The organism is Flavitalea plasmicola (genome assembly GCF_030546645.1).
In the GTDB taxonomy this organism is placed as follows: Bacteria; Bacteroidota; Bacteroidia; order Chitinophagales; family Chitinophagaceae; genus Puia.
This window is the reverse complement of sequence record NZ_JAUOTO010000004.1, coordinates 346,030-403,700: the sequence shown is the minus strand read 5'-3', so window position 1 is coordinate 403,700 and position 57,671 is coordinate 346,030. Positions and strand designations below refer to the sequence as shown.

The 57,671-nt window shown below is 51.6% G+C and carries 38 protein-coding genes (2 of these 38 only partly in view); 18 read left to right on the top strand and 20 right to left on the bottom strand.

Annotated features, from left to right (window positions below):
• Positions 1 to 9: the start of a serine hydrolase domain-containing protein gene (locus tag Q4E93_RS15825; protein WP_303586790.1), read on the bottom strand. 1,566 nt of this gene lie to the left of the window's left edge; only the first 9 of its 1,575 coding nucleotides appear in the window; it begins with the start codon at positions 7 to 9; the stop codon falls past the left edge of the window.
• Positions 10 to 376: 367 nt separating this feature from the next.
• On the opposite strand from Q4E93_RS15825, the gene Q4E93_RS15820 reads away from it, so the two are divergent.
• Positions 377 to 2,833 (top strand): hybrid sensor histidine kinase/response regulator, encoded by a 2,457-nt coding sequence (locus tag Q4E93_RS15820; protein WP_303586788.1) that lies wholly within the window; start codon positions 377 to 379, stop codon positions 2,831 to 2,833.
• Between the two features lie 45 nt (positions 2,834 to 2,878).
• Here the strand turns inward: Q4E93_RS15820 and tsaA are convergent, their stop codons facing one another.
• Positions 2,879 to 3,298, bottom strand: coding sequence for a tRNA (N6-threonylcarbamoyladenosine(37)-N6)-methyltransferase TrmO (gene tsaA, locus Q4E93_RS15815; RefSeq protein WP_303586786.1), 420 nt, complete (start codon positions 3,296 to 3,298; stop codon positions 2,879 to 2,881).
• Between the two features lie 57 nt (positions 3,299 to 3,355).
• Between tsaA and solA the strand changes: the two genes are divergently transcribed.
• On the top strand, positions 3,356 to 4,507 hold the full coding sequence (gene solA, locus Q4E93_RS15810) for an N-methyl-L-tryptophan oxidase (protein WP_303586784.1): 1,152 nt from the start codon (positions 3,356 to 3,358) through the stop codon (positions 4,505 to 4,507).
• Here the strand turns inward: solA and alaS are convergent.
• Both alaS and Q4E93_RS15800 read right to left on the bottom strand, forming a co-directional pair.
• Positions 4,504 to 7,176 (bottom strand): alanine--tRNA ligase, encoded by a 2,673-nt coding sequence (gene alaS / locus Q4E93_RS15805; protein WP_303586782.1) that lies wholly within the window; start codon positions 7,174 to 7,176, stop codon positions 4,504 to 4,506. The two genes, solA and alaS, sit on opposite strands and share 4 nt — an antisense overlap.
• Positions 7,177 to 7,422: 246 nt before the next feature.
• Positions 7,423 to 9,000, bottom strand: a complete 1,578-nt coding sequence (locus Q4E93_RS15800) for a glycerol-3-phosphate dehydrogenase/oxidase (RefSeq protein ID WP_303586780.1) — start codon at positions 8,998 to 9,000, stop codon at positions 7,423 to 7,425.
• A gap of 157 nt (positions 9,001 to 9,157) precedes the next feature.
• On the opposite strand from Q4E93_RS15800, the gene Q4E93_RS15795 reads away from it, so the two are divergent.
• Together Q4E93_RS15795 and Q4E93_RS15790 are read left to right on the top strand one after the other, a co-directional pair.
• Positions 9,158 to 9,916, top strand: coding sequence for a DeoR/GlpR family DNA-binding transcription regulator (locus Q4E93_RS15795; RefSeq protein ID WP_303586778.1), 759 nt, complete (start codon positions 9,158 to 9,160; stop codon positions 9,914 to 9,916).
• Between the two features lie 10 nt (positions 9,917 to 9,926).
• The gene (locus Q4E93_RS15790; protein ID WP_303586776.1) at positions 9,927 to 11,021 is read left to right on the top strand and encodes a hypothetical protein; all 1,095 of its coding nucleotides are present in this window, start codon (positions 9,927 to 9,929) and stop codon (positions 11,019 to 11,021) included.
• Here the strand turns inward: Q4E93_RS15790 and Q4E93_RS15785 are convergent.
• Genes Q4E93_RS15785 through Q4E93_RS15765 form a run of 5 tightly spaced genes read right to left on the bottom strand, consistent with a single transcriptional unit; the run spans position 10,945 to position 16,909 of the window.
• Positions 10,945 to 13,446 (bottom strand): Hsp70 family protein, encoded by a 2,502-nt coding sequence (locus tag Q4E93_RS15785; protein ID WP_303586774.1) that lies wholly within the window; start codon positions 13,444 to 13,446, stop codon positions 10,945 to 10,947. The two genes, Q4E93_RS15790 and Q4E93_RS15785, sit on opposite strands and share 77 nt — an antisense overlap.
• A gap of 24 nt (positions 13,447 to 13,470) precedes the next feature.
• A complete protein-coding gene (locus Q4E93_RS15780) occupies positions 13,471 to 13,788 on the bottom strand; it encodes a hypothetical protein (protein ID WP_303586772.1) in 318 nt (105 codons plus the stop codon).
• Positions 13,789 to 13,834: 46 nt separating this feature from the next.
• Positions 13,835 to 14,770: an SGNH/GDSL hydrolase family protein gene (locus Q4E93_RS15775; RefSeq protein WP_303586770.1), complete on the bottom strand. Its 936-nt coding sequence runs from the start codon at positions 14,768 to 14,770 to the stop codon at positions 13,835 to 13,837.
• Positions 14,771 to 14,829: 59 nt separating this feature from the next.
• Positions 14,830 to 15,264: a hypothetical protein gene (locus Q4E93_RS15770; RefSeq protein WP_303586768.1), complete on the bottom strand. Its 435-nt coding sequence runs from the start codon at positions 15,262 to 15,264 to the stop codon at positions 14,830 to 14,832.
• A gap of 10 nt (positions 15,265 to 15,274) precedes the next feature.
• Positions 15,275 to 16,909 (bottom strand): chloride channel protein, encoded by a 1,635-nt coding sequence (locus Q4E93_RS15765; protein WP_303586766.1) that lies wholly within the window; start codon positions 16,907 to 16,909, stop codon positions 15,275 to 15,277.
• Positions 16,910 to 17,025: 116 nt separating this feature from the next.
• Between Q4E93_RS15765 and Q4E93_RS15760 the strand changes: the two genes are divergently transcribed.
• Complete coding sequence (locus tag Q4E93_RS15760; protein ID WP_303586764.1) at positions 17,026 to 17,679, top strand: Crp/Fnr family transcriptional regulator; 654 nt, start codon at positions 17,026 to 17,028, stop codon at positions 17,677 to 17,679.
• An 8-nt stretch (positions 17,680 to 17,687) separates the two neighbouring features.
• Here the strand turns inward: Q4E93_RS15760 and Q4E93_RS15755 are convergent, their stop codons facing one another.
• Positions 17,688 to 20,132: a DUF8696 domain-containing protein gene (locus Q4E93_RS15755; RefSeq protein WP_303586762.1), complete on the bottom strand. Its 2,445-nt coding sequence runs from the start codon at positions 20,130 to 20,132 to the stop codon at positions 17,688 to 17,690.
• 320 nt (positions 20,133 to 20,452) lie between these two features.
• Between Q4E93_RS15755 and Q4E93_RS15750 the strand changes: the two genes are divergently transcribed.
• On the top strand, positions 20,453 to 20,929 hold the full coding sequence (locus Q4E93_RS15750; protein ID WP_303586760.1) for an acyl-CoA thioesterase: 477 nt from the start codon (positions 20,453 to 20,455) through the stop codon (positions 20,927 to 20,929).
• A 2-nt stretch (positions 20,930 to 20,931) separates the two neighbouring features.
• On the opposite strand, the gene Q4E93_RS15745 is transcribed toward Q4E93_RS15750, so the two are convergent.
• Positions 20,932 to 21,603: an HD domain-containing protein gene (locus Q4E93_RS15745; RefSeq protein ID WP_303586758.1), complete on the bottom strand. Its 672-nt coding sequence runs from the start codon at positions 21,601 to 21,603 to the stop codon at positions 20,932 to 20,934.
• A gap of 490 nt (positions 21,604 to 22,093) precedes the next feature.
• Positions 22,094 to 22,681 (bottom strand): RNA polymerase sigma-70 factor, encoded by a 588-nt coding sequence (locus Q4E93_RS15740; RefSeq protein WP_303586757.1) that lies wholly within the window; start codon positions 22,679 to 22,681, stop codon positions 22,094 to 22,096.
• Positions 22,682 to 22,926: 245 nt separating this feature from the next.
• On the opposite strand from Q4E93_RS15740, the gene Q4E93_RS15735 reads away from it, so the two are divergent.
• The 5 genes from Q4E93_RS15735 to Q4E93_RS15715 all read left to right on the top strand — a co-directional run bounded on the left by Q4E93_RS15735 (position 22,927) and on the right by Q4E93_RS15715 (position 35,173).
• Complete coding sequence (locus tag Q4E93_RS15735) at positions 22,927 to 23,628, top strand: ComF family protein (protein ID WP_303586756.1); 702 nt, start codon at positions 22,927 to 22,929, stop codon at positions 23,626 to 23,628.
• Between the two features lie 140 nt (positions 23,629 to 23,768).
• Positions 23,769 to 26,798, top strand: a complete 3,030-nt coding sequence (locus Q4E93_RS15730; RefSeq protein ID WP_303586755.1) for a SusC/RagA family TonB-linked outer membrane protein — start codon at positions 23,769 to 23,771, stop codon at positions 26,796 to 26,798.
• A 22-nt stretch (positions 26,799 to 26,820) separates the two neighbouring features.
• Complete coding sequence (locus Q4E93_RS15725) at positions 26,821 to 28,377, top strand: RagB/SusD family nutrient uptake outer membrane protein (RefSeq protein ID WP_303586754.1); 1,557 nt, start codon at positions 26,821 to 26,823, stop codon at positions 28,375 to 28,377.
• Positions 28,378 to 28,471: 94 nt separating this feature from the next.
• Entirely contained in the window at positions 28,472 to 31,783 is a 3,312-nt protein-coding gene (locus Q4E93_RS15720) for a VCBS repeat-containing protein (protein WP_303586753.1), read from the top strand.
• 42 nt (positions 31,784 to 31,825) lie between these two features.
• Entirely contained in the window at positions 31,826 to 35,173 is a 3,348-nt protein-coding gene (locus Q4E93_RS15715; RefSeq protein WP_303586751.1) for a VCBS repeat-containing protein, read from the top strand.
• A gap of 16 nt (positions 35,174 to 35,189) precedes the next feature.
• Here the strand turns inward: Q4E93_RS15715 and Q4E93_RS15710 are convergent, their stop codons facing one another.
• The gene (locus Q4E93_RS15710) at positions 35,190 to 36,101 is read right to left on the bottom strand and encodes a hypothetical protein (protein WP_303586750.1); all 912 of its coding nucleotides are present in this window, start codon (positions 36,099 to 36,101) and stop codon (positions 35,190 to 35,192) included.
• A gap of 82 nt (positions 36,102 to 36,183) precedes the next feature.
• On the opposite strand from Q4E93_RS15710, the gene Q4E93_RS15705 reads away from it, so the two are divergent.
• The 7 genes from Q4E93_RS15705 (at position 36,184) to Q4E93_RS15675 (ending at position 47,071) form a co-directional block, all read left to right on the top strand.
• A complete protein-coding gene (locus Q4E93_RS15705) occupies positions 36,184 to 38,232 on the top strand; it encodes a kojibiose hydrolase (RefSeq protein WP_303586748.1) in 2,049 nt (682 codons plus the stop codon).
• A 182-nt stretch (positions 38,233 to 38,414) separates the two neighbouring features.
• Positions 38,415 to 39,314 carry a transglutaminase-like domain-containing protein gene (locus tag Q4E93_RS15700; protein ID WP_303586747.1) on the top strand — a complete coding sequence of 300 codons (900 nt, stop codon included), beginning with the start codon at positions 38,415 to 38,417 and terminating at the stop codon, positions 39,312 to 39,314.
• A gap of 41 nt (positions 39,315 to 39,355) precedes the next feature.
• Positions 39,356 to 40,333, top strand: coding sequence for a Gfo/Idh/MocA family protein (locus tag Q4E93_RS15695; RefSeq protein WP_303586745.1), 978 nt, complete (start codon positions 39,356 to 39,358; stop codon positions 40,331 to 40,333).
• Positions 40,334 to 40,340: 7 nt separating this feature from the next.
• Entirely contained in the window at positions 40,341 to 41,765 is a 1,425-nt protein-coding gene (locus Q4E93_RS15690) for a sugar transferase (protein WP_303586743.1), read from the top strand.
• Positions 41,766 to 41,770: 5 nt separating this feature from the next.
• The gene (locus tag Q4E93_RS15685) at positions 41,771 to 43,393 is read left to right on the top strand and encodes a M1 family metallopeptidase (protein ID WP_303586741.1); all 1,623 of its coding nucleotides are present in this window, start codon (positions 41,771 to 41,773) and stop codon (positions 43,391 to 43,393) included.
• A gap of 2 nt (positions 43,394 to 43,395) precedes the next feature.
• Positions 43,396 to 46,152, top strand: coding sequence for a M1 family metallopeptidase (locus Q4E93_RS15680; protein ID WP_303586739.1), 2,757 nt, complete (start codon positions 43,396 to 43,398; stop codon positions 46,150 to 46,152).
• 1 nt (position 46,153) lies between these two features.
• Complete coding sequence (locus Q4E93_RS15675; protein ID WP_303586737.1) at positions 46,154 to 47,071, top strand: GNAT family N-acetyltransferase; 918 nt, start codon at positions 46,154 to 46,156, stop codon at positions 47,069 to 47,071.
• Here the strand turns inward: Q4E93_RS15675 and Q4E93_RS15670 are convergent.
• From Q4E93_RS15670 to Q4E93_RS15640, 7 genes are all read right to left on the bottom strand, one after another.
• Complete coding sequence (locus Q4E93_RS15670; RefSeq protein WP_303586735.1) at positions 47,064 to 47,726, bottom strand: 2-C-methyl-D-erythritol 4-phosphate cytidylyltransferase; 663 nt, start codon at positions 47,724 to 47,726, stop codon at positions 47,064 to 47,066. The two genes, Q4E93_RS15675 and Q4E93_RS15670, sit on opposite strands and share 8 nt — an antisense overlap.
• Positions 47,723 to 48,730: a bifunctional heptose 7-phosphate kinase/heptose 1-phosphate adenyltransferase gene (locus Q4E93_RS15665; RefSeq protein WP_303586733.1), complete on the bottom strand. Its 1,008-nt coding sequence runs from the start codon at positions 48,728 to 48,730 to the stop codon at positions 47,723 to 47,725. The genes Q4E93_RS15670 and Q4E93_RS15665 overlap by 4 nt, the downstream gene beginning before the upstream one ends.
• 264 nt (positions 48,731 to 48,994) lie before the next feature.
• Positions 48,995 to 50,416 (bottom strand): APC family permease, encoded by a 1,422-nt coding sequence (locus Q4E93_RS15660; RefSeq protein WP_303586731.1) that lies wholly within the window; start codon positions 50,414 to 50,416, stop codon positions 48,995 to 48,997.
• Between the two features lie 25 nt (positions 50,417 to 50,441).
• Positions 50,442 to 51,035: an OmpH/Skp family outer membrane protein gene (locus Q4E93_RS15655; protein WP_303586729.1), complete on the bottom strand. Its 594-nt coding sequence runs from the start codon at positions 51,033 to 51,035 to the stop codon at positions 50,442 to 50,444.
• Positions 51,036 to 51,126: 91 nt separating this feature from the next.
• A complete protein-coding gene (rpoC, locus tag Q4E93_RS15650) occupies positions 51,127 to 55,422 on the bottom strand; it encodes a DNA-directed RNA polymerase subunit beta' (RefSeq protein WP_303586727.1) in 4,296 nt (1,431 codons plus the stop codon).
• Positions 55,423 to 55,715: 293 nt separating this feature from the next.
• Positions 55,716 to 56,978 carry a WD40/YVTN/BNR-like repeat-containing protein gene (locus Q4E93_RS15645; RefSeq protein WP_303586725.1) on the bottom strand — a complete coding sequence of 421 codons (1,263 nt, stop codon included), beginning with the start codon at positions 56,976 to 56,978 and terminating at the stop codon, positions 55,716 to 55,718.
• Between the two features lie 81 nt (positions 56,979 to 57,059).
• Positions 57,060 to 57,671 carry the 3' portion of a hypothetical protein gene (locus Q4E93_RS15640; RefSeq protein ID WP_303586723.1) on the bottom strand. 939 nt of this gene lie beyond the right edge of the window, so the window shows 612 of its 1,551 coding nt (coding positions 940-1,551); its start codon lies beyond the right edge, outside the window — the gene reads right to left on this strand; it ends in the stop codon at positions 57,060 to 57,062.

The window sequence follows — 57,671 nt, the reverse complement described above, 5'->3', positions numbered from 1 at the left end:
CGTATGCATATGGCTTGCTATTACATTTATTGATTAGCTCAATTTAGTCCTTTAAAGCTAATTATTTCTCCCACTTGTCACAACACCGGTAGTGCCCTCGCCACCTTAAAAAAAAGGAGCTACTTGAAAGGAACTCCGGACTTGCTTTTATGCATTCAAAAACCCCTGTCCGGTAAGTACATACACCTAAAAAAACGCATTTCCTCACATCAACGCAAATGTTAATATAATATGCACGTTTACAAGGATCACGCACCTCAGAAACTGCATGGCGACCGGTATGCTTTTTAAACTAATTCAAAACCTCAAAAAACAGCCAGGCCTTACCTGGCTTTCAGCAGTTTGCCTCTTCATAATGCTCTGTGTAGCAGGCATAATGGTCCGGAATAAGCAGGACATAGATGCAGCCGGACTCTTCCTTTATGGCTGCCTGGCCACGGCTTTCCTCGTCATGCTGCTGATACTGCACAGGATGAAGAGAGAGAATGATCTGCGCAGGATCACGGAACGTCAACTACGCTCCAGCGAATCCAAATACCGGGATCTCATCGATAATGTCAGCATCGTCATCTATTCCACCAACGTCGAAGGATACATCGAGTACGCCAGCGCCGGGGCCCTTGCCCTGACAGGATATTCCCCGGAAGACCTCATAGGTAAAAGATACACCTTCCTGGTAAGCCCCGGATTTCTTCAAAAAGTAAAAGAACATTACGAAAAGCAATTCCGAAAAAACATACAGGAGACGACGCTGGAATTCTGTACCACCACCGCTTCGGGGGAAACAAAATGGGTGGAGCAAATTGCGCTTTTATTAATAAAAGATGGCCGGCCCATCGGCTTTCAGTGTTTCGTCCGGGACATTACGGACAAAAAGAGGATGCAGCAGGAACTGGAAGCCTATGAGTTCAAATTAAAGGAAAATCAGCTGCTCCTGCAGTCCATCCTGGATAACACCACTTCCATCATCTTCGTAAAAGGCCTTGATGGCAAATATATCATCGCCAACCGCCGCTTTATGGAGATCTTACAGGTAGATGAAAAACAGCTGATCAATCACACCGATTACGATTTCTGCGACGCTGAGCAGGCGGACCACTACAGGGCCATGGATGAGAAAGTATTGCAGACAGGACGTTCGGTCGAGCTCGAGGAAAAAATGTCCACAGCCAACGGCCATATCCATCTTTTACTGGTCAAGTTCCCCTTGCGTGACAACGACAATAATATCCTGGGCATCGGCGGTATTGCTACGGATATAACGGAGCGGGTGCACCACCAGCACCAGTTGATTGCAGCCAAGACGGACGCGGAAGATGCCCGCAAAATGCAGGAACAGTTCCTTGCTAACATGAGCCATGAGATCAGAACGCCTATGAATGGCATCCAGGGTATGACGAACCTTCTATTGGAAACAAACCTGTCCCCGCAGCAGAACGAATTTGTAGCCATCATCGGCAGGTCCGTCGAAAATCTCATCGTCATCATCAACGATATCCTGGACATTTCCAGGATCAAGGCAGGCAAGCTGCCCATTGAAAAGATAGATTTCCGTCTGCAGGACGTCCTGGACAATGTCCGTTCCCTGTTTGAGCACCGCATCATCAAAAAAGAGCTCTCCTTTCACATGGACATCGACCCGATGATCCCCGGACGCATCCAGGGCGACCCGCACCGCCTGAACCAGGTACTGATCAACCTCGTAGGCAACGCCGTCAAATTCACTGAAAAAGGCGGCATAGGTCTGAAAGTGACAATACAGCAGCGAAAAGGAAAAGAGATCACCTTAATATTCGATGTGACGGACACTGGCGTAGGTATTCCGGAAGATAGCCTGCCCTATATCTTTGAAAGCTTCTCCCAGGCTGCCATGGATATCTCCCGGCGATATGGCGGGACAGGCCTGGGATTGGCTATCTGCCACCGGTTGCTGGAGCTGCAGGGCGGAGCCATCTCCGTCGCCAGTACGGTAGGCCAGGGATCCACCTTCACCTTCCATCTGACCTTCGGATGCGAAGAGGTGGTGAATACCTCCGGGCAAACACCTCATTTGCTCCAGGATGTCGCGGGTCTGCTGGCGGGCCGGCAGTTCCTCGTGGTCGAGGACAACCCCATCAATCAGAAACTGATGGGCTTTGTCCTGCAAAAAGCGGGTGCCGCTGTGACAATGGCCGACAATGGCGAAGAAGCCATTGAAAAGTTGAAGGTCCATACTTATGACCTCATCATCATGGACCTGCAGATGCCCGGAATGGATGGGTACGAAACGACGAGACAGCTGAGGGGGCATCTCCATATCCGTACCCCCGTGATGGCGATGACGGCAAATGCCCTGAATGGCGAACAGCTAAGGTGTCTGGAAGCCGGCATGAATGATTACATGTCCAAACCTTTTGAGTTCAAAGAGTTCTATGCACGCGTAACCGCGCTCCTCCGGAACTCCGGCACCACCTCGGCACAAGACATTCCCATCGGGGACATTCCAGACTTTTACAGTTTATCCCTGTTGGAAGAAGTGGGCGATGAAGGATACCTGCTGGATATTCTAAACACTTTTCTCACCAATCTGCCCGAACAGCTGGCCGAATTGCAGGATGCCGGCAAAGCAAAGGATCACGACAGGCTATTCTTTATTTCACACAAGCTGAAAGGCAGCTGCGGCATGCTGCAGGCTGCGACCCTCATCGAAAAGCTGGCCATCATACAGCAATTAGCCAAGGAAAGATCCGACGCTTCAAAAGTAGTGGACGAGGCTGCCGCCCTCTTCCATCGGCTACTACATCAGCTGGAGAGCGAAAGACACAAGCTCTCGGACATTCAGCTAAACTCCTGAACAATGGCCGGAAGCCATCCCTTGTGATCTTATAACGTATAGGCCTCATCCATCTTCCGACCTGTCCAGCACCGGCTTGATATCCACCACCGGCGTCCCGTCAATGGCCTCCAACGGTCCCACCTTTAATGATGTACCTTTCATCTCTAGCACTTTCACCCGGTGAAGCCCCAATGGATTGGGCCTGTCAGGGCTGCGCGTGGCAAATACGCCCGTGACCGGATTGTTACTATCACCCCTGGGATGCACGGCAAGAACATCCCGCCGCGACATATGAAACCAGGTGATCAGGATAATTTCATCCCCCGGGAATATGCCTTCCAGTCCCGCCGCCGCCTGCCCATTTACATGAAGCCAGACATCCGGCGCCCCCTCATATCCCTGCTTGGCCGCATCCTCTCTTTTTTTGACAGACGACTGGATAAACCCGATCGGCGCTAATTGATAATTACCGGCTGTTGTCATATACTTTTTTGCTTCCCATAAAGATAAAAACTATCTTGTTAAGACAATCTGCAAACAGTGACCCGCACTTTCGATATCATCGTCCTCGGTCTGGGCGCCAACGGCAGCTCCACACTGTACCATCTCGCCCGCACAGGTAAAAAGGTCCTCGGCATCGATCGCTTCCAGCCACCGCATACACACGGCTCCTCACACGGCGAAAGCCGCATCATCCGCCAGGCTTACTACGAAGACCCGATCTATGTCCCGTTATTGAAAGCTGCCTACCCCCTATGGGCGGACATTGAAAAAGCCAGTGGTAAAAAGCTTTTTCAAAAGACAGGCGGCCTCATGCTGGGCATCGAAGATACAGCCGTCATCAAAGGCTCCCGGCTAAGCGCCGAAACACATCATATCCCGTACGAATATCTCTCCTCGTCCGACTTGCAAAAAAGGTTCCCCGCCTTCCTGCCCCAGCCGGATACCGTTGGCCTGCTGGAAAATGAAGCGGGCATCCTCTTCCCGGAAGCATGTATCACCGCCTTCCTTACACAGGCAGTCCACAACGGTGCACATATGATCTGTAATGAATCGGTGCTGCATATCACACCAGGCAATGACAACGTGGAGCTGACAACCTCCACGGGAAAATATACAGCAGGACAGCTCATCCTCTCCGCAGGCGCCTGGACAGGACAGCTACTGCCGGAATTACAGCTGCCCCTCTCCGTCAAAAGACAGCCGCTGTATTGGTTCAAAGAAGGCGACCCATCCCGGGCAACACGCTACCTTCCCGCCAACATGCCCGTTTATATCTGGGAATATCTTCCGGGCCGCATGTTCTATGGCTTTCCCGACCTGGGTAATGGTATAAAGATAGCCTGGCACCACCGCGGTGAAACCATCCAGCCGGATGAGCTCAAACAATTCACCAGCTCCGAAGAAATAAGGGAAATGCAGCAGATCGCAGAAAAGTACCTGGGCATGGCGCCCATCTACAACACCTCCTTGGTATGTATGTATACCAATACGCCCGACGAGCATTTTATCATCGATCGCCACCCGGTGTTCAAAAATATTATTATCGCCAGCCCCTGCTCCGGTCACGGCTTCAAGTTCAGCAGCCTGACAGGAAAAATATTGAGTGATATGGCGACAGATAAGAAGATACCATTCGACCTGTCCCCGTTTTCAATCACAAGACCCGCGATATACCAACCCATAACCTAACCAGCCACCTTCGCCTCGATAAAATTCCTGGCGCTCTCCACGGCAGCCTTTAAGCCCTCAGGTCGCGTCCCCCCACCCATCGCATACGATGGCTGGCCACCTCCCGTTCCCCCGATCTCCTTGGCAGCTTCCTTGACTACATCGCCAGCCTTGAGTCCATGCGACTTGATGACCCCGTCACTCACCGCAACAGCGATCATCGGCTTATTGTCAATGACTGCACCCAACACCACATAATCGCTTTCCTTCCTCAGCTCCATCGTCAACTGCTTCAGCGCATTGGACGACGGCACCGTAACAACCTCAGCCAGGGAACTAAGCCCATCCTCCCTGCTCACCTTCTTCAGCAACGCATTTCTCAGCTCCATCACCTGGTGATGCTCCATCGTCTCCACCTTCTTCAGCAGCTCAGCCTTCTCCGACAACAATACTTCCACGGACTTGACCAGATCCTGCCCCTTTACCAGCTCCTTCACCCGCTTAACCAAACCGATCTGATCATCCACATACGCCAGCGCCTGCTTAGCCGTGACTGCCTCTATTCGACGTACCCCGGCCGACACCGACCCTTCTGACAATATTTTGAATAATCCTATTTTGCCCGTAGCAGAAACATGTGTCCCTCCGCACAGCTCTATGGAAAAAGCAGGGTCGAACACGATCACCCGTACAAACTCCCCATACTTCTCCCCGAATGTTGCCGTAGCGCCCAGCTCCAAAGCATCCTTATAAGGCATGTTCTGATACGCCACCAGCGCAATATTTTGCCTGATCTTCTCATTCACGATATCTTCGATCCGTGCGATCTCTTCATCCGTCACCTTGGCAAAATGCGAAAAGTCGAACCGCAAGAGCTCGTCATTCAAATAAGAACCCCGCTGTACCACGTGATTACCCAGCACAGTCCGCAAAGCACCCAGCATCAGGTGCGTAGCGGTATGATTGTTCTCGATAGCAGCCCGCCGCACATGGTCGATGGTCGCGACAACGGACACCGGCTCCGTCAGACCAACCAACACCTGTTCCAGCTTGTTATCGTTGGAAATATGGATCACCAGGCCCGCTTCCTTACGGGTATCATTAATCCTTACAACATCTCCGCCAAAAGATATCTCACCGCTATCACCCGCCTGTCCGCCCATCTCAGCATAAAAAGGCGTCCTGTCCAGCACCAGCTGATATTCCTTTCCCTTCTTTGTATTGACAATACGATACTTCACCAGCTGTGCCGGCGCCTCGGTATGATCATATCCTAAAAACTCAACGCCGTCGACTGGACCCAATTCCACCCAGTCGGAAGATTCCTTGACGGCATCCTTCCGGCTCCGCTCCTTCTGCAAGGCCAGCTCCTGTTCGAACCCTTTCTCATCCACGCTGAACTTATTCTCCTTCGCGATCAAGGCCGTCAGGTCCAAAGGAAACCCATAAGTGTCCGACAGCTCAAAAGCTTGCTTGCCGGATATGACTGCAGCCGTCCCGGATTCAGAAAAGATCTTTTCCAGCCTGCTCAATCCACCCGTCAACGTATTCAGGAACGACTTCTCCTCCTCTTCGACGACCCTTCCCACAAAATCGGCCTGCGCCTTCAGTTCCGGGAAGACATGCTCAAACTGCAGGGCAAGCAGGGGCACCAGCTTGTACATGAATGGCTGGCGAAAATCGAGGTATGAATAACCATATCGTATCGCACGTCTCAATATCCGCCGGATCACATACCCTGCTTTCGCATTCGAAGGCAGCTGACCATCCGCAATGGCGAATGACACCGCCCTGATATGATCGGCTATCACCCGCATGGCGACATCCGTATAGTTCTGCGCCGTCGTCGAAGGATCGGTCGTCTTCGTATATTTCTTGCCGGACATTTCTTCCAGCTTCCCAATGGTCCCCTGGAATACGTCGGTGTCATAGCTGGATTTCTTCCCCTGCAGCACCATACACAGCCGTTCGAAACCCATCCCCGTATCCACATGCTTTTCAGGCAGGTTCACCAGCGAACCATCCGCCTTCCGCTCGAATTGCATGAACACGATATTCCATACCTCCACCACCTGCGGATGATCCCGGTTCACCAGGTCCTTACCCGGTACCTTTTTTATATCCGCCTCGTCCCGCACATCCACATGGATCTCGGAACAAGGTCCGCAGGGTCCTACATCCCCCATCTCCCAGAAATTATCCTTCTTGGAGCCCATGATGATGCGCTCATCACTACCCAATATTTTCTTCCAGATGTCGAACGCCTCCTGATCTACAGTCATCTTCTCCTTATCGTCCCCGCCAAATACAGAGACATAGATCCTGTCCTTCGGGATCTTATATACCTCTGTCAATAATTCCCAGCCCCAGCTCAACGCCTCCTGCTTGAAATAATCCCCGAACGACCAGTTGCCCAGCATCTCGAACATGGTATTGTGATAGGTGTCAAATCCCACATCCTCCAGGTCATTGTGCTTACCGCTCACGCGAAGACACCGTTGCGTATCCGCAATACGCTTCGAAGGCGGCTTCGCATTTCCCAGAAAATAATCCTTGAACTGAGCCATCCCCGAATTATTGAACATCAGGGTAGGATCGTTCTTGGCGATCAGGGGTGCGGAAGGCACGATCAAATGTCCTTTTGATTGGAAAAAATTAAGATAAGTAGCACGTATTTCGCTTGAAGTCATTATTTAACGAATTATTTATATATTTAATAAAACCCAATCCTGCCGGGCGGCTCCAAAATTAATCCTTTTTAACGCAAAACGGGCCATACGGCCCATTTGCAATATCATTACCCGCCGGTTTTAATAAAAAAACATTACTCTTCAATTCCTATTCAAACTTTCTTGCAGCTTGCAGCTTGAGGCTTGCAGCTGACAGCTGACAGCTCACAGCTCACCGCTCTCCCCTCACAGCTCACAGCTCTCCGCTCACAGCCGGCCCGGAAGGTATCCGTTCGCCAGCTTATTAAATGCTATCAGTTGATTTCTTTTCCAATCCTCTCCATAACCCAGCTCCTCCGCTATAAGCGCCGCAACCCTGGGCGCCGCAGCAAGAGCAGCCTGCGCATCCAGGAATAATACCCTCAATCTCCGCGCAAGCACATCTTCGATCGTCCTGGCCATCTCATAACGCACCGCCCAGACAGCTTCCGCCTCCGTATAAGGCAGCCACTCCACCAGGCGACGCACTAACAGAGGTTCCTCCTCCATAAGCTCCCTGATCTTCCCCCCATCCGTTCCATAGACAGCCAGATGCTCTTCCATCGGGTGATCGCAGCAGCCATGTATCCTCAGCTCCTTCGTCCTGCAGCTCGCCGGCTCCAATACCCCCGCTTCGATCACCGTATCCAGGGTCTCCTCCGCCATCTTCCGGTAAGTGGTCCACTTGCCTCCCGTGATCGTAACCAGGCCAGACGGGCTCACCAACAACTTATGATCCCGTGAAATTTCCTTCGTCGCATGTCCATCTTCTTTAGGTGCAGCCAATGGTCGCAAGCCGGCAAAAACACTCAATACGTCTCCCCGCTCCGGAGGCACCGAAAGATATTCCTTCATCGTACCGAGAATAAACCCGATCTCAGCCTCCAACGCCCGGGGCTCCAGCAAATGCTTCTCCATCAGCGTATCCGTAGTGCCCACCAGCACATGCCCATGCCAGGGTACGGCAAACAAAACACGACCGTCCGAAGTTTTCGGGATCATCAATGCACTGCCGCCATCCAGGAATGATCTCTTCAACATCAGATGTACACCCTGGCTCGGCCTTACCATCGGCCGCGCATGCTCGTCCTCCATTTTTAAAATATCATCCACAAATACGCCTGTCGCATTGACGACCACCCTGGACCGCAACGTATATTCCTTTCCGCTCTCCATGTCTTTAGCCACTACCCCCTTCACCCGCTCCTTCCCAATCAGCCTGACTACCTTGAAATAATTCAGCAACGTCCCCCCCTCCTCTGCAGCTGTCATCGCCAGGTTGATCGCCAGCCGCGCATCGTCAAACTGGCCATCATAATACCGCACCCCTCCCCTCAGCCGCTGGGCATTCAATCCTGGCAGAAGATTTATCATCTCCTTCCGTTTGACATAGGCCGCCTTACCAAAACTGAAACGACCCGAAAGAATATCGTACAATGTAAGACCGGTTAAATACTTCAGCTGCTCCCACCAACTGTAACAAGGAATAATAAATGCCTGTTTCTTAACAAGATGAGCGGCGTTCCGCAACAGGATCCCCCGCTCATGCAATGCCCCGTACACCAGCTTGATCTGCCCCTGCGCCAGGTACCGCACCCCTCCATGCACCAGCTTCGTGCTCCTGCTGGATGTGCCTTTGGCAAAGTCCGACTGTTCCAGCAACAATACCTTATATCCCCTGCTGGCCGCATCTACAGCGATCCCCAGCCCGGTAGCGCCCCCTCCGATCACGATCATATCCCACTCCGGCGTCCGGATAAGCCGGTCCAGCTGGCTGGCCCGGTTAAAACAATTTTGTTGCTCCATCTATTTCGAAATGTTTCCTTTCATTATTAAAACAAAACTAAACAAACCAATTTGAAATTAAAAAATATTAATTCGAAACAACTCGAAATTTCATCCGGCCAATCGGCCGGCTGAAGAAATACCACTGTTTTACTATCTTTAGCGCAAGAACAGACTTATGGTAACAGACAGGCACCAGTTTATCATGCATCAGCTGCAGAGGGAAGGTAGGGTCAATGTATTGCAGCTATGTAAAGAATTGAAAGTATCCTCCGTCACTATCCGGAAAGACCTGAAACTACTTGAAAAAAAGAACCTCCTCTTCCGCACACACGGAGGAGCCAACGCCACCAACCCTTATACGGTCGACAGACCTGTCAATGAAAAAGAAAAGCTGCAATCCTCGGAAAAGGCCGACATCGCCGCCGCGGCCGCTCAGCTCATCGCTCCCAATGATTCCATCATCATCGCCTCCGGCACCACTGTGCTCGCCCTGGCAAAAAAGATACAGATCAGGGAAAGCCTGACCGTCGTCACTTCCGCATTGAATGTAGCCCTGGAGCTGATCAAACATCCCAATATCGAGGTCATTCAGCTCGGCGGCCTGCTGCGCAAAAGCTCATCCTCCGTCACAGGCCCCTACGCACAGAATATCCTCAATGATTTCTTCTGCACCAAGCTTTTCCTCGGCGTTGATGGCATCGACATCGAGCTAGGCCTCACCACCACCAACTCCATGGAAGCGCAGCTTAACAGGCAAATGATCGCACAATCACAAAAGATCATCGTACTATCGGACTCCACCAAATTCGGCAAAAGAGGCTTCGGCCGCATTTGCGGCCTGGAAGAAATAGACCAGGTCATCACTGACAATGGCATACCGGAACATTATAAAAAAACATTGGAAAGCCTCGGCATCGAAGTGACCATCATATAATCCAACCCTGATGCAATACCTGTCCCCCTCCACTATATTAGGTGAGTCCATCACTACCCCCATCGATAAAAAAGCCATCCAGCTGGGCAGAAAAAAACTTCTCGCCGAACTGGAGCTGTCGGAACAGGACAGCCTGGAAGTCCATGGCATCCACCTTACCAAGGGCAATATCATAGATTACTTCGAAGCCCTGCAGCAGGACAATGTCATTGATTACCACAACGCAATCGAAGAAGACAACGTACTGAAAATTTTCCTGGAAGACCATTCCATCGCAGACGACACGAAATTCAGGAACAATCCTCTGTACAGCGACGGCCGCTTCATCCAATGGATAAGCCCCTACTTCCTCACCGCCTTCACCACCGCAACGGACCGATGCTTCAGGTACAAGGAAAAGGACGAACTCATCACCATTCTGGAGAATCAATACCTCATGACAGATTATGACCTTGAACAGGCATGGTCGTCCCTCATAAAGATCCTTACCAACAACATAGCCCTGCTGGAATATTATACGAAAAAAGGCGAGCAGGGCAAAGGCGACAAACAGACATTCGACGCAGCCTCCCCCCTGATGGGCTACCAATATATCAGCCTCATCGTACTGCTGCCGGAACATCGCTTCGGTGAAATAAGGAATAGATATGCCTTCGTTATAGAGTTGGCAGCCATCTATACTTTCAATAAAAAAACGGCCCATAGACTGGCCGCCGAGACCTGGGTGGAAAATGCTTTGCTGTTGGCGGTAGCCCCCGAGCTGCAAACGGAGCTCACGGAGAAGCTGAAAGAAATGAGAAGGATCTCCAAGCCCACCAAAGATCGCAGCCCTTTCTGGAACATCGCCCGTTTTGCATGGCTGCTCATCTTCATCGCCGCCAAGGCGTTCACCTGCAACACCTCTGATCCAAGCTATACCCCTAAATATGAGATGCCCAATAACCCCTGGATGCACGATAGTGTCGAGGGCCAGAAAGACAACACCCTTCAATTGACCGACAGTACCAGGAAACTACTGCTGGACAGCTTCAACCGCGTAAACCAGTCCCCTTTATCACCTCATCGTCATCCTTATCGATCAACAGATCATACATCCGGTAAATGACGCTGGCGATTTCATCCGGGTTTTTCCGCTCCAGCGCCTCATCGCCCCTCGCCTTCAAAGCCTTTATCTGCTTCACATCACTATAGGCATTGTCAGGCTTCATCGCATAATGCAGGTAAAGACTGGTGAGATACCCTACGTCCTTTCGCTTCACATTCCAGATCAGGCGGTCCATCTCGTGGATCTTCATACGCAGGAACTGCGTGCTGCACTGGTTGATCCATTCATTCTCCTCCTTGCTGATGGCTTCAAATCGATGCTTAAGCGCTATATCGTTCGACTGCTGCAGCATATATTGGTAGCTTTCCTTTTTCTCGAAATACTCCTCCTTCAACTCCAGCATCCTGTCCCCCCGCTCCGCCTCGGCCACCACCTGCGCCAGCTTCCTCTTCTGGTCATCCAGCTGGTACTTTACATCCGTCACGTCGTCCGCGCTCAGACCCCGGATCTTACGCTGTAAGCCCGACAGCTCATCCATCGCCTGCTGGAGCACTGCGCTCTCCTCGTATTTTTCCTTTGCCAGCAAACCATCCAGCTGACGCTTGCCGACCCGGTATAAGTAATCCGCCTCCTCTTGCATACGCGCCATATTAATGCTGCGCACCGAAGGATTGAACACCTGGCCGAATTCCGCGTCGATCATGCTGATATAAGCTTTTACAGTGATATCCCTGCTTTCGCTGATCTCGAAAGAAAGGTCTACATCACATCCCTTTATCAGGTCGGCGGAAAGGTCCTTACCCGCAATGCTAACTACCCCAATGGAAAGGTTCGACTGCGGCGAAGAATACCTGCTGCCCTCCAGCACATTTATCAACAGCTGATCATCACTGCCTTTCGCAATGGTCCTGCTAAGCGTCTTTGTTATGGATCGCTTAAGCGGTAAGATCGCATTTCGCTCGAAGATCACCTCCAGGTGCGTCATATTATTCTCGACATCATCCACCTCCAGGCAAATATCATTGGGTAAAGGCTGGCCATAGATGGTGAATTTGCCCTGGACAATGGCAATATCCGGGACAGCAATGTCAATAGCCCGCCCCTTTTCATCATAGATCTTTAATTGAAAGACATTCTGCGTATTGGGCAGCAACAGCAGCATCTCGCTTATTCTCTCCGTCGCCTTCTTTAAACCACTGTCAAACCCTCCATCCGTTCGGACGATGCGGTAATGGCTTCCCACAGGCGCATTTTTTATGGACGCCGCAAAATATTCTTCCTGCTCCCGGCTATGATGCTGGTAGGCAGTCTTGACTTCTATCAGCGGCGCGTCTGAACTATTATTGCTTTTTACAACGTTGGCTGCCGGCGCCTGTTCCAGTCTGCTTATCCTGCTGCCTGCATAATAAGCCGCCCCCTCCACCACGGCCGTAGTAGGATCGATAGAGGTATTGACGGCGATCTGCAGCTCCTCGTTCAACATCGTTCGCACCAATGGAATATAGGTGCTCCCGCCCACCAGCACTATTTCAGTGATATCCGCCGGGCGGAGGTTATTCCTTTCAAGCAGATTACGGATGAAATTGACAGACGCCTGTATCTTCTCCCGGATGATCGAATTAAACTGTCCCTTGTCAATGGTAAAATAGACTTCATGCGACTGCCCCGATTCATCCTCCATATCGAATTCCACCTCGGCGGTGGAATGATTGCTTAAGCTGATCTTCGCCTCCTCCGCCTTGTACAGCAGCTGGTAATAAAGCTTATTGTATTTCCCGTTGGCGCTGAGCATCTTCCTGGAGAGATCGGTAATACCATATTTATCTTCCAGGTAAGGCACGAACAGCTGAGTAATGATCAGGTTATCGAAATCCACTCCCCCAAAGAAATTATCTCCCTCATGATCCACCACTTTCATCTCATCTTCGTCGATCTTCACAAGCGCCACGTCGAAGGTCCCGCCCCCCAGGTCATACACCAGCCATTGCCCCTTCATCCCTTCGCAGCCTTCCTTATTGGCAAATGCCAGGCTCGCCGCAATAGGCTCCTGCAGCAACAGCACTTCCTTGAACCCGGCAGCATACCCCGCCTCTTTGGTCGCATTGCTTTGTATGGTATCAAAGCTCGCCGGTATGGTGATAATGACGCTTTCAGGCGACTCACCCGTGAATATAAAATTCCGCAGCTCCTGTAAGATCATCGCGCTTAGCTCGACAGGCGTTTTAAAGCTCCCGTTATTGGCGACAAAAAAACTCTCGCTGGTGCCCATTTTTCTTTTGAAAGTGCCAAATACGTTCGCAGGGTCCTTTTCTATATACTCTTTCGCCTTATCGCCTATCAGCATCCTGTCCTTCCTGAATGCCACCACACTGGGTAAGGTCACCTTCATTCCCGACGGGTTCTTAAAGATCTCTACATTTCCGTTCCTGGCCCTGGCTATAAGAGAATTCGTCGTGCCAAGGTCAATAGCAAAATTGATGGTCATCGATATCTGTTAAAATTTCTTTTATTATTTGTGTCCGGCTATCACCACACCCTTCTGAAGCAGGGATTGCAGCCCGTCCTTATTCGTGTAGATCACAGGCTTGATAACATCCAGCACCTGGAGCGTGCCCTTGCCTGCACCCGTTATATTGGCTTCAAGATCAGTCCTGGTCTCGGTATACGGCTCACCCATCGGGTTGAGTATCAGCAAACCCGCCTCCTCCAGCACCGTCTTCATCCGGTCTATATTCCGCTGAACGCCCGTAGAGCCTCCCTGGGCCGGCAGCCGCTTTTCCAGCTCAAAAACCAGATTGGCCATTTTTATCCATAATTGCTGGGACATCGTAAGGTATTTTAAGGTGCAAAATACCCCTAAATTGACAAATTAGCTATCTGTGGAGTTGTCTGATTCTTTTGTCGATCGCCGCCGCTTTCATCTTCGCCTCCGGCAGCGGCAGCCCCTTCTTCATACCCGGCCGCTGATGCCCCGCGGCCGTCAGCCACGCGTCCTTCATCATCTCCTGTCTCTCATGCACAAGTCCATAAACTTTACCTCCCTCATCACCCATCACCCTCATTAGCCCACCGGTTTCCCCCACCGGCTCTCCCAGGTATCTTAAAACTTCTCCCGCCATGATCACATGCCCCGTGAGATCCGGATGGACCCCATCCTGCGAAAAAGCATAGGTAGAATCCAGGCTCCGCCGGTGATCCAGGTACTTTTTCATGGGGGCATGAATATCCGCGACCCTCCATCCCAATGAATCCTTTTGCTGCAGCAACCACTCGGAATATTTTTCCAGCACCCCATCGTATCCTTTGCTTTTTCCGATCTTCTCATCATACACCGGAGGGGTCAAATGAATGATCATGGCCCCCGTCTTCACCAGCTCCCCATGCAGCCATAGCATCCCCGACCGGAATGCATCGAACCTTCCCGCATCAAAGGGCATATAAATACCGTCATTCATCCCATAATCCACGAACACCAGGTCCGGCTTCGTCAACGCCAATACCCGCGCCAGCCGCTCATGCAGATCAGGGCGGGGGAACTTCCCCCCCGCATGCCCCGGCTCCGATAAGCCCGAGACCGTTTCGCTGGGCAAGCCCATATTGATGAACTCAAATCGCCGCCTGGGATAATGTATAATAAAATATGTCTCGATTAATTCAACATAATCTGCCGCATACGTGATGCTGTTCCCGAGAAATACGATGCGGTGCACCTTCCCGGGGAATGGCCCCGCACCCCGCTCCTGGGCCCGGCCATCCGGCATGGTCAGCAGGCACACCAGCAGCAAAGCAGCGCTTCTTGATTTTTTCATGCCCTGAATGTACAAAAAGGATAATTACCCGCCGCCGCTTCATTCGCTGTTCTCAGGCCCTATATCACGTGCTCCCTGAAACGCTTATTGCGAAACATCACGGGCATCGCCGCACAACAGATACCAAGGATAATGATCACCCCCATCAGGAGCCCCTTGAACTGGTGGTTCACCACCGCATCATCCGAACGGTGGACGCCGGATGTTCCCAACAGGCAGACCAGCGTCAGCAACAAAAAGATCACCTCAAAAGCGATATCCCCCTTTGGCAAATACCGGACACATAAAAAATAAGCCAGCCCTATAAAGACAAACAGGATGTTGACCGCAAATATCAACGACGAAACATTGATGATCGCGGAAGGAAGAAAGCCTGTATCGTCCCGGTAAATAATATTGAAGACAAGGCAAATGATCGTACCGGCAAAACCCGCAAAAACGCCTGTCAGTAATGCCCCGCTAAAATCGCCCCCCATTGATTGTTCCTGTGACATAAAGATTGTTTTATCTGTTAAAAAATAAGAATTTCCTCCCCTGCGCCATGATCCTTCTCGTCCTTCCGGGCGAATGATAGGTATGCTCCTTCCGCTTTTGCGCACTGTAATAGCGCAGGATGGATGCCGCCGTAATGACGCCCGCGACCTTGCCCGGATCCCCCTCCTCCCGGACCAGCAATCGTTCCGTATGATACTTCCCCATCATTTCCGCAGCCAGGCCCACATCATCGTTCGCATATACATAAGGTTTACCGGTCACAATCTCCTCTTCCCCGGCCTCCGAAAGCAATGTCTTTACCCGGATGCCTTGCAGCACATCCGGCTCATAGGCATCCGGTGCGCTCACTCCCCTTCGCTTGATCTTCTCCGTCATGATGCTTCCCCGCATCAGGAAGAACGAAAGGAAATAAGCGGCCACCGAAGCTCCCAGCACGGGCAGCACGCCATGGGCCTTTCCCGTGGTTTCCAAGGCAAATACCACGGAAGTCAGCAATGCCCTGGAAGCCCCCGCAAACATGGCCGCCATGCCCGCCAGTGCGGCAGTCGCGGGGTCGATCCCCAGGGAAGGGAAAAGATACATCGCACCCAGGCCCAGCATCGCACCCAGGCCACCGCCCATGGTGAACAATGGCGCCAGCGTCCCTCCTGAAGTGCCGCTGCCCAAAGACACCGCCCAGGAGATATACTTCAGCACACAAAGAGAAAATAAGATCCGCCAGGACCAGGTCCCTCCCAACAAATACGTGATGTTGTCATACCCCACCCCCATGGTATGAGGAGCGAAATAACCAGTCACGCCAATGGCTATCGCCCCTATCGCAGGCCACCACATCCAGTGTACCGGCAGCTTCTCGAAAAGGTCTTCGATAAGATAAATAGACCGCGACACCCCCGCCGCAACCACACCTACGATGAGCCCAAGCACCACATAAGCCGCCAGCGCACTATCCGAAGGCGCCGGGATCTCCGGCATACTGAATACAGGAGACGAACCGAACAATAAGATATGCATCCCCGCGCCGGTGACACATCCTATAACCACAGGAATAATGCTCCGGGGCGAAAATTCAAATAACAGTAACTCTATCGCCAGCAGGACCGCCGCCAATGGACTGCCGAATATAGCAGACATACCTGCGCATGCCCCTGCCGCCAATACGATCTTCCGCTCCGCAGAAGAAATATGCATCCATTGCCCGGTCAGCGATCCAAAAGCGCCCCCCGTGGCTATGATCGGCCCCTCGGCGCCAAAAGGCCCGCCCGTCCCAATGGATATCGCCGCCGATAAAGGTTTCAAAAAAGTCAACGCAGGCGGAATGCGGCTGTCCTCCAGGATGATCTTTTCCATTGCCTCGGGAATGCCATGCCCCCCGATGGCTTTCGATCCGAACCTTGCCATCAATCCCACCAGGACAGCTCCTATAACAGGCACTGCCAGCACCAACAGACCAAGATGATTACCCGCAGGCGAAGCCGGTTCAAAAGACAATCGCCCATAAAAGGACAGATTGGTAATAAAGTCGATAAGGCCCACCAGCACCTTGGCTACTACGCCGATCAATACCGCATTGATCGCCACCTGGATACAGAGATAAAATACGCGTTTGTTCACCGGGGTCTTCCTGACAATCCTTTCTTTCATACCGCAAATATATTGCATAAACAACATTAAATAAGCATATTGTAGACACGAAACGCATTAAAATATTGCATAAACAATATAGCAAACAAACCCGGCAGATTGCCTATCATTGCATTATGCAAGAATTATCCTGCAATCTGAACGATTGCTTTTTATGCCGGCATTGCATGCCCGAATGGAGGGAGGTCATAGCGCTGAAGAAAACGACCTTGCCCATAAAAAAAGGGAAACCCGTATTCCGTGAAGGAGAAAAGGTCGCCGGGATCTTTTTTCTCTATTCCGGTTATGTTAAAGTGCATAAAGAATGGATAGGCCAGAAGGATCTTATCCTCCGCTTTGCCGCGCCGGGCGACATCCTCGGACACCGCGGCCTGGGAGGCATCGATCATTACCCCGTTACTGCCACCGCACTGGAGGATTGCCAGGTATGTCATATCTCAAACGATTTTCTGGAAAGCAGCCTGAAAGCTAACCCAAACCTTACTTACAGACTCATGTATTTCTATGCGGCCGAGCTGCAAAGGACCGAACAAAGGATGCGGGATATGGTCCACATGGAAGTAAAAGGAAGGATCGCGGGCGCGCTCCTGGAAATAACCAAACTATCCCTCACCGTCACCCGCCAGGATATTGCATCCTACGCAGGCACCACCTACGAGACGGTATTCAAATTCTTGACGGAGCTCACTAAAGGTAAGGTCATCTCCGCTTCCGGTAAGAACATACGGATCATCGACCCTGCCCGGTTGAAAAAATATATTATGAAATGAAATAAAGTTCATCGCACCATCACCATCGTGCCTTTGTGGTATACGGTCTTGCCCGTATACGATATGCCCTGCACCATCCATACATAGGTACCCGGTTCCTGCAGCTTCCCCCCTATCCGCCCGTCCCAGCCATTGCCTGCCACCGTGGTAGCGTATACCAGCTGGCCATATCGGTTGTATACCCTGAAAAACTGGAAGTTCGCGATCCCCACCGGCACAGGACGGAAGATACCATTGGCGACGCTTCCCGGCGTAAAAGCGCTCGGCACAAAAATATCAGGCAATGTCTTGAACACTTTCACCAATATGCTTGCTGACCCCGAACATCCTATTTCCGTAGACGCCGTCACTGTGTAACGGACTGAGTCGATAGTGGCCCCCAGCGTAGCGACAGGATCTGAGATAAAAGGATTATCCAGTCCCAGCGGGGGCTCCCACTTCCACAAACCTGCAGCCGAATCGTTGTTGCTGGCATGCAGCTGCAGCGGCTGATTGAAGACCACGGCCGTATCATGCCCCGCATCCACGACGATCTTCTGATGTACATTGATATGGAATGTGTCCTTCAGAGCATTGGGACAGCCGGCATTGAGAATATTCAGCACATATTCGGTGGTGGCCAAAGGACTGGCCTGTGCATGAATGTCATAGGGGAGAACATCTATATTTCCATTCCCCTGACCGCTAAGTTGAGCAGTATTGGTCCAGCTATAGCTCGTCCCCAGCATAATATGCGCATTCAACGGTGCGACCTTTCCATAGCAGATAAGCGTATCCGCAGGCGCTGCCTGTGCCTCCGGAAAACGCGCAGTCAGCAGGTTGATAAAAGAGGGCGTGCTGATGTCCAGGGGGCAAACACCGCTTTTTACAATGGTGCGGAACCGCGTGGATGACGTAATACCTACTACATTATAGGTGGGATCGTTATTAACAGGGTTGAAATCCGTCCAGTTGACGCCATCCGCGGAAGATTGCCAGTTCTGCACGCTGCCGGTATAGCCCTTTAGTGTCAGCAGTGCATCCTTATTCTGCCCGAGACAAAACGCCATATTCGCCGGGTCCAGGGTTCCACCCACGCTTTGGGGGTCTACGATGACTTTGGCAGCCGCGCTGGTATCGATATTGCAGCTCTCGCCATTCTGCACAATAGCCCTGTAGTTGGCGGTCTTTTGCAGATTCTGCGCAGTATAAGAAGGCGCCGTTACGGACAAGGAACTCCAGGTCACACCGTCCCCGGAAGTCTGCCAGCCCAGCACCTTGCCTAAATATCCGTTCAGGACCAGGGGGCTGTTATTCGCACCGGCACAAACCTCGTTATTACCCGACACAAAGCCGGGAATGGTCGGGGGCGTGGTCACCACATCGATGGTATCTTTCAATGTAGCGCAGCTATTGCTTTCCGACGCTGTGATCTTGCCGGGATTGGTGCCCACATGCACTTTGAGGATATTGCTGTCCGCCCCCGATATGATAGACCAGTCGGATGGCACCGTCCACTGATAATTAGCGCCCGTAAGACCAGGTATGGAATAGGTGAGGTCACTGTTGATGCACGCTTCGATAGGACCGCTGATGGCTAGACCGTCACAATCACTGCGAAGCGCCACATAAGCATAAGCGAAATGTCCGCCCGGCACACAATTGTCCGCCTCGAAGGTCAGCGTCACCTTCTGGCCCCTGTAAGGCGAAAGGTCAAAAGTCACTTCCGTCCACCCCTTTGCCCAAACATCCATCAGGTGCTCCGCATTGGGATTATTGGAGTTGGGATTGGAATTAGGCGAAGGATGAGCACTGAGATAAATTCCCTGAGCCTCGGCCAGCGCCGTATCCAGGGTGGCGCCGGTGCCCCTCGGGTCCGCATTGTCTTTGGTGGGAAGGAAATATTTTGGAGAGGCGCAGCTGATGATCGTATTATTTACAGACAACGTCGCGGAGAACAATGGCTGCTGATTGGAGTTATGGGTACCATTCTCCAGGACCATCGCATACGCGTAGGTCATGGTATAAGGCTGAACGACGGCGCTGGTAGGCACGGCGATCGTATAACTGATCCCCCGCACATAGCCCCCCTGCACTCCATTCGAATTACTACGGCTGATAGTCGTGGAGCCCAGCAGCACCGAGCTGCCATATTTATAGCCATTGATGGTGGGTATGGTAGCAAACCCTCCTAAATAATCCGTGCTGTTGCTGGTAATCACCCGGATACCCGGGACGCCCGACAGGTTATATTCGGGAATAGTACTGACCCCCTGCGTGCCCCCCGGTGCCCCCTGGGCGGTGTCATAGCCCTTGATGGTGTTCGCCGGATTGCCCCCCGCATTATTTCCCGTATAAGCATACCAATGCGTGAGGCTTCCAACCGAAAAATTACTATTCAAAGGGCAAGCCTGCGTCTGAGCCAGCGAATCATAAGCCACCAGTAAACATATAATGGGTAACAATAATTTCATCAGCCTGTCAATAAAGGTAAAAGAATAAATGCCGGCCTTTCTGGATATGAAACTTATATATACGAATACGAGATAATTCACAAGAGAGTTGACTGGAAGGCCTATTAATTTTTCGGACCAGGACAGCCAACCCTAATTAATTGTCTAACAACTCATTGAGTACAGCACCTTTCTCCTTCGTTTTGCGGATAGCCACCAGCCGCTTCAGCGCTCGCCGATCTTCATAAAAAATTATTTTGGGAGAATCGATAGGATGGACTATACTCCAGGGGTTAATATTGCGAGGCATATAAACGCACGCACGCTAAAAATACAATTTTATGGTTACAAAACCCAGCACATTCTACACCATCCGCTTCAACGACTGTGACCCCCTTGGTCACCTGAATAATAGTAAATACCTGGATTATTTTATCAACGCCCGGGAAGACCACCTGAAGGAAAATTATGGCATAGACTTGAAAGACTGGGCGTTAAGAGGACTGGGATTCGTCGTCAGCCGCCACGAGATCCAGTATGTACGGGCCGTCACCTATAACGAGGTTGTCTGCAAAGAGACTGCACTCATCGGCTGTGGCGACAACTACCTGGATGTGGAAATGCTGATGTTCGACAAAGACCGGCTCGGACTAAAAGCCATTCTCTGGTCCAGATTTACCCATATCAATAGCCGCACAGGAAAAAAAGAGGGCCTTAAAGAAGAGATCCTGGAATTTAGCCGCCAGGTCCTGGTCCCCGGTGTCGATATCGCCAAAGGAATGAATGCCCGGATCGCCACCCTGCTGAATAAGAGCTGACCCTATCCGCCATATTTCCCTTTTATCTCACCCTCTATCATCCCCAGGTACTGTCGCAGATAGGCCACTTTCTCATCCGCGAGCCGCTTACCCGTGGCAGTATTCATCAGGGCCGGCAGTTTGAACAGCTTCAGTTGAAAATGATCCAGCGAATATTGACTGTCATTCGGCTCACGCGCCAACGCCAGCGGATCTTCCGCGTCGAATAACCGCTGGCTCAGCTGACCTGCAGTATAAAACACCCGGGCAAGCCCAATAGCCCCCAATGCTTCCATCCTGTCGGCATCCTGCAGTATCTTCGCCTCGGAGGTCAATGGAGCCACCTGCGCCGAAAAACTATGCGCATGAATGGCATGTCGCACATTCTCTATCTTTTCAGGAGGAAAATCCGTAAAAACCTCCTTCAGCAGCGCCACCGTCCTCTCCGCGCTCAGACGGGAAGAAGTACTCCGCTCAGGAGAATTTTTCGGTAAAGAAACCAGGTCATGGAAATAAGCGGCTGTTAATAAGATCAACGGATCTGCAATCCCCCCCTCCTCCTGGTTGATATATTGCGCTGCTTTCCACACCCGCTGGAAATGGCCCAGGTCATGAGATCCGTCCTTCGTATGCGTGTTCTCCTTGTGGTAATTGATAAATCTTGTCTCCCATCCGGTAATAGCCTGATCTTGCATGCCCCGAAAATAATGTACTCTGCAGGCACGGGCAAAAAAAAGACGGATCACAGATCCGTCGGCGGAAAGCCCATTTTTAGATTTTTTTTGCCCGGGACTACTTTTCCCGGAAAGGCACGGGCAAAAAAAAGGGCCAGAATGGAAATTCAGCCCCGTTTTAAAATCCAATATCCTATGAAAAACCACGCTATTAACGGAGGCGCGGTTCAATTAATTGTGACATTTTTAAAATACTTTTTTTTTAAGCACTTCCCTTAGTGATCCTCGCTCCTTTTTTTTAATTGTGAAAATCATGCGCCCGCTTTCATATAAAATACCATCGTCGTGTAGTTATTTTGCTAGCCAATCCAATATCATCATGAAATACGTGCTTTTCTTCTTACTGGGAGCCCTGACCTCCGCCTTAATATTCCTTACAGACTGGTGGCTGCCGGTCCTCCCGGTCATGTGGGCCATCATCCTCTACAGGCTTTGCCTGGCAAGTAAAAGGCTATACGAAAAAATAGACCATCGCTCCCAGCACACTCATGGCAGGGCCATTTAAAAATTTGAGCCTTAGCAAGCCCAATGCCTTCACCTTATGGTTCTTCACGGTATTGACCGATATCGCAAAACGCTCCGCCACTTCGGAATTGGTCAGCCCCTCCACATAACATAATTTGAATACTTTCTTGCACTGGGAAGGCAAAGCCTCGATGGCCTCATAGATCTGCTGCAACACTTCCGCCCGGATCATCTCATTCAACGCAAACTCCTCATGGTCCACCGAAAGATAATTAGTGAGCCCGGACTTCATCACCACATCCCGCTGCAGCTTCTTTATATGATTGATACAGGCATTGCGGGTGCTGATGTAGACGAATGCCTTGATATTCTGAAGGGTCTCGAAATCCTCGTGCTTCTTCCAGAGCGTGACAAAGACCTCGGCGACAATATCTTCTGCCGCGGGTCCATCGCCCACCAGACTCATGGCGAAATTGCGGAGAGCAGGGTAATAAAGATCATGAACTGCATGTAAAGCCTTGGTACTGCCCCTTTTCAGCTCAGATACAATAACAGCAGCGTTTTGTATGTTCATAGGAGAAATTAAGGTTTACGGGAATGGTATCTTAAGTAATATTATATCTTAAATTAAATATCTGCAAAAAGCTTATGCTCTACCGATTGGATAATATCTGATCCATTTCTAAATTTCCAACCCATTTCCCCAGGGTATTTTATTTAATAAGGCTAAGCCCTTAAAATTCTTTACCTACTTAACCTTAAATATAGACAGAGTCTAAAAATCACGATGACGTACCTTTAGGTGAAGAGTACACCAAAATGGCATTACATCAAACCTGGCTATCCTATAATAATGACCGCTATCCCCATTATTACCTCTGCCACTACCTTCCCCGGTCGGCCGGAAGAGACACCCTTTCACACAGCCTCCTGAAATTCAAGCAAAGCCGGCAACCCGACCTCGAAGGATGGATCGACTGCGCACTCGAAATAGGTTCGGACATACCTTTACCTCCCGGCGCTACCCTGGTCCGCGCACTGCATCATAATGAAACAGCCATCCCGGATTCCCCCACCGCACTCGATCTCCTGGGACAAAGACTGGCGGCCCGCTGGCAATACCAATATCATCCCCGCCTCCTCCAAAAAGCAAGGACTACCCGCCCCGTCAAGTCCTTCGCCAAACCACAAAGGGAAGAAGAACTGCAAGGCATTTATTCCGTCAACCTGGCCTACGCAGCTTCCCTGCCCCAAAATCCAACCCACTGGCTGGTCATAGACGATATCCTTACCTCCGGTACCACCATCCGCGCCATCATCCAGGCCATCCGACACCCCTACCCCGATGCCCCCATCAGCGTCTTTACCCTGACCAGGGCCGATACAACCACCCCTACCCTCTCCCTTAAAGGCCAAAATTATCAATTGGAGCAGGGGCAGGACTGGGTCCTGTCAGAACCACCTCTACCTTATTATTCCCTCTCCAGGCTAAAAATCATGATCCAAACAGACACATTTTAGTTTTTCGCTATGCAGCAAAGCACTAAATATGGCTGTCTGAATAAATTAAGTGACCTGGTTTTGAAGAGTTTCAAAAAAAAATTTGTTAAGTAATATATAATTTTTCTAACTTAGGTTCTTCATAGCTAAACTTTTGCTTTATGACCATTCAACGAATGCTTGCCAAATCGGTAGGATTTGTAGTACTATGTGTACTTTTCACACTAACCGCTTTCTCTCAAACAAAAACAATCACAGGTAAGGTTTCAGACGACAAAGGCGCCCCCATTCAGGGAGCTACCGTCGCTGTAAAAGGTACCAAATCAGGCGCCTCCACAGGTCTGGATGGAACCTACCGCATCACAGTGCCCGCGGGCGCATCGACCCTGGTCATTAGCTCGGTGGGCTATAAATCCCAGGAAGTGGCCATCGGGGATCAGGCCTCCATCGACGTGGCGCTGGTATCTTCCTCGGCCTCTCTGAATGAAGTGGTGGTGGTAGGTTACGGCACCGTTCGAAAGAAAGACCTGACAGGCTCGGTGGCGTCCGTACAAGCAAAAGATTTCAACAAAGGCACTTTCACCGCCCCCGATCAGTTGATCCAGGGTAAAGTATCCGGTGTCCAGGTCATCAATAATTCCGGCGCCCCCGGTGGCGGTACCACAGTGAAAGTGCGCGGTAACTCTGCTATCACGGGTTCAGGCCAGCCGCTCTATGTACTCGACGGTATCCCCCTGGACGGCAGATCCGCCCGGGGAGGCCTTGTCACCCCTAATCTGGGTGGCGCAGGTGGAGACAAGACGAATACACCCGCCGGTAACCCCCTCAACTTTATCAATCCCAGCGACATCGCGTCGATCGACGTGTTGAAGGACGCATCCGCTACAGCCATCTATGGTTCCCGCGCTGCTTACGGCGTCGTCATTATTACCACCAGAAGGGGGGCGTCCGGACAACCTAAGCTCGATCTCTCGGCCTCCGTAGGCGCCAGCAAGATCATGAGACAGATCAAAGTGCTGAATGCCGCTCAATACGCCAAAGCAATTGACTATTATGGGGTCGCTGCTACCAACAATTATGGAAAAAGTGTCGATGCCATGGATGCAATTATGCATACAGGCATCAACCAGACTTACAATGCGGCGATCAGCGGCGGTAACGAAAATGGCAAATACCGTCTCTCGCTCGGCTACCTGGACCAGCAAGGCATCATCAGAAAGACCGATTTCAAAAAATATTCCGTTGGCTTTAACTCTAACTTCAAATTCCTGGAAAACAGGCGTCTGGGACTCGATCTGAACATCATCACCAACCAGTACGGGGAAAATATTGCTCCTATTACCAATAACGCGGGCGCCAGCGGCAGCTTGATCGGGCAGGCCCTCCAGTGGAACCCCACCCGCCCCCTGAAGATCGGCGACTCGCTCAATAACTTCGAAGGAACTATCGTCAACCCCCTTTCCATGCAGGAAGGGTACACCGACAAATCCAAGGTCACCACGGCGCTCGCCAGCATCTCGCCTTATTACAAGATCACAGACAATCTGGAGTACCGCATGCTTTTCAGCATCAACTATAGCACTGGCGACCGCAGGGCAATGTTAGCTCCTTTCCTGATCGCCCTTCCTGACATCAAGCACAAGGGCTGGGCCGGCATCGCCACATCCGAATTGGTCACGCAGCAGGTCACCCATACCATTAATTATAACAAACAGGTCACCGATAACCTTAGCGTCAATGCCGTGGTGGGATATGAATACATGAAATTCAGCAACAAAGGTACCACCATGGCCGGCTTCGGTCCCGGCGATGGCAGCGCCACCAGCGCCGGCTTCGGAAACTACGGACTCGACCTTTTCAACTATATACAATATAGTAATACGGCTAACCGTACGATCTCTTCATTCGTAGATCCAACATACGAACTGCAATCCTACTTCGCCAGGGTTGTCCTCAACTGGAAAGACCGCTATTTTCTGACAGGAACATTCAGAGCTGATGGTTCCTCCAAATTCGGTGAGAACAACAGGTACGGTTACTTCCCTTCCGTCGCCGCCGCCTGGAATGTTACCAAAGAAAGCTTCTGGAGTTCCGAGGTCATCAGCCAGTTGAAGCTGCGCGCTGGCTGGGGCAAAACGGGTAACCAGGAATTCCCACCGGGATCGGCGCGTGCCAGGTACACTTTCCGCGACAATGGCGGCCTCGGCCAGACGAACAGCCCGAACCCAAATTTAAAATGGCAGTCCGATAAACAATATAACTTCGGTCTGGACTTCGGCATACTCAATAATAGGTTCAGTGGTACTGTCGACTACTTCCATAAAGCCACCAGCGACCTCCTGTTTCCCAGTACACAGATCGATCCCGCCCCTCCCACTAACGTCATCCTATGGAAGAACCTGGCAGGCCTGGTCGTGAACAAAGGAGTAGAAGTATCCCTCACAGGCGCCATTATTCAAGGAAAAGATTTCACCTGGGATCTGTCTGTGAATGCCACTTTTATCAAGAACATGGTCAGCGGCCTGCCTGCTCCCATTCAGACCGGCGCCCTCAGCGGACAAGGTGTTTCCGGCACCCTGGTGGAGACAATACGTAATGGTTATGCCATCAACTCTTTCTGGACCAGGATCTTCGAAGGACTGGACAAGACCACTGGCCAGGCAGTATACAAGGATAATGGCAACATCTTCTACTATGCTGGTAACCCCAACCCCTCCACCCTGCTGGGCCTTAGCACTACGCTGGCCTATAAGAAGCTGTCTCTCACTGTCAACATGAATGGCGCATTGGGTCAGAAGATCTATAACAACACGCTGAACAACGTCCTGAACGTGGGTAGCATCAACGGAGGTCGCAACATCGCCCTCACGGTCTTCAATTCACCCATAAAAGAAGCCTTCTCCAACCCCGTGACCTCTTCTTCGAGATTTATAGAGAGCGGCAGCTACCTGAAAATGGCCAACTCCACGCTTTCTTACAGCATCGGAAATATCTCCAAATGGATCAAAGGGGCAAATGTTTTTGTCACCGGTCAAAACCTGTTTGTGATCACCAAGTTCAAAGGATTTGATCCGGAAGTTAATGTCGATGAAGGCGCCGGCGGTGTTAATGCTATCCCTTCGGTAGGTATAGAATACATGCCCTATCCTACAGCACGTACATTCACACTCGGCTTAAACTTTTCCCTCTAACCATTATTAATTACAGCACTATATGAAAGATATAAAAAAGATAATAGCTGCGGCAGTCCTGGTAACAGGCTCTTTTGGCTGTACAAAATTGAACGAAAAATTCCAGGGAGACCTCACTCCTGATCAGGTTGCAGGCGGATCAAATTCCGTTGCCGGACTGCTGGCCGCCACCTATGCTTCCATGCAGGTGACTTACCAGGATCAGTCCAACTGGATGGCCATGCAGGAAATGACCACAGACGAGTTGGTAGGCCCCACGCGTGGTCCGGACTGGGATGACAATGGCGTCTGGCGCGTACTCCATGCACATGCATGGGACGGAGACAACCTGCACATTCGCGAATGTTTCGATCAGCTCAGCGGCACTGTTTTCGCAGCCACCGATCTGCTGCAATACAATCCTTCCAAACAACAGGCCGCCGAAGCAAGATTCCTTCGCGCTTACTCCATGTTCAATCAACTGGATGGCTGGGACCAGGTCCCCTATCGCGATCCGGGCGAAAGTGTAGTCATTCCCTCACGCGTGAGAAAAGGAACAGAAGCCCTGACTTACATCATGGGCCAGTTGACGGATTCCGTCATCCCCAACATCGCCTCTACACCTGTGTATCAGGCCAACCTCGACGCCGCCAAGGTACTGCTGATGAAATGCTACCTCAATAAAGGTGTCATCGCTAACAGGGCCACACCTACTTTCGACAACAGTGATATGGCCAAGGTTATCAGCCTGGCGGACGAGATCATCGGCTCTAATAAGTATCCATTGGCCACCAACTACTTCGATAACTTCGCCCCTACCAATGAAACCATCGGCAAAGAGAATATCTGGACATTTCATAGGATCGCTGGCCAGAGCACCGGCGGCACTGGCAACACGATCAACTCCCGCTGGCACCTGACCATGCACTACAAACAGAATCCCAGCGGCTGGAATGGCTTCACCACCCTCTCCGATTTCTACAACAAGTTCGAAGCCACCGATACGAGAAGAGGCGTTGCCTATCCTACCTTGCCCACAGGCGCAACCAACCCCGGCAATCGTGTGAACGTCGGCTTCCTGCGAGGCCAGCAATATGACCTGAAAACCGACACCGCCCTGACAGACCGCAACGGAGCGCCTCTCGCTTTCACCGACAATGTACAGCTCATCGAAACAGGCACAAATCTGGAAGTCACCGGTATCCGTGTCGACAAATATCCCATCGATTATGCCAATGACGGGAGCGGGAACGTAGACAACGACTATGTATACTTTCGTATTTCCGACGTCATGCTGATGAAGGCCGAAGCCCTGCTGCGCAGCGGCGGCGATGCCGCCACAGCACTCGGCCTCGTCAACCAGATCCGCACGGCGCGTGGCGCCTCCCCCCTCGGCGCACTTACGCTTGACATCCTCCTGGACGAACGGGGCAGAGAGCTCTACTGGGAAGATTTCAGAAGACAGGATCTCATCCGCTTCGGCAAATTCCTGGGCGCCTGGCAGCTCAAGGGTGCCAGCGATCCGAAATACCTGCTCTTTACCATCCCCAACACCCAGTTGGCAGTAAACCCCAACCTGAAGCAAAATCCCGGTTATTAATCCACGAATAAGCTATAATATCATAATTTTAACGAGAAGGTCATATATACTGACCTTCTCGCTTTTTGGAACCATACCTATAAACAAAACCTCGATGAAATTCCTCCCGTATTTGCTGGCCATCATCCCCCTCCTGGGCGGTGCCTGCCGCCACCAAGAGGAAACAACCCTCTTTCAGCTCATGCCCGACACCGGTATCAAATTCGAAAACGATGTCACCGACGGAAAGATCGAGAATAGCTTCTACTTCCGCAACTTCTACAACGGCGGCGGCGTAGCCACGGGCGACCTCAATAACGATGGCCTGGCGGACGTTTTCCTCACCTCTAATATGGGCGACAACAAACTATTCCTGAACAAAGGAAACTTCAAATTCGAGGACATCACTTCCAAAGCAGGATTCCACCAGGACAGCATGTGGAGCACCGGCGTGGTCATGGTGGATATCAACCACGACGGCTGGCTGGACATCTACGTGTGCAATTCCGGGCACATGTCCGATGGCCACAGAAAAAATAAGCTCTATATCAATAACCACAACCTCACCTTCACTGACTCCGCAGCTCAATACGGACTGGATATCTCGGCCTATACCACCCAGGTCTCCTTCTTCGACTATGACCTGGATGGCGACCTGGACTGCTTCGTCATCAACAATAGTCCCGTTCCCGTCAATACCCTTAACAATGCTAACAAACGTGACCTCCCTGACGCCGAATGGCCCGTGGCAAGCTTCCTCAAAGGCGGCGGCGACCACCTCTATCGCAATGACAATGGACACTTCAGCGAAGTCTCCCGGCAAGCAGGCATCCACGGCACCCTCATCAGCTTTGGCCTGGGCGTGTCCGTAGGTGACATCAACGGCGACGGCTATCCCGATGTCTATGTATCCAATGACTCTTACGAACGGGATTACCTCTATATCAATCAGCGCAACGGTACCTTTAAGGATGAATTCGAAGAAAGGATCCCTCACACCAGCTACTCTTCGATGGGTACCGACATCGCCGATATAAATAATGACGGATACCCGGACCTCTTCACCACCGACATGCTGCCGGAAGACGACTACAGGCTGAAGACCATGGGTTCCTTTGACAACATCGACCTGTATAAAGGAAAGGAAGACGCCGGCTTCTATCACCAGTTTATGAAGAACTGCCTCCAGCTCAACGCCAAAAATGGCAGGTTCTCCGAGATCGCCAACTACAGCGGCGTCTCCGCCTCCGACTGGTCCTGGGGCGCCCTGATGTTCGATGCCGATAATGACGGCTTCAACGATATCTATGTATGCAACGGCGTGAATCGCGACGTCACTAACCTGGACTTCATGGACTTCTTCGCCAATGACGTCATCCAGAGGATGGTCCAGACTGGCAATAAAGAGAACGTGGATGAGGTCCTTAAATCCATCCCCCGCACGCCGCTTGCCAATAAAGCATTCCGCAACCTGGGTAACCTGAAATTCGCAGACGCCGGCATCTCCTGGGGCTTCTCACAGCCCAGCTTTTCCAACGGAGCGGCATACGCAGACCTGGACAACGACGGCGACCTGGACCTGGTGGTCAATAATGAGAACGAGCCCGCCTTCGTCTATCGCAACAACGCCCGGCAATTGAATAAGAATCACTACATAAGCCTGCTCCTCCGGGGCACAGGCGCCAATACCTTTGCCATCGGCAGCCAGATTAAGCTGTTCAGGAATAAAGAGATCATCAGCCGTGAACTGGTCCCCAGCCGGGGTTTTCAGTCCTCCGTCGATTACAGGATCACCATCGGGCTGGGCCAGTCCCCCGACATTGACTCCCTGATCATCACCTGGCCTGACCTGAGCACTACCCGTATCGCGCATCCCGCTGTGGATACCCTCCACACCATTCAACAATCAACAGCACGCATTAACCCTCCCGCCCAAAACCATGCTCCCGCACCCGCCCTCCTCCAGCAACTACCGGCTCCCTTCGACAAACACCAGGAAAATGAATACACGGATTTCCACGGTGAACGCAACCTCCCCAAGCTCCTCTCCCGGGAAGGACCCCGCGCAACAACAGGTGACGTCAATGGGGACGGGTTGGAGGATGTATATATCGGCGGCACCCCCGGCCACCCCGGCCAGCTCTATTTGCAGACCGCCGGCAACGGCTTTGTAAAAAGCCCCCAAAAAAACTTTGATCAATTCGCCGATTTCGAGGACGGAGCCGTACTCCTCTTCGACTGTGATCGCGACGGCGACCTGGACCTGCTCGTATGCCCGGCCGGTAACGCCAACCTTAATTACAGCAGGCAAATGCAGCTCCGCCTTTACAGGAATGACGGAAAAGGCAATTTCGAATTCGACGTCTCCTGCTTCCCCAACACGGGGATGAATGTCTCCGTGGCCGTCGCAGAAGATTTCAATGGAGATGGTTCGATCGACCTGTTCATCGGTGGCAGAAGCTTCCCCATGAATTATGGCCTGGCGCCCAACAGCTATCTTTTCGTCAATGACGGCAAGGGACATTTCAAAGATATGGCCGCAGCTAAAAACCCCGACATAGCCCACATCGGCATGGTCACAGGCGCCGCCTGGACCGATATGGACGGAGACGGGAAAAAAGACCTCGTCATTGCCGGAGAATGGATGAGCCCACATATCTATTCCTACGTAGGTGACCACTTCAGAGAGCTCAAAACCAACCTCGCCCACCTGCTGGGATGGTGGCAGACGCTTCGCACCGCCGACCTCAACGGCGACGGACGCCCCGATCTCGTCCTGGGTAATATCGGAGAGAACTTCTACCTGCACCCCGATTCCGCACACCCCGTAAAGATCTGGATCAATGACTTCGACCAGAATGGCATCATCGATAAAGTAATGACCTACACCGTCGACGGAAAAGACAAGCCCGTATTCCTGAAACACGACCTGGAATTCCAGATCCCCTCCCTGAAAAAAGCGAATCTCAAGCACGGCGATTTCGCAAAAAAAACCATCGGACAGCTCTTTCCCAAAGTATCCCTGGACAGCGCCCTGGTCCGCTCATTCAATTATACGTCCTCGATCGTTGCCTTCAATCTGGGCAATGGACAATTCAGTATACAAAGATTGCCCGTAAAAGTCCAGCTTTCCTCCGTCAACGCTATATTGTGTAAAGACATCAATGGAGATGGGATCACAGACCTTGTAATAGGGGGCAATGAGTTCGGCTTCCTGCCCCAGTTCGGAAGATTGGACGGCAGCTTCGGCGATCTGCTGCTCAACGATGGCAAAGGCCAGTTCAACGAGCTCGATCCCGACAGGTCCGGCCTGGATCTCACCGGCCAGGTGCGCGATATCCAGGCCATCCGGGGAAAAGAGGATAGCTACCTGCTGTTCCTCCGGAACGATGAATGGCCGCTGCTCTACAAGAGCCGCCGGCAATAAACCAATTTTAGTTAATTTAGCCGATTCAATCGTCGACACTTCATGACTCAAATCGCCCGGAATACTGTAAGCCTGATCTGCCTGACGTTCTTTACTTTACTACAAGGTTGCAGGAATGGCGAAAAAAAGCCGGTCAAAGACCCGCTTTTCACCGTCATGGACAAGGCTTCCACCGGCCTTGACTTCAGCAATACCCTCCGTCCGACGAAGGAGTTCAACGTCTTCGATTATATGTATTTCTATAATGGAGGGGGCATCGGCGCGGCAGACCTCAACAACGACGGCATGACAGATCTGTTCTTCGCCGCCAACCAGGGCAATAACAGGCTCTACCTTAACCAGGGCAACATGCACTTCAGAGATATAACAGCTGCGGCAGGCATTCCCCAGGACAAAGGCTGGTCCACTGGCGTATCTGTCGTGGATATCAATAATGATGGGCTGGAAGACATCTACGTCTGTAGAGTGGGGCAGCTCGAAGGTCTTCCTTCCACCCACAATCAGCTGCTCATCTGTACCCGCATCGATAGCAGCGGTATACCCCACTACGAAGACAGATCGAAACAATATGGCCTCGACTTCTCCGGCTTCAGCACCCAGGCAGCCTTCTTCGATTATGACGGCGATGGCGATCTGGATATGTACCTGCTCAACCATTCCATTCATCAGAATGGCACATTTGGCTACCGCCAGCAAAAATTGGCTACCACCAGCGCCGTCTCGGGCGATCGCATGTATCGCAATGATGGCAATGGCCACTTCTCGGACGTCACCAGCCTGTGCGGTATCAATAGCTCCATCATCGGCTATGGCCTGGGCCTCACCGTTTCAGACATCGACCTGGACGGCTATCCCGATATCTACGTAAGCAACGATTTCCACGAGAACGACTATCTGTATATCAACCAGCACAATGGGAAATTCCGGGAGGAGCTGAACGATCACCTCATGCATACCAGCCAATACTCCATGGGCGTGGATGTGGCCGATGTTAACAACGACGCCTACCCGGAGATCATCAGTATGGACATGCTGCCCTATGATCCCTATATCCTGAAAAGATCCGAAGGGGAAGATACCTGGGACACCTACAACCTGAAGCTCCGGTATGGATACAATCACCAGTACACACGTAATAACCTGCAGCTCAACCGGCGCAATGGACAGTTCAGCGAGATCGGCCTGTATGCTGGCGTTGCCGCCACCGACTGGTCCTGGTCCGCGCTCTGGGTCGACTTCGACAACGATGGATGGAAAGACCTCTTCATCTCAAATGGCATCCCCAAAAGATTGAATGACATCGACTATATCAATTTCGTCTCCAACCAGGAGCTCCATGAAAGGATTCAACAGGGCAACCTGGACAACAAAGACATGGAGATGATCGACAAATTTCCCCAGATCCGCCTCCCCAGCAAGTTTTACAGGAACCAGGGAGCCATGCAATTCGCCGACATGGCCGACAGGATACAGGGCGCGCTTCCCTCCTTTTCAAATGGCGCCGTATATGCAGACCTGGACAACGATGGCGACCTGGACCTGGTCGTCAATACCATCGATGCGCCCGTCATCCTTTACAGGAACATGAGCAACGAAAAGAAAAAAGTGGCTTCCGTCGACATCCGTTTACAGGGGCCGGCCACCAATGTCCGTGCCCTGGGCGCAAAAGTGCTGCTTTTTGCCAACAATGGTATTCGCTCTTATGAGAAATACCCGGTACGTGGCTTCATGTCCAGCATGGACATACCCCTGCACATAGGCCTCGGTGAAACAAAAGTAGACTCCGCCTTCCTCATATGGCCCGATCATTCCTTTCAACGCATCAGCTGGCAGCAAACGGACAGTGTAATATCCTTGTCCTATCATACGGGCCTTCCTTTATTCGACTATACCATCCTGTCCAGCTACTGGAAGAACCCAACCCGCCCCGTCCGCGATATAACGGCCTCCACAGGCCTCGCATGGAAACATAAAGAGAACGATTTCCATGAGTTCGACCGCGAACCGCTCATTCCTCATATGTTGTCGACCGAAGGCCCCGCACTTGCCGTGGGCGATATGAATGCGGACGGCTTGCAGGACCTCTTCTTCGGCTCCTCGAAATGGGAAAAAAGCATCGTGCTCCTCCAGGACAGGTCAGGCAAATTCCTCCGGATGCCTCAGCCCGATCTGGAAAAGGATAGTACATTCGAAGACGTGGACGCCTGCTGGATAGACGTTGACAAAGATGGACATAATGACCTCGTTGTAGCCAGCGGCGGCAACGAATTCTATGGCCAGGACAGCATGTTATCCCCTCGCGTCTACCGCGGAGACGGCCATGGCCATCTGCAAAGACTGCCCGGCGCCTTCGACAACCTGTATATCAATGCCTCCTGCATCACTCCTTTTGACTTTAATGGCGACGGATATCCGGACCTCTTCATCGGGGGTCGTTCCATACCCTTCCAATACGGCAGTACCCCCGCTTCCTGCCTCCTGCTCAACGACGGAAAAGGACATTTCAATGACGTAACGGATAAATATGCTCCAGGTCTGCGGCAGATCGGCTTTGTAACAAATGCCGTATGGACAGATCTGGACAAGGATGGACAAAAGGACCTGGTGCTCTCCCTCGAATGGGGCGGTATCGTCTCCTTTATGAATAAGAACGGCGCCTTCACAAAACGACAGCTGACAGATAAGACAGGATGGTGGAACTTCGTCCTGCCGGTAGATATCGACAACGACGGCGATATAGATATTGTGGCAGGCAATCTCGGGTTGAACAGCCGCCTGCATGCCTCGGAGAAAGAGCCCGTACGCCTGTACTATTACGACTTTGACGGGAACAATAAAAAAGAACAGATCCTCACCTATTATCTGGACGGACGCGAATTACCTTTCGCCAATAAAGATGAGCTGCAGAAACAACTTCCGACCTTGAAAAAGGATTTTCTCTATGCGGAAGACTTCGCTAAAGCCGGGCTCCCGGATCTTTTTTCTCAGGATAAACTGCGTAAAGCAGATACCCTCAATGCCAATTACTTCAGCAATGCCATCCTGATCAACGACGGACACCTCAATTTTACAGTGAAAGCATTACCCTGGGAAGCGCAGCTGTCCCCCTATAGAGATGCAGTCGTCGTGGACGCCAATGGAGATGATCTCCCGGACATTCTGATGGTAGGTAACTTTTATGACAATAATATTCAAATGGGACGCTATGACGCGGATTTTGGGACCATCCTGCTCAACCGCGGAAATGATTCACTGGCTCCCTTTCCCTTGAATGGCGTCAGCATCAGAGGTCAGTCCCGGCATATCAGAAGCCTGGACATCGCCGGAAAACCCGCATTCGTGATAGCCCGGAATGATGACAGCGCCCGGATCATCCGCTTCCAGCCCTGATCAGCCGGCTACTCCGTCAATTCACAGGCAAACATACACGTGTCAGCCATTTCAAGGTATCCGGCTCCCTGTTCCGCTCGGTAACGAGGAACTGAAAAGGAATAGCCATCGCCGTATGCTGACGATCCGTTGCATACTTACTTAACCCTGCTATAGCTTTCTCCACAATTGTCTCCCCTCCCCTGACTTCCCCCGTTAGGATCTTCCAGGATATAAACCTGCTGGGAAAGATCATACCCCGGCCCTTTAACAATCTGTCCGTCGGTACAGCCGCCATGTTCCTAAAACGACCGTTTTTCCCTCTGACAACATTCAGCATGGGGTAATTCGTAATTTGCGCACCCTCCTCTTTTATATACTTCCGCATCATGTCAACGCGGGCATAGATGCTGTCTGGCGAAGGGTATTGATCGCTTTCCCACCGTATCGTGACCATCGCCGTATCCTGTAACATTGAGTCCTTTACAGGCGTATCGTAAACATTTTCATTTTTCTCAAGATAGGCGTGCAGAAAGTTCAATACAACACGAACCTCATTTTTGTCCTCTCCGATCTGCCGGTACTGGTTGATCCTTTTGAATGGATTGGCGCCGGCCTTCCGGACAAAGCTCCATCGCAATATGGCGGAATCAACACTAGGTACAGGCAAGATCGTCAGCGCATCCGCCTTCGAGCTATCTCCCCCGCCTGTAAGAGCCACTTGCCGGAAAAAAATATTACGGAGACGGTAAGAAGACCTCCCCTGGCTTTCCGCTGCCAGCCGCTCCCATACATCCTTCTGGCTGACGACCCTAAAAGCCGCATCGACAGGACATTTCACCGGCATATAAACGGAAGATGCAATAGTACTGGGAATGAAAATATACACCGAGCAGATCGCTAACAGCAGGATGATGAGGACACCCCCCGCCAACCATTTCTTATTCACTTGAGTTCGTTTACTTTACCGGCCGAAAATAAACAATAATGTGTAAATTAGCCCCAAACGATTGCAAATTCATACCACACCCATGCGAATCACCCACCTCCTCATCATATTCATTTGCGCTTTCCTCACCCTCACCGCACCTGCCCAAACCCAGACACCCCACACGGACACCTGGACCATCCGCGCAGACACCATCGACCCGCCACACTATGCCGGCGTCACAGTGGCCAATGGCATGATCGGCCTCGTCTCCTCCGCCGAACCCTTCAAAGCAAAAGACGTAGTCCTCAATGGCGCCTTCGACCTCTATGGCCGCGGCAGGGTCAGCAATATCCTGAAAACCTTCAATTTTGTCAACCTGTATCTGGACATAGACGGACAACGCATCGACCACATCAGCCAGCTGACGCACGTGCAACAAACCCTCGACATGCGTCACGCTGCCCTCACCACCCATTTTGACTACGGTGACAAGGCTACCATCAGCTATACCTGGTATTCCCTCCGCCATTTGCCCTATACGGCCCTGGTAGACGTGACCATCACTGCAAAAAAGGATATGGAGATCACACCCGCCAGCGTTATGGAAGCCCCCGACATGCTGAAGGACGTAGAGAACTATTACAATGAGATCGACAGACCCCATGTCCGCATCTCCCTGCTGACCTCCACCGCCAAAAGCCCCACCGGCCGCCTGCTGATGGCCGCGTCCAACAGCTTCCTCTTCGACGAACCCCATGGCCAGGAACCTTCCGTCATTCATGAAATGTGGGACAACAGCATGCACCTGGAAAAATTTAAAAAACAATTGAAGGCCGGCGCCACCTACCATTTCTCTGTCGTCGGCTCCGCCATCACCTCGGCGCACAGCGACGATCCCCTGAACGAAGCAGAACGCCTCACTATCTTTGCGGCGCTCCAGGGCAGCCGCCGCCTGATAGCATTTCACCAAAGAGCCTGGGACGAATTGTGGAAGAGCGACATCCTCATTGACGGGGACGACACCACCCAGCGCGATATCCATCTTATGCTGTATCACCTGTATTCCTTCGCCCGGGAAGGTACCTCCTATAGCCTGTCTCCCATGGGCCTCAGCGGTCTGGGTTACAATGGCCATACCTTCTGGGATACAGAGCTCTGGATGTTCCCCGCCCTGCTGCTGCTCCAGCCCAGGATCGCCGCCTCCCTGGTGGAATATCGCTACCAGCGCCTGGAAACAGCCCGGCACAATGCCGCCTCCCATGGCTATAAAGGCGCCATGTTCCCATGGGAAAGCGCCGCCAGCGGCAATGAAGAGACCCCCGTCTGGGCCCTCAGCGGCCCCTTCGAACATCATATCACCGCCGATGTCGCCATCGCAGCCTGGAACTATTACTGCGTAACCCAGGATAAAACCTGGCTCCGTGAAAAAGGATACCCCATCCTGAAAGAGACAGCCGATTTCTGGGCGAGCCGCGTGGAACGCAATGGGCCCGGACATTACGATATCCTCAATGTCGTGGCAGCCGACGAATGGGCCGAGAACGTGGATAACAACGCCTTTACCAACGCCGCCGCACGGGCAAACCTCCAATATGCCACCGACGCGGCAAAGCTTCTGGACATCACGCCCAACCCCGATTGGATGACAGTACGCAATAACATCCCCATCCTCCGGTTCGAAGACGGCACCACAAAGGAACATGCCTCCTACAACGGAGAGAAGATCAAACAGGCAGACGTCAACCTCCTGGCCTACCCGCTGAAAGAAGTGACAACCCCCTCCGCCATCCGCAAAGACCTGGAATATTACCTTCCCCGCGTAGGAGAAGGCCCCGCCATGACCCACGCGATTTTCTCCATCCTTTACAGCCGCCTGGGATCTCCCGAAAAAGCCTATAAAACATTGAAGGAAGGCTATACATCCAACCTGCGCCCCCCCTTTGGCGTCATGGCGGAAACAGCCACCGGCAATAACCCCTACTTTGCCACCGGAGCCGGCGGCATCCTGCAAGCCCTGCTCAATGGTTTCGGTGGACTGGAGATCACCCCCGCGGGTATAACGCAGTTAAAGACCGGTCTGCCCGCCCGCTGGCATTCCTTAAGGCTCACTGGCATCGGCCCTGGTAAGAAAGATTATATGATAAAATAACCTCATTAATAATGAGTTATAAAATGAAAAGGGAATTAAAATTTCCTCATTTCATTAAACCATCTAAAATAATCCTCTTCTTATAGTCGTTATACGAATCCTTTTGGGCAGTTTTTCGATAATTGATCGTATTTTTATGAGACCAAACCACTCATGGAGATCTTTCAAAATTCAAAGGAAATATGATCTCTAAAATTTCGTTACAACCCTTAAAAAATCTCTTCAGGAACCTGTATTTTCTTATGTTTCTGAACGGTTTTCTTATTGCTTCCATGTTTTATTTCAGGATGGAATCCACCTACGAGGAAGGACTTTTTGCATCTATCAAAGGAAACATCGACAGCAGGCTGGACGCAAATGATACCCAGGATTCCATCGTAGTGAAAGCCATGGCCACCTGTCATGAGCTGATGATCAACAGGGCCCCCATATTCGGTGGCTCCAGGCTGCTCGGACCGAGCGCCGATTTTTTTCACGGTACTTCCGTCGACCTGATGACTACCCAGGGTGCCTGCGGTAGCTACTCCCAGGTAATGGCAATGATCCTTAAAACGTATGATTATCCCGTCCGCATTGCGCAAATGAAAGCAAACGGCACCTGGGCCGCACATAACATCGTCGAAGTTAAGACAGACCATGGCTGGGTCGTCCTCGACCCTACCTTCAATGCATATTGGGTAACACCAGCCGGCCGCCTCGCCAGTTTCGCGGACGTGCGTAAGGATTGGAACTATTACTCCCGCCAGGTACCTGCCAACTATGACATGCAATATCGCTTCGAAGACGTTCGCTACGCTAATTGGACAAAGATCCCCGTGCTCATGCCGGCCGCTAAAGGAATACTGAATTGGGTCCTCGGCAAAGAAAAGGCTGACACCATTTCCGTCCGTACATGGTTCCTGAAAATATATTCCATCTATTTCTTTGTCACCTTTTTCCTGTATATCCCCGTATTCCTGTACACCTTCAGGAGACTCATACAAACCAAGGTCTTCCCCAACCCCGATATTCCAATCACCTTCGGAAATCTCATCAAGTATATGAGACCCTTTACACGCCAAAGGACAGAATTCACCCGGTAGTTGGCAAATACCTATCTTTGAGCACCCAAAAAAAATAATAAATGCTTAAAGTAGGTGTTTTCGGAGTGGGCCATCTGGGGAAATTTCATCTTAATAACTGGAAAGAAATAAAATCCGCCGAATTGGTGGGATTCTATGATCCCAATGATGACATCGCCCGGGAAGTCGCCGAAAAATACCAATTGCCCCGTTTCCTGGATGCCGAGCGGCTGATGGAAGCCTGCGACCTCGTAGACATCATCGCTCCCACCCCCTTTCATTTCTCCTTATGCGAAAAAGCCATCCGTAAAGGACGACATGTATTCGTGGAAAAGCCGCTCGCCAATACGATGGAAGAAGCCCGCGAGCTGGTCCAACTGGTAAAAGAGTCGAATGTCAAATTACAGGTAGGCCACGTCGAACGCTTCAATCCGGCATATCTCGCCCTACAATCCATGCAGCTGAGCCCCATGTTCATTGAAGTCCATCGCCTGGCCCAGTTCAATCCACGCGGTACCGAGGTCAGCGTGATCCTGGACCTGATGATCCATGACATCGACATCATCCTCAGTCTTGTCAGGAGCGAAGTGAAAAATATCTCCGCCAGCGGAGTGGCCGTCATGACGGAAACACCGGACATCGCCAGCGTCCGCATTGAATTCAACAACGGCTGCGTTGCCAACCTCACGTCCAGCCGGATCTCCATGAAAAAAATGAGGAAGATGCGCCTCTTCCAGAAAGACGCTTACATCGGCATCGACTTCCTGAATAAAAAAACTGAGATCATTAAATTGAAGACCCCACAGGACGTGGATGTATTCTCATTCGATATAGAAACGCCAGGCGGGGGAAAAAAGACCATCGCACTCTCCAATCCTCCCGTACCTGAAGTCAACGCCATCCGTATGGAGCTGGAAAAATTCTGCGAGGCCATCCTCCAGAATACCCCTACCCGTGTCTCCGAAGTGGACGGATTCCGGGCCATGGACATCGCCCACCAGATCCTGCGTAAGATAAAACACAACACCATCAATACCTGATCCCGGCATGCCGGCTCACAAAAAACCACATACGATCCCTATCCTCTGGTATATCCTGAGCGACTACGTTGCCGCCCTGTTCGCTTCTATCCTGTTTCATTTCAGCCGGCGCATCTTCCTGTCCGAACCCATATACCTCAACGGTAAATTACTGCTGACAAACAGGTTTTGGCTGGGCACTATCACCATCCCCCTGGGTTGGATCCTGCTCTACGCCCTGGTAGGCTCCTACGCTTCTCTTTATAAAAAATCCAGGCTGACAGAGCTCACCTATACGTTCACCTATAGTATCATCGGCTGCACGGTCGTCTTCTTTTCCATCGTCATCAACGACCCGGAAAAAGACTATCACTACTTCTATAAAACTTATTTTATCTTCCTGCTGGCCCACTTCCTGCTGACATTCGCAGGCAGGTTCATTATCCTGAGCCAGGTTCGCAAACAGATACGCAATGGACAGGTGATCTTCAATACCCTCCTCGTGGGCAGCAATGCCGTAGCCACCCGCATTTATAAGGACTCGTTCGAAGGCCTTCAATCCTCCGGCTATCGTTACGCCGGCTATGTCACTAATGACCAGAACAACAATGGCATTGCAAAATACCTTCCCCAACTGGGAGGTTCCGCCGACATCGAGGCCACCATCGATCAGCACCAGATAGACCTGGTAGTAGTGGCGCTGGAACGATCCGAAAAGGCAGAAGTGGAAAAGATCATCGAACGACTCAGCGATAAAGACGTTGAGATCAAGATCATCCCCAGCACCCTCGACATCCTTTCCGGCTCCGTACGCACCAGCAATGTACTGGGCGCCGTCCTCTCCGACATCCACACAGGCCTCATACCTGAATGGCAGCAAAATATAAAGAGAGGCATCGACATGCTGACATCTGTCCTGGGCCTGCTCTTTTTTTCACCATTGATCCTGTACACGATCATCCGGGTCAAGCTATCTTCCCCTGGCCCCATATTCTATCTGCAGGAAAGAATAGGCTATAAAGGCAAAAAATTCATGATCTACAAATTCCGCTCCATGTACATCGACGCGGAAAAAGATGGCCCCGCCCTGTCCTCCCACAACGACCCCCGCATCACTAACTGGGGTAAGACCATGCGCAAATGGAGGATCGATGAGTTGCCCCAGCTCTGGAATGTCCTGAAAGGCGAAATGAGCCTGGTAGGCCCCCGCCCTGAAAGACAATATTACATTGACCAATTGTACCACCACACCCCTTATTTCCGTTATCTCCTGAAAGTCAAGCCCGGGATCACTTCCTGGGGCATGATCCAGTTCGGCTACGCCGAGAACGTCGACGAAATGATCATACGCATGAAATACGACCTGATGTATATTGAAAATATTTCCCTGGCCCTGGACCTGAAGATCATGCTCTATACATTGCACATCATCTTCAAGGGAAAAGGCAAATGACAAAAATGAAAAAAAATCTACTCATCCTCACCTTCTCCATCCTGCTTGCAGCTTGTAGCTTGCAGCTTGCAGCTCACAAATCTCCGCTTATAGCTCGCAGCTCACAGCTCGCAGCTGAGAAATACTGGCAACAGGAAGTCCACTACGACATAAAAGTTACGCTCGACGACGCCGCCCATTCCCTCAAAGGGTTCGAGACCATGGTATATAGCAACCATTCCCCCGATACCCTCCGCTTTATTTACGTTCACTGTTGGCCAAATGCCTATAAGGATAATACGACAGCCCTCTACAGACAGCTGTCCCAGATCGAGGAACGAAAGACTAAGCTGAAAAAGATCAGAGACAATGGTTACATCGATCAGCTGGCATTCACCGTCGACGGAAAAAATGCACCCGCCGAAGCAGACGTGCAAAACGCCGATATCCTGAAGCTCACCCTGCCCGCAGCCCTCGCCCCGGGTAAAGAGATCACCATCGCCACCCCCTTCTTCGTAAAGATCCCCTCCTATTTCTCCCGGCTGGGACATGACGGCAAAAGCTATATGATCACCCAATGGTTCCCCAAGCCGGCCGTATACGACAACAAAGGCTGGCATGCCATGCCTTACCTCGACCAGGGCGAATTCTACAGCGAATTCGGCAGCTTCGACGTCCACATCACCCTGCCCTCTTCCTATGTCGTCGGCGCCACAGGCCAGCTGCTCACACTAGCCGAATCGAAAGCCTACAAACAAACAGGCTCGGCCAATCACAACAACCCCTTCGCCCCCATCCGCTACTCCCCGCCCGCCACTATCTCGAAAACACTGGACTACCACGCAGACAACGTACACGATTTCGCCTGGTTCGCCGATCAGAACTTCATCATACAATACGATACCCTGCAGCTTGCATCCGGTAAGATCATTGACGTATTCTCCTGGTACCGTCCGGGCGGCAACAAACAATGGATGAATAGCATTTCCTTTATCAAGGACGCTGTCCTGCATTATTCAAAATGGATCGGAGAATACGCCTATCCAATGGTCAGTGCGGTGGAAGGCCCCGGTAACACCTCCTCCGGAGGAATGGAATACCCGATGATCACGCTCATCACAAGCCCCAAAGCCGGAAAAGAAGAGCTGGACGGCGTCATTGCCCATGAAGTGGGGCACAACTGGTTCTATGGCATGCTGGGCAGCAACGAACGGGAACACCCCTGGATGGACGAAGGCATCAATACTTATTATGAGTTCCTTTATGAGGCGGAAAAATACAAGTACAATGGCATACTCGGTAACATCATACCCGACAGGATCAAAAAATTGCCGACCGACGACTTCCTGTCGGCAGTCTATAATGTCATCAATCAGCTGAAGACCACCGAACCCGTCGAAACCCCGGCGGCAGCCTTCCCTTCCGAATTCGAATACGGCCTGGTTGTATATGCAAAAACAGCCGTCTGGATGCACCTGTTAGAGACGGACATCGGGAAAGCAAAGCTGGAAAAAGGCATGCAGGCTTATTTCTCCGCCTGGAAATTCAGGCACCCTTACCCCGAAGACCTGCAGGCCAGCCTGGAACAATCCACCGGCAGCAACCTGGACCACGCATTCAACATGCTGCATAACACCGGCTCATTTTAACAATGAAAGCACCAAAACTTAAAAATATCTTATCACTCCTGCTTGCGGCTTGTAGCTTGCAGCTTGCAGCTCAAGAGTGGCAGCAGCAGGTCAATTATACCATCGACGTCAGCCTCAATGACGTGGAACATACCCTTGACGGATTTGTCAAAATACAATACACCAACCACTCCCCTGATACCCTGGCCTGGATCTGGGTCCATTGCTGGGCCAATGCCTATAAGAACGACAGAACGGCGTTCAGCGAACAGCTGCTCGCCAATGGCCGTACAGACTTCTACTTTTCCGATAAAGACAAAAAAGGATACATCAACAGGCTGGATTTCCGCGTGGATGGCGAAGCGGCCCGCATGGAAGACCACCCGCAGTATATCGATGTCATAAAGGTCATCCTCCCTCACCCTCTCCCGCCCGGCCAAACGGCCTTGATCACTACCCCCTTCCATGAACAGCTCCCTTTCAACTTTTCCAGGGGCGGACACGTGGGCAACACCTACCAGGTAACCCAATGGTATCCCAAACCTTCCGTATATGACTGCAAAGGCTGGCATCCCATGCCCTACCTCGATCAGGGGGAATTCTACAGCGAATTCGGAGATTATGACGTACGGATCACCGTGCCGAAAAGCTACGTCGTCGCCGCTACAGGGGATTTACAACGCATTGACACGGCCTCCCCGAATAAAACCCTTCGCTACCTTCAAAAGGATATTCACGACTTCGCCTGGTTCGCCGACAAAAAATACAAAGTAGATCATGATACATTGGCGCTCCCCTCGGGGCGTACGATAGATGTCTACGCCTATTACAAACCCGCGGCAAAGTCCTTTTGGCCCAACGCAACGAAATATATAAAAGACGCCATCCGATTCCGTTCCGCCGCCATCGGTGAATATCCCTACAACACGGTCAGCGTGGCCCAGATAAGATCGCCGGCCTCTCCGGGAGGAATGGAATATCCCGCCATCACCAGCATCACCGATCAACCCTCAACCCTGGAGCTGGATCTGATGATCGAACACGAAATAGGCCATAACTGGTTCTACGGCGCGCTCGGCACCAATGAAAGACGCTATCCCTGGATGGATGAAGGCATCAATACTTATTACGACAATCGGTATGCGGCGATAAAATATCCCTATTGGCATCCCGGTACCCCGGCCCCGCGGAAACGCGGAAAGGCCAACAATGACTGGCTGCTCAAAAAAATGCCGGAGGACCAGGACAAGCTCATCCTCAATACCCTGGCCGGAGAAAAAAAAGATCAGCCCATTTCCACCACGGCTGAAGATTTTACCGTAGCCAACTATCAGCTGGTAGCCTATTCCAAAGCTGCCGCCTGGATGCAGCTGCTGGAAGATAGCCTGGGTCGCTCCCTTATGGACAGCTGCATGCGCATGTATTATCATCAATGGCAGTTTAAACACCCTTATCCGGAAGACTTTCACAAAATTGTCACCCTCGCCAGCAAAAAAGACCTCACCACCCTCTTCGACCTCCTGGACACGAAAGGCCCCCTGCAACCTATGCCACAGCACCGGCAGATCCGGCCCGCCTTTCTCTTCAATTACCGCAACACCGATAAGATCGACTATATCAACCTGGTCCCGGCCGTCGCCATTAATAAATATGATGGGCTCATGGCCGGAATAGTGGTCCATAATTACAACCTCCCCTTCGATCGCTTTCAGTTCCTGGCAGCCCCCCTCTACGCCACGCACAGCCGGCAGATGACGGGCATCGCAGGCATCAGCTATTCCTGGTACCCTGGCCAGACATTTAAAAAGCTTACGCTCGCCCTGTGGGGAGAACGTTTCTCTTCCCTGTCCGCCGTCGACAGCAATGGACATAAGCTCTTCGGAGGCTATTATAAGCTAACACCTTCCATCCGCATCAATCTTGGCAGCGAAGATCTCCGCAGCACCCAAAAACGTTACATCGAATGGAAGACTTTCCTCATCGGGGAAAGAGGCCCCGACCGCTATGTCGTCAAAAGCACGGACTCTCTCGCCTATGCAGACCGCATTGGGAAATATGATTTTCGCTACCTCGACCAGCTGAGCTTCCACGCAGAAGATCAGCGCGTATTATATCCCTGGCAGGCTCACCTGCAATTGCAGCAGGGCGCCCGGTTCTACAGGATCAATTTCACAGGTAAATACTTCTTCAACTATGCCGCAGGAGGCGGCATGGACCTGCGCCTGTTTGCCGCTAAATTCGGCTACCTCGGCGGCAGGGACAATAGCTCCGGCGTCACACTCTATCAACCGAAGCTGACAGCCGTGGGCGGCAACGAGGACTACACCTATAGCAACTATTTCTTGGGTCGCAACGAATACACCGGCTTCGCCAGTCAGCAGATCATGCAACGGGATGGCAACCTGAAAATACGCGTCCCCAGCTTTCCCTGGCTGGAAGGCCGGTCAGACAACTGGGTGAGCTCCCTCAACCTTACCACCACCCTGCCCGCTGGCATTGTTCCAAAATGGCTGCCCTTAAAGCTCTTCTTCGATGTGGGCACTTATTCCGAAGCCTGGAAGCCTAACGCGCTAACGAGCCGTTTCCTCTACGCAGGCGGCTTACAGCTCTCTCTCTTCCACAATGTCGTCAACTTCTTCGCACCCGTTTTCTACAGCAGCGACTTCCGCGATCAGCTCCGGACCCTTCCCGATCAGAATACTTTCTTTAAAAGATTATCTTTCAGCATCGACCTCCAAAACATTGATCCCCGGAAAATAGTACATAATCTACCCCTCTGATATGCCTCCTCTTTATCATATCGATTACTGCTCCCGGCAACAGTTATCTGCAGATAAATGGGATGCCTGTATCGAACGCTCTCCCATGGGGCTTATCTATGGCAGGTCCTGGTACCTGGACCATATGGCGGACGGACAATGGGACGCCCTGGTGATCGGTGACTATGAAGCCGTCATGCCCCTGCCGTGGAGAAAGAAATGGGGCATCCGCTATCTCTACCAACCCGCCTTTACCCAGCAGTTAGGTATCTTTTCGCCAAACCCCGTCTCACCCGCCCTTATCGACGCTTTCCTGGACGCAATGCACCAGCGCTTCCGCTTTGCCGAGATCTTCCTCAACTACAGGAACGTACACCCCAACCTGCCCCCCTTTACCAACTTCGTCCTTGACCTCGGCGCTTCCTATGAAAAGCTCGCCGCCAACTACAGGACTGACCTGGTGAACAACTTGAAAAAAGCGCGCCGCCACTCCTTTCAATACAACAAAGATCTCCACCTCGTCGACACCCTATCCCTTTTCAAACAACAGTACAGCCTTCGCCTCCCGCACATAAAGGAAGCGACTTACACGCAATTTCAATACTTATGTCAGCACCTACAGGAAAAAGGGCAGCTCCTGATGAGAGGCATAATGAATGCACAAAGGCAGCTGCTGGCAACGGCGCTTTTACCCCGGGATAAAAATAGATTATACCTCCTCCAATCAACCACCTTGCCCGGCGGGCGCCAGGAAGGAGCCAATCATTTCCTGCTGGACAGGCTCATCCATGAATTTGCAGGACAGGATCTAACGCTGGACTTCGAAGGTTCCGAAATTCCCGGCATCGCCCATTTTTATGAGAATTTTGGAAGTCATAACCAGCCCTATTACTTCCATCGGTACAATATGCTGAGCTGGCCTTTGAGAATGATTAAATAAGGAGCTTTTCTGCGATCACCAGGTCAATGGGAGTAGTGATCTTGATATTATTTGTTTCCCCTGCTACCAGGTGTACCTTGCCCCCGGATGCCTCTACGACAGAGGCCTCGTCGGTAAAGCTTTCCCTGTATTCCTGCGCATAGGCAGGCAGAAGGATACGGCTGAGAAAGGTCTGTGGCGTCTGCACCAGCTTCACACGGCTGCGGTCGATGGCCGCACTGTCCGCTCCCGTCACCACCCGCACGCTGTCTTTGGAATCCACGACAGGAATGGCAGAGCCCAATCGCACCGCCTGTTCATAACAGCTATGCACCAGTTCCGTCGACAACAGGCAGCGCACCCCATCATGTACGAAAATAACGGCTTCCTCACAGATGGGCTGCAGTCCATTTCTGACGGATTGAAAACGGGTTGCTCCCCCCTCTACGATCCTCACCCGCTCAGGAGCCATGGTAGCATAGACCACGGTTCGAGCCGTCTCCATATGCTCCTCAGGCGCCACCAGGATAATATCCAGGTCCTCATAAGCCCGGAGAAAGACTTCTAATGTATACCACAACACCGGCTTACCATGCAGCAAAAGAAATTGCTTGGGCACTTGCGTCCCCATACGATGTCCCGATCCACCCGCCACTATAACTGCATATTTTTTCATTGCTGCACGCTTTTCTCCCCCAGCAGCAGATCACACTCTTCCAGCAGCCTGTCTTTATTGATGGCCGCCGTTCCCACCTCCTCGCAGACCAGGCCGCCGGCGATATTGGCGACCTCCGCCATCAGTCTGACGTCCTTCGTTACGGCATATACCAGCGAGGCAACGGCGATCACCGTGTCCCCCGCGCCGCTGACATCGGCAATATTACGCACATGAGAGGATACGATGTCCGAACGCTGGCCGCCGCTGTAGAACACCCCCTTTTCCGACAATGTGATAAAGGAAATATGATGGTGTAATTGCTTCGCCAGCTGCTCGTGGATGTTTTGCAATACAGGCAGCCGCACTTCATCCAAAAGGAGGTTCAGGCCCTCCTTCACTTCTTTAAGATTTGGCTTAAAGATCGTTACACCCCGGTAAGAAAAGAAATTCTTGCGTTTAGGGTCGACGGCCGTGACGATCCCCTCTTTCTCACAAAGGGCGATTGCCTCGCGGATCACACGGGAGGTCAGCACCCCCTTGTTATAGTCCTCGAAGATCATCACCTGCGGCTTTTCGACCCTGAGATACTTCTCTATCATCGACAACAGCTTGTCCTCCTCCTCCGGCGAAAGATCCTGCGTAGTCTCCGAGTCCAGCCGCAGCATTTGCTGGTTTCGGCCCATGATCCGCGCCTTATTCGTCGTGATCCGGTTATCGCTCTTCAGTAAATATTTCGTATCGATGGTCGCTTCCTCTAACAATCTCTCCAGCAACCTGCCCTCCTCCTCCGTCCCGATGACGGAAAAGGTCGCGACATGCGCCCCCAAAGAAGCCAGGTTCAGGGCCACATTGCCCGCTCCGCCGATACGGTATTCCTTCCTGTCCAGCGTTACCACCGGTACAGGCGCCTCGGGAGAGATACGCTCCACATGCCCCCACCAATAAGTATCCAGCATGACATCCCCAATGACGCCCGCCTTTATATTCGCAAAATCTTTGAATAATTTACTGAATTCACTCATAATTTTTTCCTTGCACAATTTTTAATCTCCTACCCGCAATTTATTGGCCAATCTTCCGCCAGCCGTCACGCGACTGTAGGCGGCTATATGCCTGGAGTCCGCCTTACATTGGGCTGGAAGATTCAGCTGCAACCGCTCAATAGTTCGATCTGCCGAATAACGAACCGCTGTCCAGTGGTAGCCAATGTACAGCGGCGGAAGGTCATATAGCCGCCGGAACAAGATAAAGCGAAACCCAAGGGACACTTAACCAAACCCCAATATCTATTTCTTATTCGACACCGCCACATAATACAACGGTATCCCCGCTAGCACGATCCCCAGGCCCCATCCCGCATAGGTGGGCTTCTGAATGATCAGCGCAATGCAAAATATCACAGCCAGGAGGATATAAATAGCCGGCAGGACAGGATAGCCAAAAGCCTTGTACGGCCTGTCCATACCCGGCGCCCTTTTCCGTAGCAAAAATATACCAAGAACCGTCAACGCATAAAAAGCCACCGCCACGAAAGAGATCATATCCAGCAGGTCGCCATACTTACCGCTGATGCAAAGCAGGGCGGCAACAACACATTGCGCCCATAAAGCCCATCCCGGAACAGCATTCCTGTTCAGGTTCCCCGCTTTCTTAAAGAACAGCCCGTCCTGCGCCATCGTATAATATACACGGGCCCCTGCCAGGATCAGGCCATTGTTGCATCCGAAAGTGGACACCATGATCATCGCCGCCACCACATACGTTCCCATATGTCCGAAGATCACTTTGGCCGCAGCCACCGCCACCCGGTCCTGTGGCGCCGTCGCTATCTGGTCCATCGGCAGCACACTGAGATACATCAGATTCGCCGACACATAGATCACCGTAATGATCAGCGTCCCCAGGAAAAGACTGAGACCGATGTTACGCTTGGGGTTCTTCATCTCCCCCGCAATGAAGGTAACATTGTTCCAGGCATCGCTGGAGAAGATAGAGCCTGTCATGGCCGCCGCAACCGCGCCCACCGCCGCCAGGCCAACGATAGGATTGCTCAGCAGCCCGTCCGCCGAAGGCGTCAGCGAATGCATATGCCAGGCATCCGTCCAGTTAGCCTTCCACACTGCTCCATTGGCGCCCAGGAAAAGCCCGAACACGATCAATCCAAAAAGAGACACCAGCTTAGTGACAGTGAAGATCGTTTGTATCCATTTTCCTCCTTCGATCCCCCTGGTATTGATATAGGTTAGTAGAATGATCAGCAGGATAGACACCAGCTGGGCATAATATACCTTGAACCCGCCGCTCTGATAAAGTATATTGTCAGGCGTCAGCTCAAGCTCATGAATAAAATAACCCGAAAATTTGGAAAATGCCACCGCCACGGCAGCGATCGTTCCCGTCTGGATAACGGCAAAAAAACTCCAGCCATACAGAAAGCCGGTCAGCGGATTATAAGCCTCCCGGAGATAGACATATTGCCCCCCCGCTTTGGGATACATGGCGCTCAGCTCCCCGTAGCTCATGGCAGCCGATAAGGTCATAAACCCGGTGATCAGCCATACAAAGATCAGCCAGCCGGCGCTGCCCACATTCCTGGTGATGTCCGCACTGACAATAAAAATACCGGACCCAATCATGGAGCCGGCTACGATCATAGTGCCATCCAATAATCCCAGGGACGGTTTGAAAGTCTTGGTTGTCTCTGCCATAGAAGAAATTAGAGCCTCAATATACTCATTTTTTCTTCTTATAAGCCGCATTCAAGCCATCCACCAGATCCGGGGTGATGTTATAAACTGAATCTTTATAATATATAAAGCTACCTGGGTCGTATTCCACTATGAAAGAGAAATTACGATCCTTGTTATACCCTTTCAGATATTGCTCCACGTCTTTGCGTATACCATTCTTCAGATCCTCGGTGATCTTGTAATATTCCTGCTCGAGGGCCTGCTTACGGCTGGCGTAATCCTGCTGGTCCTTGGCATACTCCTGCTGCGCCTGCTCAGCTTCCGCCTGCGTCATGGCGTTGCCCTTCTGACGCCAGGCATCCACCTTCTTCTGATAGTTTTTGCTCAGACTGGAAAGCTCCAGGTTCATGGCATTTTCCTTTGCCTTCAGCTGGACCTGCGCATCCTTAAACCCATCATAATGTGTTTGCAGGGTATCCATATCGAAGTAAGCGATTCTGAAGTTATTAGGTGTTGCCTTCTTTTGCTCGATGTCCGAGATTGTCTTCAGCTGCTCGGTATGGTGCGCAAACAGGTAAAACAACACCCCCACCAGTGCCAGGGCGGTCACACTCAAAATGGTAGATAGATACTTCATAAACGCGAATATAGCATGGATTGCCTCCAAATAAAAAAGTAGAAGGCTTTTTTACCTTCTACTTTAGTTTTTTTTAACATATTGAGTGGAACTATTCTTCCTCGTCGAACTGCATAGCCTCACGGGTAGTTTGCAGAAGCTCATACTCTTCCTTGCTGCCCACGATCATGTTCTCGAAGTCACGCAGCCCTGTACCTGCAGGGATCGGGTGACCCGTGATCACATTCTCCTTCAGCCCCAGCATGTCATCACTCTTGCCCTGGATAGCCGCAGAGGACAGTACTTTCGTGGTCTCCTGGAACGATGCAGCTGATATCCAGCTCTGTGTACCCAGTGAAGCCTTGGTGATACCCAGCAGCAAGGGTGCCGAAGTAGCAGCCCTGGCATCCCGGAATTCAGCCAGCTTCTTGTCATTCCGGCGCAGGATGGAATTCTCTTCCCTCACTTCCCGGAGACTGACTATCTGACCAGCTTTCAGCTTCGTGGACTCACCCGGATCACTGATGACCTTCTTATCGAAGATCCAATCGTTCTCTTCCAGGAACTCAAACTTATCCACTGTATCTTCTTCCAGGAACCTCGTATCACCCGGGTCGACGATGGTCAGCTTGCGCATCATCTGACGTACAATGACCTCGATATGCTTATCGTTGATCTTCACACCCTGGAGACGATATACTTCCTGGATCTCATTCACCACATATTCCTGTACGGCAAACGGTCCTTTGATGGAGAGGATGTCCGCAGGCGCCACCTGTCCGTCGGACAGCTGTGCACCGGCCTTGATGAAGTCACCATCCTGCGCCAGGATCTGCCTGGTCAGCGGAACGAGATATTTCTTCACCACGCCATCCTTGGCTTCCACGATGATCTCGCGGTTACCACGTTTGATATTCCCGAAGGCTACTACACCGTCGATCTCGCTGACGATAGCAGGGTTGCCCGGGTTACGCGCTTCGAACAGCTCCGTTACACGAGGCAGACCACCGGTGATATCCCGCAGTTTACCCAGTACGCGGGGGATCTTCACGATCACCTGTCCAGCCCTCACCTCATCGCCGCCTTCGACAACGATATGCGAACCCACAGGTAAGTTGTAGGCCTTTATTTCCTTGGCTCCTTCAATGTTGATGGAAGGTATCTTGGTCTTATCCTTCGTCTCGATAACCACCTTCTCACGGTGACCCGTCTGCTCATCCGCCTCTTCCCGGTAGGTGATACCCTCGAGGACAGCGTCGAACTTGACAGTACCCGCGATCTCGGAGATCACGACGTTGTTGAAGGGATCCCATGTGCAGATGATGTCGCCCTTGCTCACTTTCTGGCCATCCTTCACATTCAGGGTAGCGCCGTAAGGCACGTTGTTGGTGATCAGGAGACGGTCGTTCTTCACGTCCATGATACGCACCTCACCGGTACGACCAATGACTATCTGCACCTTGTTGCCTTCATTATTTTCAGTAACGACGGTTCTGAGTCCGTCGAATTGGATCGTTCCCTCAAACTTAGCCAGCATGGTAGATTCTACGGACGCACTGCCGGCCACACCACCTACGTGGAATGTACGGAGGGTCAGCTGTGTACCAGGCTCACCGATGGACTGGGCGGCGATAATACCCACCGCATCTCCCTTCTGTGTCGTATAGCCCGTAGCCAGGTTCTTACCATAGCACTTCACACAGACGCCACGCTTGCTTTCGCAGGTCAGTACGCTACGGATCTCCACTATTTCAATACCGGCATCCTCGATGGCCTTGCCGATCTCTTCGGTGATCTGCTCACCTGCAGTAACGATCAGCTTATCTGAAGCCGGGTCATATACATCATGAAGAGATGTACGGCCCAGTATCCTGTCATATAATGGCTCTACCACATCCTCATTGTCCTTCAGGGCAGAAGTAGCGATGCCACGCAGCGTACCGCAATCCTCTTCAGTGATCACCACGTCCTGCGCAACGTCCACCAGACGACGGGTCAGGTAACCGGCATCCGCCGTTTTCAAAGCCGTATCCGCAAGACCCTTACGGGCGCCGTGCGTAGAGATAAAGTAATCCAATACGTTCAATCCGCCTTTGAAGTTGGAAAGAATGGGATTCTCGATGATCTCGGAGCCCGTGCTGCCGGACTTTCTCGGCTTGGCCATCAGACCCCTGATACCCGCCAGCTGCTTGATCTGCTGCTTGCTGCCACGGGCGCCGGAGTCCAGCATCATGTACACAGAGTTGAATCCCTGCTTGTCATTGGCCAGCTCCACGATCAGCGATTCCGTGATACGCGTATCCACACGGCTCCAGATATCCACGATCTGGTTATAACGTTCGTTATTGGTGATCAATCCCATATTGTAGTTGTCCCATACCTCGTCTACTTCACCCTTCGCATTTTCCAGCTGCTGCTCCTTGGTATCGGGAATGATCAGGTCATTGATGTTGAAGGACAATCCACCCCGGAATGCCATGCGGAATCCCAGCTGCTTGATATCATCCAGGAATTTCACCGTCTTGGGAATGTTCGTCCACTTGATGATGTTCCCGATGATCTCACGAAGCGATTTCTTCGTCAGCAGGGCATTCACAAAGCCGACTTCCACTGGTACGAACTGGTTGAACAGCACCCTTCCGACCGTAGTCTCCAGCAGCTTGGTCTCCAGTGTATCCTGGGGCGTCCTCACCGTGGTCTTCACCTTGATATAAGCATGCAGGTCCACCCTGTTCTCATTATAGGCGATGATCACCTCTTCGGCGCTGTAGAAGGCCTTGTTCTCACCTTTCACCTTTTCAGTGGGGGTAGACTTCTTGCCTTTGGTTATATAATAGAGACCCAACACCATGTCCTGTGAAGGCAGGGTGATAGGCGTTCCGTTCTGCGGGTTCAGGATGTTGTGCGAAGACAGCATCAGCAGCTGGGCTTCCAGTACGGCAGCACTGCTCAAAGGCACGTGCACAGCCATCTGGTCACCGTCAAAGTCGGCGTTGAAAGCCGTACACACCAACGGGTGCAGCTGGATAGCCTTACCTTCGATCAGCTTCGGCTGGAAGGCCTGGATTGACAGTCTGTGCAGCGTCGGAGCACGGTTCAGCATCACAGGATGCCCTTTCAGTATATTTTCGAGGATATCCCAGACAATAGCTTCCTTCTTGTCCACCAGCTTACGGGCACTCTTCACCGTCTTCACGATACCCCGCTCGATCAGCTTGCGGATGATAAATGGTTTGAACAGCTCGGCAGCCATGTCCTTCGGCAGACCACACTCATGCAGCTTCAGCTCAGGACCCACCACGATAACACTACGACCGGAATAGTCCACACGTTTACCAAGGAGGTTCTGACGGAACCGGCCTTGCTTGCCCTTCAGCACATCGCTGAGGGACTTCAGGGCACGGCCGCCTTCCGCCTTCACGGCATTGGACTTACGGCTGTTGTCGAACAGGGAATCGATGGCTTCCTGCAACATACGTTTTTCATTACGCAGGATCACCTCAGGCGCCTTGATCTCCAGCAACCGCTTCAGACGGTTGTTGCGGATGATCACCCGGCGATAAAGATCGTTCAGGTCGGAAGACGCAAACCTTCCGCCATCCAGCGGCACCAGTGGACGCAGCTCCGGAGGTATCACCGGGATATACTGCATCACCATCCACTCGGGACGGTTGGTGATCCGGGAATTCGCATCACGGAAAGCTTCCACAACGCTCAGACGCTTCAACGCATCCGCCTTACGCTGTTGCGAAGTCTCGTTGGCAGCCGCATTGCGCAAGTCAAAGGACAGCTGATCCAGCTCGATCCTCTCCAGGAGGTCATGCACAGCCTCAGCTCCCATCTTGGCAATGAATTTGGAGGGATCCTCGTCAGGCAGGTACTGGTTGTCCTTGGGCAGGGTGTCCAGTATCTCCAGGTATTCCTCTTCCGTCAGCAGGTCGCCGTAATTCTGCCCCTTATCCGTACGGATACCAGGCTGGATCACGACATATCTTTCATAATAAACAATACTCTCCAATTTCTTCGAGCTCATGCCCAATAAATAACCGATCTTGTTAGGCAGGGACTTGAAGTACCAGATATGAACCACAGGCACCACCAGCTTGATGTGCCCCATACGCTCCCGGCGAACTTTCTTCTCCGTCACCTCCACACCACAACGGTCACAGACGATCCCCTTGTATCGGATCCTCTTATACTTGCCGCAGGCGCACTCGTAATCCTTTACAGGACCGAATATACGCTCGCAGAACAACCCATCCCTCTCAGGCTTGTACGTGCGGTAGTTGATGGTCTCCGGCTTCAGGACCTCTCCATAGGATCTTTCGAGGATACTGTCAGGAGAAGCAAGTCCGATGGTGATTTTTGAAAAAGTGGCTCTGGGACGATTTTCTTTTTTAATAGCCATATTGCAATATGCGGTTTTTTTATTCCTCGATTACCCTTCTGAAAATCAATAACTTAGGTGACAGGCAAATAGCCAAGAAAGACAATAAACCTAAATTAAGGAGGGCAAAGGTACGAATTTAATTAGAAATAACACTCAGGCAAAATCTTAATAATGACAAATGCTTATTTCTTCAATAAGCACTTATCCTGGCTTTCGCATGATAAAATCCAGCAATGTATGGGAAATTGACTCAGCTATTCTTTAACATTTTTTAACCTTCATTGGTTCAAATCTTTTCACTTTTCCCCCTCTTATTCCCGGGGTATTATTTTGAGGACGGAATTCTGGCTGCCGCAATAGATAACATTCCCCGTCGTTGCCACCGAAGTTACATTCTTTCCAAGCCCGATCTCCCCTGAATAGGTCGTAAAGGATTGCCCGCCATCGGTGGTAATGTCCAGTTTCCCTGTGGCGACACTGATGGTATTGCCATTCACTGCCACCTGGCCGGCCCAGGGCACTCCGTTCGGCTGGTGATTCGAAAAGGTTTGGCCGCCGTCTTTGGATATGGCCACCCCCTGTATCGTCGCCAGGTACAGCACTCCATCCTGAACGTATATGCCGTTGACACGGATCCGGAGCCCGGACGGGTCCTTTAGATTGTCATTGTATGTAAAGGAACGTCCACCATCATGAGAGATAAACAAACCGTTCTGCCCCCCTGCATAAACGGTACTGCCACTCGCATAGACACACCACATCGACTGAGTAGTATTTCCAGGCGTAATGAGCCCATTGGTGGTCGTATCAAAACTAGCCCCCCCATCCCGTGAGATCAGCATACCATTTCCCGAGGCACAATAAACAGTGTCCCCCTGGACAGCAATCCCGGTTACCCCGAAGCCATACCCGCTTGCAGATTTATATACACGCGTCGTGAAGGTTTTCCCGCCGTCCGAAGACATGGCCAGCCCATCGTTAATGCCGGCATAAATAGTTTTTCCCCGGGCATAAACGCAGTTTACTTCCGGGCCGGGGCCGGTAACTCCTCCTAATAGAAAATAGTCCGCAAAACCGTCATACTGGGACATCAGCAGTCCCTTCGTCGTCGCTACATACATTGTTTCCCCGTCGAAGAAGATGCTATTTGTATAAGCATCACGCACCACTTCGGGAAAACCGATGAACTTTGTTTCATATTTGAACGCTATCGCATACTGTTTAGTGGTGCCATTGGCCCAGGTAACGGTCAGTATATGCATCGGGCTGGGAGTCAGATCGACAGTATCCGCCCATAAATTGCCAACCTGATCCTGCGAGAAAACATTCATCCCCTGTTTTTTGCCTGAATTGACTACAGCCCCCGCCGGCAGATGATAAACCAGGGGCACGGCTGCGACCATTTGGGGATTCACTAAACTGACAAAGAATGTATCGCCCTGGCCTCTAGAGGTCAAAGAGCCCACGGATGGATCGATCTTGATAAAAAAAACGTTGGCTTGAGGGTCGTGATCCTGCTTTTGGCAGGCAGTGAACAAGCACAACACGAGAATTGCAGGTATTGCTCTATTCATGGGTTAAAGGTTATTCGGGAAAAATACTCATCATACAGGATACGGTCAACCCATCCGGGCCGCTTTAATGATCATTTAATTTTACCCCCTCCTATGCCCCTCCAGGTACTTCTCCCTGATCACATCCTGCACCGGCACATTCCGCACCTTGCTCTCCAGCCATGAAATAATATCCAGGTAAACAAAAGCCCTTGTCTCAAACCTGTTCTTCTCATACTTCTTCAGCTTCTCCAGCAATTTCTCCAGCTCAGGCCGTATACGGTCCGGCGAGAGATTGAACGACTTCCTGAGAAACCGGAAGATCTCTTCCTCCACCAGGCTCAAATTCTCCATCTTGGCCATAAATCGATACACCGACTTGATAAGGTACTCCAGCAGCCCATAATTGCCCAGCTCATAATGAGCGATCAGGTGCAGCAGCCGCGAATAACACTGCAGGTCCGTCCGCAGATCCACCTTCCAGTTAATGATCTTATTCAGATAATCGATCGTCCGCTCATAATCCCCGCTGCCAAAATACAAACAGGCTATCTTGTAGTAAAAGACCAATATCCGGTGACGATCCAGGTAGATCCAGTACTCCCGCAGCTTTTCTTCGATATAAGGCACCAGCTCCAGCCCCTCCGTAAAGGTCCCATCCAGGAAATGCTTGTTCAGCTTGGAAATATAGAGATACACAAACGTCTGGATCCG

What these genes read in the sequence shown, in the direction of transcription:
- Q4E93_RS15820 (WP_303586788.1), top strand. Translation starts at nt 377, where the DNA reads ATGGTCCGGAATAAGCAGGACATAGATGCAGCCGGACTCTTCCTTTAT.
- tsaA (WP_303586786.1), bottom strand. Translation starts at nt 3,298, where the DNA reads ATGACAACAGCCGGTAATTATCAATTAGCGCCGATCGGGTTTATCCAG.
- alaS (WP_303586782.1), bottom strand. Translation starts at nt 7,176, where the DNA reads ATGACTTCAAGCGAAATACGTGCTACTTATCTTAATTTTTTCCAATCA.
- Q4E93_RS15800 (WP_303586780.1), bottom strand. Translation starts at nt 9,000, where the DNA reads ATGGAGCAACAAAATTGTTTTAACCGGGCCAGCCAGCTGGACCGGCTT.
- Q4E93_RS15795 (WP_303586778.1), top strand. Translation starts at nt 9,158, where the DNA reads ATGGTAACAGACAGGCACCAGTTTATCATGCATCAGCTGCAGAGGGAA.
- Q4E93_RS15790 (WP_303586776.1), top strand. Translation starts at nt 9,927, where the DNA reads ATGCAATACCTGTCCCCCTCCACTATATTAGGTGAGTCCATCACTACC.
- Q4E93_RS15785 (WP_303586774.1), bottom strand. Translation starts at nt 13,446, where the DNA reads ATGACCATCAATTTTGCTATTGACCTTGGCACGACGAATTCTCTTATA.
- Q4E93_RS15780 (WP_303586772.1), bottom strand. Translation starts at nt 13,788, where the DNA reads ATGTCCCAGCAATTATGGATAAAAATGGCCAATCTGGTTTTTGAGCTG.
- Q4E93_RS15775 (WP_303586770.1), bottom strand. Translation starts at nt 14,770, where the DNA reads ATGAAAAAATCAAGAAGCGCTGCTTTGCTGCTGGTGTGCCTGCTGACC.
- Q4E93_RS15770 (WP_303586768.1), bottom strand. Translation starts at nt 15,264, where the DNA reads ATGTCACAGGAACAATCAATGGGGGGCGATTTTAGCGGGGCATTACTG.
- Q4E93_RS15765 (WP_303586766.1), bottom strand. Translation starts at nt 16,909, where the DNA reads ATGAAAGAAAGGATTGTCAGGAAGACCCCGGTGAACAAACGCGTATTT.
- Q4E93_RS15760 (WP_303586764.1), top strand. Translation starts at nt 17,026, where the DNA reads ATGCAAGAATTATCCTGCAATCTGAACGATTGCTTTTTATGCCGGCAT.
- Q4E93_RS15755 (WP_303586762.1), bottom strand. Translation starts at nt 20,132, where the DNA reads ATGAAATTATTGTTACCCATTATATGTTTACTGGTGGCTTATGATTCG.
- Q4E93_RS15750 (WP_303586760.1), top strand. Translation starts at nt 20,453, where the DNA reads ATGGTTACAAAACCCAGCACATTCTACACCATCCGCTTCAACGACTGT.
- Q4E93_RS15745 (WP_303586758.1), bottom strand. Translation starts at nt 21,603, where the DNA reads ATGCAAGATCAGGCTATTACCGGATGGGAGACAAGATTTATCAATTAC.
- Q4E93_RS15740 (WP_303586757.1), bottom strand. Translation starts at nt 22,681, where the DNA reads ATGAACATACAAAACGCTGCTGTTATTGTATCTGAGCTGAAAAGGGGC.
- Q4E93_RS15735 (WP_303586756.1), top strand. Translation starts at nt 22,927, where the DNA reads ATGGCATTACATCAAACCTGGCTATCCTATAATAATGACCGCTATCCC.
- Q4E93_RS15730 (WP_303586755.1), top strand. Translation starts at nt 23,769, where the DNA reads ATGACCATTCAACGAATGCTTGCCAAATCGGTAGGATTTGTAGTACTA.
- Q4E93_RS15725 (WP_303586754.1), top strand. Translation starts at nt 26,821, where the DNA reads ATGAAAGATATAAAAAAGATAATAGCTGCGGCAGTCCTGGTAACAGGC.
- Q4E93_RS15720 (WP_303586753.1), top strand. Translation starts at nt 28,472, where the DNA reads ATGAAATTCCTCCCGTATTTGCTGGCCATCATCCCCCTCCTGGGCGGT.
- Q4E93_RS15715 (WP_303586751.1), top strand. Translation starts at nt 31,826, where the DNA reads ATGACTCAAATCGCCCGGAATACTGTAAGCCTGATCTGCCTGACGTTC.
- Q4E93_RS15705 (WP_303586748.1), top strand. Translation starts at nt 36,184, where the DNA reads ATGCGAATCACCCACCTCCTCATCATATTCATTTGCGCTTTCCTCACC.
- Q4E93_RS15700 (WP_303586747.1), top strand. Translation starts at nt 38,415, where the DNA reads ATGATCTCTAAAATTTCGTTACAACCCTTAAAAAATCTCTTCAGGAAC.
- Q4E93_RS15695 (WP_303586745.1), top strand. Translation starts at nt 39,356, where the DNA reads ATGCTTAAAGTAGGTGTTTTCGGAGTGGGCCATCTGGGGAAATTTCAT.
- Q4E93_RS15690 (WP_303586743.1), top strand. Translation starts at nt 40,341, where the DNA reads ATGCCGGCTCACAAAAAACCACATACGATCCCTATCCTCTGGTATATC.
- Q4E93_RS15685 (WP_303586741.1), top strand. Translation starts at nt 41,771, where the DNA reads ATGAAAAAAAATCTACTCATCCTCACCTTCTCCATCCTGCTTGCAGCT.
- Q4E93_RS15680 (WP_303586739.1), top strand. Translation starts at nt 43,396, where the DNA reads ATGAAAGCACCAAAACTTAAAAATATCTTATCACTCCTGCTTGCGGCT.
- Q4E93_RS15675 (WP_303586737.1), top strand. Translation starts at nt 46,154, where the DNA reads ATGCCTCCTCTTTATCATATCGATTACTGCTCCCGGCAACAGTTATCT.
- Q4E93_RS15670 (WP_303586735.1), bottom strand. Translation starts at nt 47,726, where the DNA reads ATGAAAAAATATGCAGTTATAGTGGCGGGTGGATCGGGACATCGTATG.
- Q4E93_RS15665 (WP_303586733.1), bottom strand. Translation starts at nt 48,730, where the DNA reads ATGAGTGAATTCAGTAAATTATTCAAAGATTTTGCGAATATAAAGGCG.
- Q4E93_RS15660 (WP_303586731.1), bottom strand. Translation starts at nt 50,416, where the DNA reads ATGGCAGAGACAACCAAGACTTTCAAACCGTCCCTGGGATTATTGGAT.
- Q4E93_RS15655 (WP_303586729.1), bottom strand. Translation starts at nt 51,035, where the DNA reads ATGAAGTATCTATCTACCATTTTGAGTGTGACCGCCCTGGCACTGGTG.
- rpoC (WP_303586727.1), bottom strand. Translation starts at nt 55,422, where the DNA reads ATGGCTATTAAAAAAGAAAATCGTCCCAGAGCCACTTTTTCAAAAATC.
- Q4E93_RS15645 (WP_303586725.1), bottom strand. Translation starts at nt 56,978, where the DNA reads ATGAATAGAGCAATACCTGCAATTCTCGTGTTGTGCTTGTTCACTGCC.